At 59.5% G+C, this 50770-nt stretch carries 47 protein-coding genes, 1 tRNA gene and 1 pseudogene (1 of these 49 cut by a window edge); 38 read left to right on the top strand and 11 right to left on the bottom strand.

Going from position 1 to position 50770, the window contains the following annotated elements; genetic code table 11:
* Positions 1 to 80 precede the first annotated feature (80 nt).
* On the top strand, positions 81 to 5741 hold the full coding sequence (locus tag Q9R34_RS02150) for an autotransporter outer membrane beta-barrel domain-containing protein (protein WP_485892209.1): 5661 nt from the start codon (positions 81 to 83) through the stop codon (positions 5739 to 5741).
* Between the two features lie 253 nt (positions 5742 to 5994).
* Here the strand turns inward: Q9R34_RS02150 and ompC are convergent, their stop codons facing one another.
* Complete coding sequence (gene ompC / locus Q9R34_RS02145; RefSeq protein ID WP_434124100.1) at positions 5995 to 7107, bottom strand: porin OmpC; 1113 nt, start codon at positions 7105 to 7107, stop codon at positions 5995 to 5997.
* Positions 7108 to 7362: 255 nt separating this feature from the next.
* Here ompC and proB point away from each other — a divergent pair, with 255 nt between their 5' ends.
* From proB to Q9R34_RS02070, 15 genes are all read left to right on the top strand, one after another.
* Complete coding sequence (proB, locus tag Q9R34_RS02140; protein ID WP_434124099.1) at positions 7363 to 8466, top strand: glutamate 5-kinase; 1104 nt, start codon at positions 7363 to 7365, stop codon at positions 8464 to 8466.
* 11 nt (positions 8467 to 8477) lie between these two features.
* Entirely contained in the window at positions 8478 to 9731 is a 1254-nt protein-coding gene (gene proA / locus Q9R34_RS02135) for a glutamate-5-semialdehyde dehydrogenase (protein ID WP_485892207.1), read from the top strand.
* 361 nt (positions 9732 to 10092) lie between these two features.
* Entirely contained in the window at positions 10093 to 10824 is a 732-nt protein-coding gene (locus Q9R34_RS02130) for a S24 family peptidase (protein WP_434124097.1), read from the top strand.
* A gap of 423 nt (positions 10825 to 11247) precedes the next feature.
* On the top strand, positions 11248 to 11526 hold the full coding sequence (locus Q9R34_RS02125; protein ID WP_485892206.1) for a transcriptional antitermination N peptide: 279 nt from the start codon (positions 11248 to 11250) through the stop codon (positions 11524 to 11526).
* 201 nt (positions 11527 to 11727) lie between these two features.
* Positions 11728 to 12195 carry a lysozyme family protein gene (locus Q9R34_RS02120; protein WP_434124095.1) on the top strand — a complete coding sequence of 156 codons (468 nt, stop codon included), beginning with the start codon at positions 11728 to 11730 and terminating at the stop codon, positions 12193 to 12195.
* Positions 12192 to 12539 (top strand): DUF7940 domain-containing protein, encoded by a 348-nt coding sequence (locus Q9R34_RS02115; RefSeq protein ID WP_434124094.1) that lies wholly within the window; start codon positions 12192 to 12194, stop codon positions 12537 to 12539. Before Q9R34_RS02120 ends, Q9R34_RS02115 begins: the two co-directional genes overlap by 4 nt.
* Positions 12536 to 12829: a hypothetical protein gene (locus Q9R34_RS02110; protein ID WP_434124093.1), complete on the top strand. Its 294-nt coding sequence runs from the start codon at positions 12536 to 12538 to the stop codon at positions 12827 to 12829. Before Q9R34_RS02115 ends, Q9R34_RS02110 begins: the two co-directional genes overlap by 4 nt.
* Before the next feature lie 28 nt (positions 12830 to 12857).
* Positions 12858 to 12983 carry a hypothetical protein gene (locus Q9R34_RS02105; protein ID WP_275043380.1) on the top strand — a complete coding sequence of 42 codons (126 nt, stop codon included), beginning with the start codon at positions 12858 to 12860 and terminating at the stop codon, positions 12981 to 12983.
* A 43-nt stretch (positions 12984 to 13026) separates the two neighbouring features.
* On the top strand, positions 13027 to 14775 hold the full coding sequence (locus tag Q9R34_RS02100; protein ID WP_485892204.1) for an amylovoran biosynthesis protein AmsF: 1749 nt from the start codon (positions 13027 to 13029) through the stop codon (positions 14773 to 14775).
* 191 nt (positions 14776 to 14966) lie between these two features.
* Positions 14967 to 15042 (top strand) — tRNA-Thr (locus Q9R34_RS02095).
* Between the two features lie 348 nt (positions 15043 to 15390).
* Entirely contained in the window at positions 15391 to 16398 is a 1008-nt protein-coding gene (locus tag Q9R34_RS02090; protein WP_485892203.1) for an alpha/beta hydrolase, read from the top strand.
* Between the two features lie 130 nt (positions 16399 to 16528).
* Complete coding sequence (locus tag Q9R34_RS02085; RefSeq protein WP_434124089.1) at positions 16529 to 16918, top strand: acyl-CoA thioesterase; 390 nt, start codon at positions 16529 to 16531, stop codon at positions 16916 to 16918.
* A 712-nt stretch (positions 16919 to 17630) separates the two neighbouring features.
* Entirely contained in the window at positions 17631 to 18635 is a 1005-nt protein-coding gene (locus Q9R34_RS02080) for a glycosyltransferase family 2 protein (protein ID WP_485892202.1), read from the top strand.
* 2 nt (positions 18636 to 18637) lie between these two features.
* Positions 18638 to 19927 (top strand): oligosaccharide flippase family protein, encoded by a 1290-nt coding sequence (locus Q9R34_RS02075; RefSeq protein WP_485892201.1) that lies wholly within the window; start codon positions 18638 to 18640, stop codon positions 19925 to 19927.
* Between the two features lie 16 nt (positions 19928 to 19943).
* Positions 19944 to 20939, top strand: a complete 996-nt coding sequence (locus Q9R34_RS02070) for a glycosyltransferase family 2 protein (protein ID WP_485892200.1) — start codon at positions 19944 to 19946, stop codon at positions 20937 to 20939.
* 107 nt (positions 20940 to 21046) lie between these two features.
* Here the strand turns inward: Q9R34_RS02070 and Q9R34_RS02065 are convergent, their stop codons facing one another.
* Positions 21047 to 22612, bottom strand: a complete 1566-nt coding sequence (locus tag Q9R34_RS02065; protein ID WP_485892199.1) for a methyl-accepting chemotaxis protein — start codon at positions 22610 to 22612, stop codon at positions 21047 to 21049.
* Between the two features lie 380 nt (positions 22613 to 22992).
* A complete protein-coding gene (locus Q9R34_RS02060) occupies positions 22993 to 23955 on the bottom strand; it encodes a chemotaxis protein (RefSeq protein WP_434124084.1) in 963 nt (320 codons plus the stop codon).
* 177 nt (positions 23956 to 24132) lie between these two features.
* Here Q9R34_RS02060 and Q9R34_RS02055 point away from each other — a divergent pair, with 177 nt between their 5' ends.
* Complete coding sequence (locus Q9R34_RS02055; protein WP_434124082.1) at positions 24133 to 24525, top strand: YgiW/YdeI family stress tolerance OB fold protein; 393 nt, start codon at positions 24133 to 24135, stop codon at positions 24523 to 24525.
* Between the two features lie 73 nt (positions 24526 to 24598).
* Here Q9R34_RS02055 and dbpA read toward each other — a convergent pair whose 3' ends face one another.
* Positions 24599 to 25981 carry an ATP-dependent RNA helicase DbpA gene (gene dbpA / locus Q9R34_RS02050; protein WP_434124081.1) on the bottom strand — a complete coding sequence of 461 codons (1383 nt, stop codon included), beginning with the start codon at positions 25979 to 25981 and terminating at the stop codon, positions 24599 to 24601.
* Between the two features lie 407 nt (positions 25982 to 26388).
* Here dbpA and Q9R34_RS02045 point away from each other — a divergent pair, with 407 nt between their 5' ends.
* From Q9R34_RS02045 to Q9R34_RS02025, 5 genes and pseudogenes are all read left to right on the top strand, one after another.
* Positions 26389 to 26601 carry a hypothetical protein gene (locus Q9R34_RS02045; RefSeq protein ID WP_434124080.1) on the top strand — a complete coding sequence of 71 codons (213 nt, stop codon included), beginning with the start codon at positions 26389 to 26391 and terminating at the stop codon, positions 26599 to 26601.
* Positions 26602 to 26841: 240 nt separating this feature from the next.
* Positions 26842 to 27631 (top strand): annotated as a pseudogene (gene lldR / locus Q9R34_RS02040) (transcriptional regulator LldR).
* Complete coding sequence (gene lldD / locus Q9R34_RS02035; protein WP_434124079.1) at positions 27628 to 28815, top strand: FMN-dependent L-lactate dehydrogenase LldD; 1188 nt, start codon at positions 27628 to 27630, stop codon at positions 28813 to 28815. Before lldR ends, lldD begins: the two are co-directional and overlap by 4 nt.
* Before the next feature lie 44 nt (positions 28816 to 28859).
* Complete coding sequence (locus Q9R34_RS02030) at positions 28860 to 29288, top strand: OsmC family protein (RefSeq protein WP_033752779.1); 429 nt, start codon at positions 28860 to 28862, stop codon at positions 29286 to 29288.
* Between the two features lie 33 nt (positions 29289 to 29321).
* On the top strand, positions 29322 to 29621 hold the full coding sequence (locus Q9R34_RS02025; RefSeq protein WP_485892197.1) for a hypothetical protein: 300 nt from the start codon (positions 29322 to 29324) through the stop codon (positions 29619 to 29621).
* 6 nt (positions 29622 to 29627) lie between these two features.
* Here Q9R34_RS02025 and Q9R34_RS02020 read toward each other — a convergent pair whose 3' ends face one another.
* From Q9R34_RS02020 to Q9R34_RS02010, 3 genes are all read right to left on the bottom strand, one after another.
* Positions 29628 to 29867: a hypothetical protein gene (locus Q9R34_RS02020; protein ID WP_033752778.1), complete on the bottom strand. Its 240-nt coding sequence runs from the start codon at positions 29865 to 29867 to the stop codon at positions 29628 to 29630.
* A gap of 108 nt (positions 29868 to 29975) precedes the next feature.
* Positions 29976 to 30146: a hypothetical protein gene (locus Q9R34_RS02015; protein ID WP_094078501.1), complete on the bottom strand. Its 171-nt coding sequence runs from the start codon at positions 30144 to 30146 to the stop codon at positions 29976 to 29978.
* Between the two features lie 118 nt (positions 30147 to 30264).
* Positions 30265 to 30912, bottom strand: a complete 648-nt coding sequence (locus tag Q9R34_RS02010) for a CPBP family intramembrane glutamic endopeptidase (protein ID WP_485892195.1) — start codon at positions 30910 to 30912, stop codon at positions 30265 to 30267.
* A 217-nt stretch (positions 30913 to 31129) separates the two neighbouring features.
* Here Q9R34_RS02010 and Q9R34_RS02005 point away from each other — a divergent pair, with 217 nt between their 5' ends.
* Together Q9R34_RS02005 and Q9R34_RS02000 are read left to right on the top strand one after the other, a co-directional pair.
* Positions 31130 to 33724, top strand: a complete 2595-nt coding sequence (locus Q9R34_RS02005) for a bifunctional diguanylate cyclase/phosphodiesterase (protein WP_485892194.1) — start codon at positions 31130 to 31132, stop codon at positions 33722 to 33724.
* Positions 33725 to 33993: 269 nt separating this feature from the next.
* The gene (locus Q9R34_RS02000; RefSeq protein ID WP_485892193.1) at positions 33994 to 34284 is read left to right on the top strand and encodes an I78 family peptidase inhibitor; all 291 of its coding nucleotides are present in this window, start codon (positions 33994 to 33996) and stop codon (positions 34282 to 34284) included.
* Positions 34285 to 34426: 142 nt separating this feature from the next.
* Here Q9R34_RS02000 and Q9R34_RS01995 read toward each other — a convergent pair whose 3' ends face one another.
* The gene (locus Q9R34_RS01995; RefSeq protein WP_033752774.1) at positions 34427 to 34675 is read right to left on the bottom strand and encodes a biofilm development regulator YmgB/AriR family protein; all 249 of its coding nucleotides are present in this window, start codon (positions 34673 to 34675) and stop codon (positions 34427 to 34429) included.
* Between the two features lie 405 nt (positions 34676 to 35080).
* Between Q9R34_RS01995 and Q9R34_RS01990 the strand changes: the two genes are divergently transcribed.
* Positions 35081 to 36352 carry a multidrug efflux MFS transporter gene (locus tag Q9R34_RS01990; RefSeq protein ID WP_485892192.1) on the top strand — a complete coding sequence of 424 codons (1272 nt, stop codon included), beginning with the start codon at positions 35081 to 35083 and terminating at the stop codon, positions 36350 to 36352.
* On the opposite strand, the gene Q9R34_RS01985 is transcribed toward Q9R34_RS01990, so the two are convergent.
* Entirely contained in the window at positions 36237 to 39362 is a 3126-nt protein-coding gene (locus Q9R34_RS01985; protein WP_485892191.1) for a beta-galactosidase, read from the bottom strand. The genes Q9R34_RS01990 and Q9R34_RS01985 overlap by 116 nt on opposite strands.
* Positions 39363 to 39624: 262 nt before the next feature.
* On the opposite strand from Q9R34_RS01985, the gene Q9R34_RS01980 reads away from it, so the two are divergent.
* The 5 genes from Q9R34_RS01980 to Q9R34_RS01960 all read left to right on the top strand — a co-directional run bounded on the left by Q9R34_RS01980 (position 39625) and on the right by Q9R34_RS01960 (position 43451).
* A complete protein-coding gene (locus Q9R34_RS01980; protein WP_485892190.1) occupies positions 39625 to 39771 on the top strand; it encodes a hypothetical protein in 147 nt (48 codons plus the stop codon).
* A gap of 208 nt (positions 39772 to 39979) precedes the next feature.
* Entirely contained in the window at positions 39980 to 40234 is a 255-nt protein-coding gene (gene iraP, locus Q9R34_RS01975; RefSeq protein WP_434124069.1) for an anti-adapter protein IraP, read from the top strand.
* A gap of 108 nt (positions 40235 to 40342) precedes the next feature.
* On the top strand, positions 40343 to 40651 hold the full coding sequence (locus tag Q9R34_RS01970; RefSeq protein ID WP_485892187.1) for a PsiF family protein: 309 nt from the start codon (positions 40343 to 40345) through the stop codon (positions 40649 to 40651).
* Positions 40652 to 40841: 190 nt separating this feature from the next.
* Positions 40842 to 41753 (top strand): lipid A hydroxylase LpxO, encoded by a 912-nt coding sequence (gene lpxO / locus Q9R34_RS01965; RefSeq protein WP_485892186.1) that lies wholly within the window; start codon positions 40842 to 40844, stop codon positions 41751 to 41753.
* Positions 41754 to 41924: 171 nt separating this feature from the next.
* Complete coding sequence (locus tag Q9R34_RS01960; RefSeq protein WP_485892217.1) at positions 41925 to 43451, top strand: FAD-dependent oxidoreductase; 1527 nt, start codon at positions 41925 to 41927, stop codon at positions 43449 to 43451.
* Between the two features lie 35 nt (positions 43452 to 43486).
* Here Q9R34_RS01960 and proC read toward each other — a convergent pair whose 3' ends face one another.
* Positions 43487 to 44299 carry a pyrroline-5-carboxylate reductase gene (proC, locus tag Q9R34_RS01955; RefSeq protein WP_485892185.1) on the bottom strand — a complete coding sequence of 271 codons (813 nt, stop codon included), beginning with the start codon at positions 44297 to 44299 and terminating at the stop codon, positions 43487 to 43489.
* A gap of 87 nt (positions 44300 to 44386) precedes the next feature.
* Here proC and Q9R34_RS01950 point away from each other — a divergent pair, with 87 nt between their 5' ends.
* The 3 genes from Q9R34_RS01950 to Q9R34_RS01940 are packed head-to-tail and all read left to right on the top strand — an operon-like array spanning position 44387 to position 45808.
* Positions 44387 to 44896 (top strand): hypothetical protein, encoded by a 510-nt coding sequence (locus Q9R34_RS01950; RefSeq protein WP_434124065.1) that lies wholly within the window; start codon positions 44387 to 44389, stop codon positions 44894 to 44896.
* A gap of 9 nt (positions 44897 to 44905) precedes the next feature.
* Positions 44906 to 45349 carry a DUF421 domain-containing protein gene (locus tag Q9R34_RS01945; RefSeq protein ID WP_434124064.1) on the top strand — a complete coding sequence of 148 codons (444 nt, stop codon included), beginning with the start codon at positions 44906 to 44908 and terminating at the stop codon, positions 45347 to 45349.
* A gap of 9 nt (positions 45350 to 45358) precedes the next feature.
* On the top strand, positions 45359 to 45808 hold the full coding sequence (locus Q9R34_RS01940) for a YaiI/YqxD family protein (protein ID WP_033752765.1): 450 nt from the start codon (positions 45359 to 45361) through the stop codon (positions 45806 to 45808).
* Positions 45809 to 45810: 2 nt separating this feature from the next.
* Here Q9R34_RS01940 and Q9R34_RS01935 read toward each other — a convergent pair whose 3' ends face one another.
* Positions 45811 to 46512: a DUF2076 domain-containing protein gene (locus Q9R34_RS01935; RefSeq protein WP_485892183.1), complete on the bottom strand. Its 702-nt coding sequence runs from the start codon at positions 46510 to 46512 to the stop codon at positions 45811 to 45813.
* A 280-nt stretch (positions 46513 to 46792) separates the two neighbouring features.
* Between Q9R34_RS01935 and aroL the strand changes: the two genes are divergently transcribed.
* From aroL to Q9R34_RS01910, 5 genes are all read left to right on the top strand, one after another.
* Positions 46793 to 47317 carry a shikimate kinase AroL gene (gene aroL / locus Q9R34_RS01930; RefSeq protein ID WP_485892181.1) on the top strand — a complete coding sequence of 175 codons (525 nt, stop codon included), beginning with the start codon at positions 46793 to 46795 and terminating at the stop codon, positions 47315 to 47317.
* A gap of 123 nt (positions 47318 to 47440) precedes the next feature.
* On the top strand, positions 47441 to 47632 hold the full coding sequence (locus tag Q9R34_RS01925; protein WP_434124059.1) for a YaiA family protein: 192 nt from the start codon (positions 47441 to 47443) through the stop codon (positions 47630 to 47632).
* Positions 47633 to 47901: 269 nt separating this feature from the next.
* Entirely contained in the window at positions 47902 to 48663 is a 762-nt protein-coding gene (locus Q9R34_RS01920; RefSeq protein WP_434124058.1) for an IclR family transcriptional regulator, read from the top strand.
* A 167-nt stretch (positions 48664 to 48830) separates the two neighbouring features.
* Complete coding sequence (locus tag Q9R34_RS01915; protein ID WP_485892180.1) at positions 48831 to 50387, top strand: OPT/YSL family transporter; 1557 nt, start codon at positions 48831 to 48833, stop codon at positions 50385 to 50387.
* A gap of 12 nt (positions 50388 to 50399) precedes the next feature.
* On the top strand, positions 50400 to 50770 hold the 5' end (the start) of the coding sequence (locus Q9R34_RS01910; protein WP_485892178.1) for a DUF1177 domain-containing protein. Its footprint extends 559 nt past the window's final position; 371 of the gene's 930 nt are visible here — the first part of the coding sequence; it begins with the start codon at positions 50400 to 50402; its stop codon lies beyond the right edge, outside the window.

Genomic DNA, 50770 nt, shown 5'->3' with positions numbered 1-50770 from the left:
CAAGCGGCAGAATTATTTCCGATGACAATGTCATCGGCGCGGATCGCCTGACGTTCGGCGCACAGGATTATTTAATTAGCGTGCCCGACGTTAACGGCAGCGGTAATAATCAGCTGCCGGTGTTTAATTCGGCGAATATCAGCGCGCTCGCCTCGGTGACGCCCGCCAGCGAACTGCCCAACTACTACAACGTCAACGGAGAGCAATATATTGATGCCCGTGTGGCGCAGGTAAGCAACGGCACCATTAACGTGAATATCGGCGTCGACGGCGCGGCGACCACCGCCGCCACCAACGGCTGGAGCATGGCGGCGAAGCAGAGCCAGCTGTTTACCGCCAGCGGCAGCGGGGTGATGAACTGGCAGTCGGCCAACCGCATCGCCTTTACCGGCTCCTATACCGAATACACCTATAACCTGGCCTGGTGGGTGGATAACGTCGCCCAGTACAGCGGCCCCTTCAGCGTGACCACGCTGGACGGCAACAGCCGGGAATTTAACGTCGCCAGCCTCGACGATCTGCGCCAGTACAACGACTGGCTGATTGCGCAGCTGCAGAGCGGCAACCTCAGCGCAGGCAGCTACAACGGCGAATTCAATAAGGCGCTGTCGCTCTACAGTGCGCCCATCGCCTATGTGATTGACGCCGATGAGTATTACGACGAGGTGACGCTGCCGGTGGGCGAACGAACGGTGCTGAGCGCCGACGGCCCAGGTGCCAGCGTTTCGGTGCAGAAGGGGGCCACGCTGGAGGTGGTCGACTCCGACGGCGGCGCGGTGCGCGCCACCAACGGGGCGAAGGCCACCATCGACGGCAAGCTGGCCGCCAGCGGATCGGCGGCCCATGAAAACACGGCGCTGCGGCTGGATGGCGCCAGCGGCGTCAATAACGGCGTCATCAACGGCGGCTTTTTCAATAACGCCGACGGCAGCGGCGTGGATGCGGCGACGCTCGGCTACAGCGGCACTGCGGTGCTGGCGACCGGCGGCAGCCGTTTCGTCAACAACGGCGTGCTGAATGACGCCACTACGCAGCCGGGCAGCGCGCTGCGGCTCAGCGACGCCCAGGGGATCAACAACGGCGTAATTAACCTCGGCGTAGCGGAGTCGAGCGGCAGCCACAGCAGCGCGGGCGTTTTGCTCGACACCAGCGGCGCCAGCTTTATTAACACCGCAGGCGGGGTAATCTACGTCGGCCGCGCGCCGCAGAACGCGAAAAGCGACGTCGTGGAGGATGTGGCGATTAACCAGAGCGGCGGCGTGAGCGCCATTGCGCAGCAGTTTAACTCTACCGCGATCAATGACGGGCGCATCGTGCTCGGCAGCAGGGTGCAGAACGCTGCCGCCATGCGCGTTGAGAACGGGCCGGAAGCGATCGCGCTTAACAACGGCACCCTCGATCTTAACGGTCGCGCGCAGTTTCGCCCGGCGGAAAGCGTCGGCCTGCTGGCGATCGATTCCGGCAGCGGCGGGCTGGTGGGCAACAACGGCACCATCAACCTTAACGGCGACGGCGGCACCGGCATCAAGGTCATCGCCCGTGACGGCCAGCGCGCCAGCGCCTTCTCCAGTGGGGCGATTAACGTGCCCGGCCGCGCCGATACGCTGAACGGCAGCTTCAACACCGCGGTGTGGGTTAACGGGCAGGGCAGCGGCAAGGCGTCCGCCACCCTGAGTGGCCCGATCGCCCTGCAGGGCAACGGCGCGGTCGGCATTCGCGCCGAGGGCAACGCCACGGTCGATCTCACCGCCGACGCGGTGCCGCAGCTCGGCGGCAGCGGAGAGTATCAGATGGGCTTCCTCGCCATCGGACCGAACGCCAGGATCAACCTGCCGCAGGCGGGCAACTACGCCACCGGCCCTGACGACTGGTACGCCACCATTTTCCGCTATCAGGATGGCGCGGACTTCGACGGTGCGGGCCTGACCCTCGCGCCGGGCGCGGCGTTCTCCACCGGCATCGAAGCGGTGGGCGAGGGCTCGGTGGTCAACACCCACGGCGCGATCTTCAACATCGGCAACACCTCCACCGGCCTGCGCATCGAGGGCGGCGCGCAGGGCACCATCGATGCGGCGACGCAGCTGAACCTCAACGTCGGCGGCGCGACGGCGGCGGTGGTGGATGGTAACTACTACAACCTGACGCGCTACATCACCAACAGCTTTGACCAGCCTTTCGCCTCGACGCTGGTCAACCATGCGAATATCAACGGTCAGGGCAACCAGCAGATCGGTTTGATCGCCCAGTATCGCGGCGCGCTGATCAATACCGGCGATATCAACTTGCGCGGCGAACAGAGCTACGGCATCCAGGCGCTCGTCAGCGGCCAGGCGGTCAACAGCGGAACTATCAGCGTCAGCGACGGCGCGATTGCGCTCTATGCGGCGAGCTATCCATTTGACTCCCCTGGCGGAGGCAGCGTGATCACCAGCAGCGGCGCGTTGAACGTGACGGCGGGCAGCGCGGACGGCTTTTTGCCCACCACCGGCCTGTATGCGATGGGCGGCGCAGCGCGCATCGAGCAGAATGGCGTTATCAACCTCTATGGCGGCAACACGCTGGCGGGCGAGGCGCTTTATGGCGGCGCGCTGGTGCTCGGTCAGCAGAGCAAGGTGGTGTTTCACGATCCCAACCAGACCGCTTATCGGGTGGTGGAGGGAGGCGGCACCATCTATGCGTACGGCAGCAATCAGGATGTCTCTACCGACGGCTCGACGCTCTACCAGCTGGGCGACGGCGCAATCCTCTCGCTGCAGCGGTTAGGGGAGATCACCCTGAGCGGTGCCAACACCACTGGGGTGAAAATGTCCGGCAGCGCCACGCTCTATGACAATGAAACCTACTTCGTTAACGGCAAGGGCGCGGTGGCGCTGCGCGCTTCCAGCGGCGCCTACGGCGATCTGGGCGACGTGTGGCTGAACGGCGACGATACCATCGGCGCAATCAGCGAAAACGGCGACGGCGCGGTATTTAGCAACCGCAACATCATCGGCAGCGGTAAAAACGTCACCGCGCTGCAGGCGTCCGGCGGCGCGACGGTGATGAACAACGGCACCATTATCCTTGACGGCGAGAACAGCACCGGCGCGCGGCTGCTGGACGGTGGCCGCCTGATCAACAACCTCTGGATCCACGTAGCGTCTGGCATTGGGATTGACGCCAGAGAAGGGGCAAGCCTTTATCAGCCCTACAACGGCACGGTGCAGGTAGATGGAGGCATTGCTGGCGCGCGCGTGGGAGAAAACGCCATCCTCAACATTGAGGGCGACCAGCTGTTCCGCAGCGGTATCTGGGTCAAAGGTGGGGCGGACGCGGTATTGCTGGATCGCGGCGCGGCGGGGCTGCAGGCGAGTGAAATTATCCTCAGCGCCGAGGGCGGCGGCAGCGCCATCAACAACCGCGCCGAAACCGCGAATATTGCGCTAAATAACGCCTACCTTATTCCTACTAACGGCGCGGGCATCCGCTCCGCCACGTCGTTCGACTACGGCGGCAAGGCGACGATTGACGTGCAGGGCAGCGGCGTCGGCTACCTGTTCCAGAACGAAGATGGCTCCGCCACCGCGAACGACCTGGTGGTGCCGCCAGGCTACGCGATTATCGTCAACGGCAGCGGTGACGGCATCCGCGCCAACACCACCGGCCGCGTCTTCTCCAACGGCTTTATCGCTATCGCCAATGAGAATGGCGGCTCGGCGATTGTCACCCGCACCGCCAGCGAGGTGATTAACCGTGGCTCGATTATCTCCTACAGCCGCGTCGCGCCGGTAATCGACCTGCGCGGCGGCCAGACGCTGTTTATCAACCAGGGCGATATCAGCGCGGAATACCCGGAAACGCCGATCGTGGCGGGCGGCGCGACCAATGATCGGCTCGCCTTTATCGGCGGCAGCGTGGTTGGCGAGGTCGATACCGGCAACGGCAGCGATACGCTGGCCGTCACCGGCGGCACCCTCAACGGTAGCCTTACCATGGGCAGCGGCGAGAACAACCAGGCGCTGATCGAGAACGTCAGCCTGGCGAATACCCGCCATATCACCACCGCGGGCGGCGTCGGCAGCACGCTCAGCTTCCGCAACATCGACGCCAGCGGCGGCTCCTTCAGCGGCGACGACCTCAGCAAAGGGGTTAACCTCGGCGCAGGCTGGAGCACGCTCAACTTCACCAAAACCCAGTGGACGCTGACCGATAACCTGAAGCTGGCGCACAGCACCATCAACATCGACCGCGACTCCACGCTGTTTGCCGGGAATAACGTCAACCCGCTGCTGGCGGGCGCCACCGACGACTCGCTGGTGGTGAACAACGCCGGTACGCTCGATCTGAGCAACGGCGGCGCGGCTAATAATTTGCTGACCATCGACGGCACGCTGGCGTCGCTCGGCGGCACGCTGCGGCTGGCGACGCGGCTGAGCGGCGCAGGCGGCCAGAGCGACGCGTTGCGGGTGAACGGCGACGTTACCGGCACCACGCTGATTGACGATCGTATTCTCGCCGGCAGCGCCGCGACGCAGAGCGACGCCAGCGGCGACGGCGCGATCGATCGCCGCGAAGGCGTCTCGCTGGCGCAGGTTTCCGGCAGCGCCAGCGCCGACAGCTTCGCGCTGCAGGGCGGCTATCTCGCCGCCGGGCCCTGGCAGTACGGGCTCTATGCGTTTGCGCCTGACGGCAGCGGCGCGGGCTGGGACTACCGGCTCGCTAACCGCTACGTGTGCGAGGACGGCACGCTGTGCCAGCCGCAGGCGGGAGGTGCTGCATCGCGCGCGGCGCGTCCGGCGCTGGCGCCGCAGGTGCCCTCCTATCTCTCTACGCCGGTCGGTCTCGCCTACTACACCCAGGCGATCACCGACGACCTGCATAAGCGCCTCGGCGAGCTGCGCGACGGCCAGCGCAGCGGCACGGGCGGCGAGCTGTTCCTGCGCTATCTCGGCTCGAACCTGACCTATCAGAGCAACCGCGACCTGAGCGACTACGGCTTTGACGCTGATATCGACTACAGCGCGGTGCAGCTCGGCGGCAACCTGCTGCAGCTGGACGGCGCGAGCGACAGCCTGCGCGGCGGCGTCGCCTATACGCGCGGCAATACGCGCATTCGCCCGCACGCGGCCGACGGCTACAGCGCTACCACCTTCGACAGCGACAGCGTCTCGTTCTACGGCACCTGGCAGCGCGACAGCGGCTTCTATCTGGACGGCTCGCTGAGCTGGAGCTGGCACCGCGGCGACACCGATATCGCGCGGCAAAAAGAGGTGGCGAAGCTGAAGGCTGACGGCTGGAGCGCCTCGCTGGAGTCGGGCTATCCGTTTGTTTTCGCCAACGGCCTGCGTCTTGAGCCGCAGGCGCAGCTGACCTGGATGCGTCTGAAGTTCGATGACGCCACCGATAAGGATGGCACCACCGTGAACTTCAACGACGACGACCAGACCATCGGCCGTCTCGGCGCGCGGCTGGATCGCACCTGGCAGGACGACGCGCAGCGTGACTATACCCCTTACCTGCGCGCCAGCTACTCCCACGGCTGGGGCGGCGGCTCGAAGGTCAACGTCGGCGCGGCGGGAAGCGACATTAGCCAGGATTTTGACAGCGGCAGGTTCGGGCAGATGTGGGACGTCGGCGTAGGCGGCACCACCCGCTTCCGCAACGACGTGTCGCTCTACGCCGAGGCGGACTACCGCAAGGAGATTGACGGCAACGGCGCGAAGGGGTGGCGCTATAACGCCGGGGTGCGCTGGACGTTTTGAGTGCGAATGGCAAACCGCACAGATGTTAAAGCGCGGGTGGGGCGGGACGAAGAGCAAAGCGTCCCGCGACAGGGATGTCGCGGGCCGAGCGCGCAGGGAAGCCTTGAGCGACTTTGCGATCGGGCCGTCCCACCCGCGCCGTGCCCGCAGAAGAAAAAGAAAGGGCCGCTGATGAGGCGGCCCTTGTTTTACAGACACATTGAGGGAGGAGCACTGATGCCGTCGCGCGTCGCGTCGCGGCGGCGTCAGATTTTTAGAACTGGTAGGTCACGCCCAGCGCAACCACGTCGTCGTTGTTCAGGCTCAGACGGTTGTCGTCGTCCAGCTGGTTGATTTTGTAATCCACGAACGCCGACATATTTTTGTTGAAGTAGTAGGTGGCGCCCACGTCGATATACTTCACCAGATCCGCGTCGCCGATACCGTTTTCGATATCTTTGCCTTTGGTCTGCACGTAGCCCAGTGACGGACGCAGGCCGAAATCAAACTGATACTGCGCCACCAGCTCGATGTTCTGCGCTTTATTCGCCGCGCCCGCTGCCGCCAGGCCCGTTGCGCGGTTGGTACCGCTAAACGGCGTCATGTTGCGCGTTTCGGTGTAGATCGCCGCCAGGTAGACGCTGTTGGCGTCATATTTCACGCCTGCGCCCCAGGAATCTGCCCGGTCGCCCTGACCGTAAACGCGCGCCTGCTGCTGGTTGGTGCGGTCGGAAGAGGTGATGGCTGACATCACGCTGATGCCGGTATCGCCGAGTGTGTAGCCCAGCGATGCGCCGTAGCCGTCGCCGTTCTGGCGGTTAATGTCGGTACGCGAGTTGGTGCCGTTGGCGTCGTTGCGGCCCTGGTACTGCAGCGCGAAGCGCAGGCCGTCAACCAGGCCGAAGAAGTTGTTGTTGCGATAGGTGGCTACGCCGGTGGCGCGCTGCGTCATATAGCTGTCAGCACGCGCGGTGCCGTCGCCGCCGAATTCCGGGAAGACGTCGGTCCAGGCTTCGACGTCATAGAGCACGCCGTAGTTGCGGCCGTAATCCACAGAGCCGTACTGACCAAACTTCAGGCCGGCAAAGCCCAGACGGGTTTTGTTGCCGTTGTTGGCATCGGAGCCTTCAGAGTTATTGACGTTATACTGATATTCCCACTGGCCGTAGCCGGTCATCAGGTCGTTGATCTGGGTCTGGCCTTTGAAGCCGATACGTACATAGGACTTATCCCCGTCCTGGCTGTCCGCGTCGCTCAGGTAGTGCATCGCTTTTACTTTGCCGTAGAAGTCCAGCTTATTGCCGTCTTTGTTATACACTTCCGCCGCGTGAGCAGCAGAGGTCAGCGCCAGAGCAGAGACGACGAGTGCCAGTGTACTTTTCTTCATTTGCTATCAATCCCGATGAGTAAAATGTGTTATGCCCCTGAAAAGGGCTGATAAAACAGGGGACGTTTTACCGTCTGGAGATGAACGTTTTATGACATTTTTTCTGACTTCTTGTGATATGCGAACTTTTGGTCTACCCGCTTGTCTCGGGTTTTTCGTGCTTTTCCCCGGCGGAGAGTTGGCTTCGCTTCCTACTCCTGATAAAAAGTTCCTTCGCAGAAATTTTTTTATTTTTTAACGTAAACGGCAGGAAATATGAGCGGCAGTCAGACCCTGGTGGTCAAATTGGGGACCAGCGTCCTTACCGGCGGTTCGCGCCGGTTGAATCGGGCGCATATGGTGGAGCTGGTTCGTCAGTGCGCGCAGCAGCACGCAGCCGGCCATCGCATTGTGATCGTCACCTCCGGCGCAATGGCCGCCGGGCGCGAACACCTGGGTTACCCGGAACTGCCCCCTACCATCGCCTCAAAGCAGCTGCTGGCTGCGGTGGGGCAGAGCCGTTTAATTCAGCTGTGGGAACAGCTGTTCTCTATCTACGGCATTCATATCGGCCAGATGCTGCTGACCCGCGCGGATATGGAGGATCGCGAGCGTTTCCTCAACGCCCGCGACACCCTGCGCGCGCTGCTGGATAACCATATCGTGCCGGTGATCAACGAAAACGACGCGGTGGCCACCGCAGAGATTAAAGTCGGCGATAACGATAACCTGTCGGCGCTGGCGGCAATGCTGGGCGGCGCTGACAAGCTGCTGCTGCTCACCGATCAGCAGGGGCTTTATACCGCCGATCCGCGCAGCAATCCGCAGGCGGAGCTGATTGCCGACGTGCATGAAATCGACGACGCGCTGCGCGCGCTGGCGGGCGACAGCGTCTCCGGCCTGGGCACTGGCGGCATGTCCACCAAGCTGCAGGCGGCAGACGTCGCCTGTCGCGCTGGCATCGACACCATTATTGCCGCGGGCAGCCGTCCCGGCGTGATCGCCGACGTGATCGCCGGCAAGCCGGTCGGCACGCGCTTTCACGCCATGCAGACGCCGCTGGAGAACCGCAAGCGCTGGATCTTCGGCGCGCCCCCGGCCGGTGAGATCACCGTGGACGACGGCGCGCTGGCGGCGATGCTGGAGCGCGGCAGCTCGCTGCTGCCGAAGGGCATCCGCGAGGTGCGCGGTAACTTTTCGCGCGGCGAGGTAATCCGCATTCGCAGCCTGCAAGGCCGTGATATTGCGCACGGCGTCTCGCGCTACAACAGCGATGCGCTGCGCATCATCGCTGGCCACCACAGCCAGCAGATCGGGGAGATCCTCGGCTACGAATATGGCCCGGTGGCCGTACATCGCGACGACATGATCGTCAGTTAAGGAGCGGTCAAATGCTTGAAGAAATGGGAAAAGCGGCGCGCGCCGCCGCATATAAGCTGGCCGATCTGTCGACCGCTGAGAAAAACCAGGTGCTGCTGGCGATCGCCGACCGTCTCGACGCGGAGCGCGAGGCGATTCTGGCGGCCAACGAGCAGGATCTCGCCGATGCGCGCGCCAGCGGCATGAGCGCCGCGCTGCTCGATCGCCTGATGCTCAACCCGCAGCGCCTGAGCGCTATCGCCGACGACGTGCGCAAGGTGTGCCAGCTCGCCGATCCGGTCGGCCAGCTGATCGACGGCGGCCAGCTCGACAGCGGGCTGCGTATCGAACGTCGCCGCGTGCCGCTCGGCGTGGTCGGGGTGATCTATGAAGCGCGCCCCAACGTCACGGTGGATGTCGCCAGCCTCTGCCTGAAAACCGGCAACGCGTCGATTCTGCGCGGCGGAAAAGAGACGTGGCGCACCAACGCCGCCACGGTGCGCGTGATCCAGAACGCGCTGCAGGCGTTCGGGCTGCCGGCGGCGGCGGTGCAGGCGATTGAAAACCCAGATCGCGAACTGGTGAATCAGCTGCTGAAGCTCGATCGCTACGTCGATATGCTGATCCCGCGCGGCGGCGCCGGCCTGCACAAGCTGTGCCGCGAAAACTCCACCATTCCGGTGATCACCGGCGGCATCGGCGTCTGCCATATCTATCTTGATGAGACCATGGAGGTCGCGCCCGCGCTGGAGGTGATCGTCAACGCGAAAAAACAGCGCCCCAGCGCCTGCAACTCGCTGGAAACCCTGCTGATCCACCGCGCCGCCGCCGATCGCTTCCTGCCCGCGTTTACCGCGCGTATGGCGCAGGAGGGGATCCCACTGCACGCCGACGAAAATCTGCTGGCGCGGCTGCAGGAGAGCCCCGCCAGCGTCACGCCGATTGAGCAGGGCGACTACGATGACGAGTGGCTATCGCTCGACCTTAACGTGAAGCTGGTGGATAACATGGACGCGGCTATCGACCATATCCGTATGCACGGCACCCAGCATTCCGACGCCATCCTGACGCGCAGCACGCAGAACGCCAGTCGCTTTGTGAAACAGGTCGACTCCTCGGCGGTGTACGTCAACGCCAGCACGCGTTTTACCGACGGCGGTCAGTTCGGTCTCGGCGCGGAGGTGGCGGTGAGCACGCAGAAGCTCCATGCGCGCGGCCCGATGGGGCTGGAGGCGCTGACGACCTACAAATGGGTCGCGTGGGGCGACGATACGCTGCGCCCCTGATTGCGAATTTATTTAACAAAAAGGGTGTCCAGAGCGGGCGCCCTTTTTTTTACCCCCTGTTTTTCGATCCAGTTAAATTTGGAGTTTTCAGGTGCGACTTTCAGCGCGTCTGAACGCTACTTTTTTTTCAACAAAGTGGCTGTCTGTTTTTTGCCCGTTTTTCTACGGAACATTCCTGAAAGCCGCGCCGCAACGGGGCAAGGCGCGATTGAGACTGGTTGCCCAGAGCGTCAGGAGGATAATGATAATTAGCGTTGCTTTACAAAAGCAATTGGGTAGCAAACGGACGGTAATATAAAATGAACTGGTAGCAATAATGAAAATAACATCCAGTATCTCCTCTATGGCAGATTATTAACTAATGGTTAAAAAAGAGAGTACGAGACAAGCTTTCACTGCCAGGCTGATTGCCGCATGCGAAAGTGCGGGAATTGTCGGACATGGACGAAATAAACAGGTTGCCAAAGCGTTACAGCAGCTGGGGTGCAAAATATCGACGCCGGGCGTGTGGAAGTGGTTCAACGCGCAGTCCGTGCCGGATGATAATAATTTGCTGGCGCTAAGCCGCCTGCTGGGCGTACGGGTTGAATGGCTGCAGTACGGGATGGAAAAGCCCGCCGAATCGCTGTCGCTCGACAGCCTGAAGGCGCAGCGCAACGTCTTTCGTATCGAAAGCCTTGATATTGGGCAGAAGTCAGCATCGGGGCTGCACGCGCGCGATGAGTTTGTTGAGACCATCCATGCCATTGAATATGGCATGGATGAGGCGCGCGTGCTGTTCAACGGCCGTCCAGCAGAGAACATTCGGTTGATAGCGATCAACAGTGACTCAATGGTAGAGACCTTCGCACCGCGCGATCAGCTGTTCGTGGACATCAGCGTGAAGTTTTTCGACGGGGATGGCATCTACATTTTCACCCTCGATAACCAGCTCTACCTCAAGCGTTTGCAGCTTCAGCATAAAAAAATTGCTGTTATTTCAGATAATAAGCGCTATGAAACCTGGTATCTTAATCGGGAGGACGTCGACAGTATGCAGGTCATGGCCAAGGTGATCCTGAGCCAGGCGCGGAACTATCAGCTGCTGGGTTAACCTTTGGTTAAAATCTGTGCGTCTGCAACCTGCTGAAAAAAATAATTCAGCAGAATTCAAAAATTTAACCAATGGTAAATAAAAAATTAACTGTTGGTGTTTGATAAAGCATAAGAACAGGTTAATAATTTGAGCGTGGACCAACGAAGCCCTTCTCTCACGGAGTGAGCCGCTCTTAAACAATCGAGGCGCTGCACAAGCGCGAATCAAACCATCCAAAGTCAGTGAACTTTGGGATGGGGTGGATGCGCACATGCAGCGTCGTCAGATGCCGCCTTTTTCTCCCAACTCGCGCTTAGCCTGGCTGTTATTACAGCCGGGGCATTGCGCTGTGAGCGGAAAACGCGGCATCCGGGACGGTTCGGCTTGCCGAAAACCCATGCCTGCCACCCCATCGCCAAAGACTCATTCACAGGAGGAGTTATGGCGATAATACACTATGGCAAAAGCGTCTTTGTAGGTAATGCCCGCACCCGCAGGCATCGGCGGCGCCAGCCGCTCAGTCGACTCAAGCTCAGCATCGATCAGGCGCTGGGTTGCGAACCCGAAAATCCCCCGTTACGTCACGCCGAGCGCATCGCACAGCGTCCTGTGACCTCGCGTGTTGAGCGGGCGATTGCCCCGACGCCCGTTAACCATTCTGAGACCGCCAGCTTCGATAACTGCTGTTTGCCGCATGTGCATCTCTATGCCGTGCGCTAAATCTGCTCTCTATCCGCCTGTACCGCTGTATCTCATCTTTTCTCCCGTTTTACCTGGACGGGAATTCTCCTCGTACTGTTTAGTCCTGCTGCTGCTTTCACCGGCAGTTTTGCTGGGGTTATTCCTGGCACTGATCAGTGCGATTTAACTGTTGTTGTCGCATGGAGAACATCTTTCCATGCCCGGAAATGAGGAATGGTCATGAGCCAGATTATTGAGATTCTCAATTTTGAAGAGGGTTACGTCGAAGCGCCTTACCTCGACACGCAGGGCTTCCCTACCGTGGCGGGGGGCATACGTATCGGCCCGAAAGGCGCGTCGCTCAATAACTATGTGTTTCGCGTGCCGCGCCAGGTCGGCGACGTCTGGAAGAAGTGCATTATCGAGGGCAAAGCCCAACAGATGCAGGGCGCGCCGCTGCTGAAGCAGGCGCTGGCGAAGTGCAACGACGCGCGCAGCGATGTGCTTTACAGCATGGCCTATCAGCTCGGCGTCGACGGACTCGCCCTGTTTAAAAACATGCTGACCGCCGTGGCGGCCGAGGATTACGACAGCGCGGCCAACGCCATGCTTAACAGCCTGTGGGCGCGCCAGACGCCGGGACGCGCCCGTCGTCATGCCGAAGTGATGCGCAGCGGCACCTACGACGTCTACAGGGGGCTGCTATGAGATGGCTCTTTTTTATCATCGCCGTGCTGATGGTGGTAATCGTGCTGCTGATTATGCAGCGCTTTACCACGCTGGAGTTCGTGACGCATGCGCGCCTGCTGTTTAAAACCTGGTCGGTCTGGCTGGCGTCGCTCGGGTCAATGCTCAGCGCCTGGGTGCAATCTTTCCCCGCCGCCTCGGTGGATGCCTGGAACACCCTGCCGGAAGACGTGAAAGCCATTCTGCCCCACAACTACCTCGGCCTGATCGGCGCCTTTATGGTGGCGATGGGCGTGATCGCGCAGTTTGTGCGGCAGAAAAATCTGGTGCAGCAGAAGCAGCAGCTGGAGGCGAAAAAATCATGAGTCTGTTTACCGCACTGCTTAGCGGCGGCTGGCACTGGCTCGCCGTCATCGGCGCGCTGATCGCCGCGCTGGGCGCCAGCTACTTCGGCGGCAAAAAGATCGGCAAGGTGCAGCAGCAGGCCGAAGCCGATACGAAGAGCGCGCAGAAAGAGGCGGCGCAAACTGCCGCCGTCGCGAAACAGCAACAACAGCATCGCGAGGAGGCGACCCGTGTTAGCACCGAGAACAGCAATCTTGATGACGCTGCTGCTCGCGACAAGCTGCAGCAGTCGAAATACAACAAGCCCTGAGCCCACGGCCATTACCGATTCGGCCTGCGTGCTTTTTTCCCCGATTTACACCCACGGCGACGATGCGCAGCGTATGGACGTTCGCACCGTTCGCGCCATCAATACCCACAACGACATGTGGGATCGGCTTTGCGGCCATCCGGCCAAACCCTAATTAACGACGTGCTTTAGTACCCAAAAATCCTGAGGAGGATACCATGATCGAAGTGAACTCATATGCTGAACTGCGTACCACCAAACCTGCAGCCTCAGGCCAGGTCGCCAGCCTGAACCGCTACTACGACAAGGATTCCACCTTCCGTGGCGGCGGCGATTTTGTCGGCTATCTCGGCACCACTACGCTGAAAGATGACGGCGGCACCATTGCGGTTGGCGACGGTTTCTACTGGAAGCGCACCATCAACGATCCCACCGAGCTGAACGTACTGCACTTCGGGGCGAAAGGGGACGGCTACGCCGACGATACCGAAGCCTTTATGCGCATGTACAACTGGACCAAGGCCTGGAACGCCAACTGCGTCGCGATACCGGTGCGTTTTCCCGGCGGGAAATTCCTGATCAAGCCGATCGATCTCAGCGCCGCAGAATCGACCTTCTTTGGTCTGCTCGGTGATGATACGCCGCTGGGCTCGCTGCCGCGCACCACCATCATCTCCGATAAAAGCAATACGCCGGTGTTTAAGGTAAAAGCGCGCCGCACGGTGATCACAGGGATGGCGTGGAACGGCCAGGCGAGCGCCGATACGGTGAAAAATACCGGCACCATCACCCCCGACCTGGTGAGCAACAATCAGCCGTTCTTCGAGAACACCTGTATCGAGGGTGAAACGGTGAATATTCACTGCTTCCGCGCGCAGAACACCGGCGGCACGGTGTTCAAGCTGCTGGATACGCTCGACAGTAAGTTCGACCAGATCTATACCCTCTACACCTATTCGCGCGTGTTTGATGTAGGCTGGTCAAACTCACCGCGCGGCGTCTGGGATCACTCAACGGCGATCGAGCTGAGCAACGCCAACTTCCAGACCGGCTATGGCGACGCCACGCTCTATATGCCGCGCGTCACCCAGGGGATTATGCGCAACGTCTGGATTGAACATACGCGCAACCCGGGCGATCTCTCCGACGGCGGCTGGACCATCGACACGCTGAACATTGAGGATTGCGGCAGCCCGTTCAATCTGAACAATGCGCGCGTGGTGATGCGTCAGATCGGCCTGCAGTCCGGGGCGAGGATCTCTCAGGACGCCGCCAGCGGCCGCTGGCTCTCTACCTTCGAGTATGGTTATCGCCGTGATGAAAACCACGGCACCTTTATGACCGGCTCGCTGCGGGTAGGGTACTTCAGCGGTTATAAGGTCACCAACAATACCGCTACCGATAACTGGTATCGCCTCGGTCAGTTCTTTTTCCCCAACGCTAACCAGCAGTGGGTTATCGAGATGATCGGCAAAGGCGACGCCACCTCGCCATCCACCACCGCCGCTTCGCCGGTGAACATGGTGGGCACCGGTAAAACCATCATTAACCTGCAGCGGCTGGAAACCGTCTGGGCCGACGCCCACCATATGGGGCAGCCGGCGGTGCTGGATATCCGCTACAACCGCGTCGGCACCACCTACGCGATGGTCTGGGTAAAGCTGGCGGCAAACAGTGGGGACACCATGTTCAACCTGAAATGTACCGGCCCGACGCGCTTCGATGCCGGTTCATGCTCGCTGTTCCAGTCTGATATGTCGATGGTAACGGATACCACCAAAATGGGGACGCTGAAGCCGGCAGCGCGCTTTGGCCTGCACAATGGAGTGGCGGGTATCGGCGCTAACGAGAAAGGCGTAGTCACGCTCGCGACGACCGCGGGTACGCCGACAAACAAAACCACGCCCTCGGGCTTTGTGCTGATCAATATCAATGGTACCGACCGCAAGGTTCCTTATTACGATTGATGAGAGGCACTTTTTGGCGAGGCTCCGGCCTCGCCTTTTTTTTTGTTTTTGGCCCGGTAAGCGCACAGGGAAAGGCGGCTGCCGTGCTCTTTTCGTTCTCAGATGACGAGAAAAGCAGCATCCGCGCGCGGCGGCTCTTGACGGAAGTGTCGCTTTTTTCTAACTTAATGCCCCGTAGTTCTCACCTCCATGCCGGTGTAGCTCAGTTGGTAGAGCAGCGCATTCGTAATGCGAAGGTCGCAGGTTCGACTCCTGTTTCCGGCACCAGTTGTTTCAAGACTGTCGCGCTAATCCCTCTCTTTTTCCATTTTGTGGAACAGATTTGGCACCGCAGCGGTTCCGTCAAATTTCCTCCAGACAACGCAAGTTCACCGGCTTGTTCTTATGGTTAGCTTAACTGTCATTCTCTTTGCAAACGCTTAACATTACGTGCCTGTGAAATGTGCTTAATATCAATTACATGGCATTGATCGGGCAAGGTGAGATGATTTTTTGTTTGCTATTAAGTAGCGCGCTATATATATTCCCCTCATCCCGAATGTGCCGCAGTGCAGTAAAGGCGATGCATTTAAGTAGTGTGCGATTTAATAGCGATTAAACACAAGGAGTCCTCCTATGACCATTAAGCAGACCGTTTTAGCGCTGGCGCTGGCCGCCGCGTCCGCCAATAGCTTCGCCGACGCGCCGCAGCCGGAGCGCCACGTACAGACTTTTTTAAACGCGCTGAACAGCAGCGGCGGCAAACCTATTGAGCAGCTCTCGCCGCAGGCGGCGCGCGAGGTGCTGATCGGCGCGCAAAAGGGGGCGACGCTGCCTGAGGCTGAGGTGACGGAAAAAACCATTGAGGTGAACGGCCAGCCTTTAAAACTGAATATCGTTAAGCCCAAAGGGGCGCAGGGCACGCTGCCGGTGTTTATGTTCTTTCACGGCGGCGGCTGGGTATTAGGGGATTTTCAGACCCATGAACGCCTGGTGCGCGACCTGGTGGTAGCGTCGGGCGCCGCCGCGGTCTTCGTGAACTACACGCCGTCGCCGGAAGCGCACTATCCCGTTGCCATCAACCAGGCCTACGCCGCGACCCGCTGGGTGGCGGAGCACGGCGCCGAGATTGGCGTAGACGGCAAGCGCCTGGCGCTGGCGGGCAACAGCGTCGGCGGCAACATGGTGGCGGCGGTGGCGCTGCAGGCGAAGCAGCAGCATACCCCGGCGATTCGCTATGAGGTCATGCTGTGGCCGGTGACCGACGCGCGCTTCGATACCGGCTCCTATCAGCAGTTCCAGAAGGGCTATTTCCTGACGCGCAATATGATGAAATGGTTCTGGGATAACTACACCACCAAAGCTGGCGACCGTAACAATATTTTGGCGTCGCCGCTGCGCGCAACCCGCGAACAGCTGCAGGGACTGCCGCCTACCTTAATTCAGACCGCCGAGCTGGATGTGCTGCGCGATGAAGGCGAGGCCTTTGGCCGCAAGCTGGACGCGGCGGGCGTTGACGTCACGGTCACGCGCTATAACGGTCTGATCCACGACTACGGCCTGCTGAACGGGCTGAGCGACGTGCCGGCGGTGCGTAGTGCGCTGCGCCAGGCGGCCGATGGGCTGAAAACGCACCTGAACTGATGCTGCGCCAGGCGAAACGCCTGGCTTTTTTCCCTTTGCCGCAGCACAAAAAAAGTATGGCATTCGCCTCCTGCCAGGTTAAATTTGCAAAATCATACGGTTAATCTACTCACTACGGCAGGATACGGAGATGTTTGCAAAGCACTATGAGGTTGATGAAAAGCATATCGATTTCCAGGGCATCGTCGATGGCCTCTACTATCCGTTCTATATGGAATGGGCGCGCCATGCCTATATGCGTGAAGCGCTGGGCATCGACATTGAAGAGGAGTTCAAACAGGGACGCCTGTATATGGTGCTGGAATATTCGCTGCGCTTCCGTAAAAGCCTGCAAAAGGGCGACCGCCTGGAGGTGACCTGCGCGCTGGAGAAAAATGACAAGCGCAACCGGGTCAACTTCGTGCAGCAGATCAAGGTCGACGGCGTTATTTATGCTGAGGCGACCTTTGTCTGCACCTGTCTCAGCAACGGCAGGCCCAGCATGCCCGATGCGGTGATAAATGCGCTGAATGCGCTTTAACCTGGTGTATGAAGGGCGTAAGCCAGCCCTTCATCGCTTTGCGCGACGGTCGTGCCTGGTTTTCCTCTGCCCTGACGCCTCGCTCAATTCTTAGTTCAATCAGCAAAATTTACGCGATCTGCGTCACGTTAACAGCCTTAATTTTTCCCCTCTTTTTTCCCCGTTTTTTCACATCAGCATTGTTTAACCTGGCGCTATGCGCTGAAGATATATTGTTATTACCCTTAAGAGAGCATAATTAACCGCTGATAAATAGCGACGCTTTCGAGAAATAAAAATTATTAAGCGCGGCTAACAGGCTTTGGCATCGCATTTTGCGATGCCATGAAAGCACTACGATTTTTATTTTTATCTACCAGGGTAATTCCTAATGGATAAGCTTTTCCTGACGTCATCGAAGCGCGATTTTTATTCGAGGTGTTCCCGCCTTTTAATGGTTCATGTACTGAAAGGCCGTCGATGTCACAGATAAGCGTAATGCCTGCTTATCCATTAATTCTGATGGATAAGCAGAGCGCCTGTGCGGAAATTCCGGTTTAGCGCTCATCCCATTGACGCAATAAAAGCACCACGTAATATCTCTTCATTCAATCCTGATTTTTTCTGTAGTCGCACAACACTTATCCGGGAAAAAAACAAAAACGCTGACGTGAGCCCGGCACTAAAATTTTATTGCAGTTATTGCCGCGCTTTTTAGCGCGGAGGTAAAAACATGTCCAGAGGATCTATGGTGACGCTCAGCAACCCGTTAATTAGCGTAATTGTGCCGGTCTATAATGCCGAAAATTCGATTATTCGCTGCGTTGAAAGCGTGCTGGCGCAGTCGGTGCCGCACCTTGAGCTCATTCTGGTGGACGACGGGTCAACCGACAGCTCGCCGCTAATGCTGGAGAGCTGGAGCGACCATCCTCAGGTGCGCGTGATCACCCAGCAGAACGCTGGCGTTTCGGCGGCGCGTAATGCCGGTATTGCCGCCTCGCGCGGCGCCTATTTGCGCTTCGTCGATGCAGATGACTTTCTGCCCGCCAATGCGCTAAGCCTCTGCCTGGCACTGATGAATGAGGAGGTCGGCCTGATTGTCGGCGAGTCGCAGCACTTTACGCCACAGGGCGAGCCGATTGCGCGCGCCTTTCCGCCTGAGGCGCAGCGCGTGCTCAGCGCCAGCGACGCGGTCAACGATCTGCTCTATTTCCATCCGCGCCACGGTATCTGCGACAAACTCTTCAATGGCGAGCTGATCCGCGCGCATCAGCTGCGCTTTAACGAACAGATCGCCAATTTTGAGGATCTGCTGTTTGTGATGCAGTATCTCAGCCTGCTCAGCACGCAGCAGGTCATCTGCATCAACAGCGTGATTTATCACTACGTGGAGTCAGAGAACTCGGCGACGCGCTCGTCGGTGCGCGAAAAGCATTTCTCCTTCGCCCGTTCATTTAGCGAGATGCAGCGGCTGCTGTCGCGCAGCAACGATAAGTTTTTCTATTTTCTGCTGCTAAAGGTCTCTTCTGCCTATTTATATAAGGCTATCGCCTCCGGCGAATTTAACGCCGCTTTTATCAACGACCATATTCGGCGCTATCGCAAGGCCTTTAAAGCCTATCTCTCTTCCGGCGTCATCGTTAACGGCTGGAGTCTCTACTTCACGCTCTTTTTTTGCTCGCCGCGCCTGGTTTCGCAACTGCGCAAGCTGGCACAAAGCGGGAGGCGCGAAGGATAACCATGAAAGATAAACTCAAAAACTCGATGTGGATGATCGCCGAAAAGATCATCGCGGTCTTCGGCCTGATTTTCGTCACCTCGTTTGTGGCGAAATATGTCGGCCCGACCACCTTCGGCATTATTTCCATTTCGCTGCTGGTGTTTCAGTTTTTGCAGACCGTGGCCTATATGGGCAGCGATGTTATCCTGCTGAAACGGCTGTCTCAGAATAAGGCCTCTGGCATCAGGCTGATGATCGCCGCCTCGGTGCTGATCGTCACGCTCTACCTGGCGCTGGCGTCGGTCGGGATGGCGATTATGCACGAAGAGATGAGCTCTCAGGCGCAGATCTTTATTATCGCCGCGGCCATCGCCTGCCTCTTTTCCGCCATCGACCTGGTGAACGTATTTAACGAGGCGATGCTGAATGCGAAGCTGAACGTTATCGCCAACGTTATCGGCTTAACCATCAGTTTGACGATACGCTTCGTCATCTCCAGCTGGGGGCTCGATCCCGCCTGGCTGGCGCTGCCGATCGTACTGGCGACCTTTATTCCCTTCGTGATTAAGCTGGCGCTGTTCCGCCGCTACGAAGGCGCGATGCGCATGCCCAAACGTAAACAGCTGAAAGCCTATTCGCGCTATATGCTGGCCTCAGGCGGCACGCTGATCTTCTCGGTGATCGCCGTGGCGCTCTATACGCGCCTTAACCAGTTCAGCGTCAGCTATTTTCTCGGCGTAAAAGAGGCGGGCGTCTTTTCCGTGGCCTTAACCCTCTCCGGCGCTTGGGTCTTTTTGCCCAATGCGCTGCTGGCCTCCTTCTATCCGGCCTTTTTCTCAGAGCGCGATCCGACACGCGCCATCATTAAAATCCAGCAGTTGCATCTGCTGGTGGTGGGCGTTTCGGCACTGGTCATTGCTGCCGTCGCGCTGCTGGCGCCGCCCTTTATTCACTACTTTTACGGCCCGGCCTATCAGGACGCGGTCGCGCCCACGGTCTGGCTCTGCCTGGGGGCAATGTTCGGCCTGCTGAGCAGCGTCATGGATCGCTTTATTATCAAATACAACGGCTACGCCTATCTGGTGAAAAAAACGTTTTTTGTACTGCTGATTTGCCTGGTTTCTTCCGTCGTGCTGGTACCGCTCTATGGGCTCACCGGCGCGGCCTTTAGCGTGATTTTGACCGAGCTGCTCTCTTTTACGCTGTTGAATTACTTTTTTGCCGCTCAACCGATGTTCACTATTCATCGCTCTTTTTTCAGTCCAAAAAAAATATGGTTTTTATTAAACGACGCCAAGACCCTCAGATAGTTAAGAGGAATGAAAAATGATTCCAGCACCAAAGTTCAGCATTATTATTCCCGCGTGGAATGCGCAAAAAACATTGAGAAGAACCTTGATCAGTGTGCTGCAGCAAACCTGCGATGATTATGAAGTGATCGTGGTTAATGACGGCAGCACCGACGGCACCGCCGCGCTGTTGGAGGAGTTTAGCTACCAGCCGACCATCCGCGTTATCAACCAGCCAAACGGCGGCGTCAGCGCGGCGCGCAATCGCGCGCTGAAGCAGGCGCAAGGGGATTTTATTATTTTCCTCGATGCTGATGACTGGGTGGAAGAGACGTTTCTCGCCAGCTTTCAGCAGTCGCTGGATAGCAGCCACGGCCGGCCGGTCGATCTTATCGTCGGCAACCTGGTGGATGACCGCATCGGCAGTATTCGCAAATATGGCTATTTTACGATGCAGGAGATGCCTTATCTGCTGGGCGAGCTGGAGATGAGCGACAATATCGGCTATCTGCACAACAAGTGCTACAGCCGACGGGTGATTGAGGTGAACAATCTCTATTTCCTTGAGGGGATCTCCATGAGCGAGGATCTGCTGTTCAACCTCAAATATTTCTACAACATCAGCAACTGTATGGTCATCGACAGCGCCGCCTATCACTATGAAAACGTGATGGATTCGCTGTCAAAAAAGCGCGTGCAGTACAATGAGCTTAAGGCGCGTAAGCAGTTTCTGACCGGGCTTTACGACACCATCATGAGTAAATATACGCATCGCGATCTCGACCACTTTCTCAAAGGGGTGTCGAAACGGGTGCTGGCGCTGGATATGCAGATTGTGACATCCATGTATTACGATTCCTTTACGCACAACGAAATCTCGCGCGAAATAAACGAGATCAAGCGCGGCAAATATTCGAAAGGAATTTTTATTCTGCTGAACCGCAATGAAAAGCTGAAGTATATCATTATGAATTTCAACAGCTTTGCGGCTTACTACTGCCTTTACGCCCTGTATAAGGCGCGTGCATTTTAATGGATGTATTTCATCCGCTACACATCACCAGGTTTGACGTTTCTGTGGTTTAGCCGCGTTAATCACATCGGACGACCTTTTCAGGTCGCCCGATGCTGAACGGCTGATTACGCCGGGCGCAGCGCGCCGGTTTTAAACACGCTCATCGCCTGCGCCATGCGCTCTGCCTGATCCTGCAGCGCCTGCGACGCGGCGGAGGCTTCCTGTACCAGCGCGGCGTTCTGCTGCGTTACCGCTTCCATCTGGGTAATCGCCATATTGATCTCGCTGATGCCGGTGCTCTGCTCGCTGCTGGCAATGGTGATTTCACTCATAATACCGGCCACGCTCTTCACGCTGTTGACCACCTCGCCGATGGTTGATCCGGCATGGGAAACCAGCTTGCTGCCTTCCTCTGCTTTGGCCACCGAATCTTCAATCAGCAGCTTGATCTCTTTTGCCGCTGACGCCGAGCGCTGCGCCAGATTGCGCACTTCGCTCGCCACCACGGCGAAGCCGCGTCCCTGTTCGCCCGCGCGCGCCGCTTCGACGGCGGCGTTAAGCGAAAGAATGTTGGTCTGGAAGGCGATAGAGTCGATGACGCTGATGATATCGACGATTTTTTTGGACGAGAGCGCAATCGCCTCCATCTTCTCAATCACCTGTTCCATCACCATGCCGCCTTCGCGCGCTACCGCTGAGGTGCTCGCCACCAGCTGATTGGCTTCGCGCGCGTTGTCGGCGTTGTGCTTCACGGTTGAGGTCATCTGCTCCATCGCCGAGGCGGTCTCCTCCAGCGAGCTGGCCTGCTGCTCGGTGCGGGTGGAGAGGTCCAGGTTACCGCTGGAGATCTGATTCGAGGCGACGGCGATGGTGTCGGAGCCGGTGCGCACTTCGGTCACAATGCTCAGCAGGTTGTCGTTCATCTGCTGCAGCGCGCGCATTAGCACGCCGGTTTCGTCGCGGCTGTGGATGGTGATTTTCGAGCCCAGATCGCCGGCGGCGACGCGTTCGGCGACGCCGACCGCTTCGGTCAACGGACGCACGATGGAGCGCGTCAGATAGACGCCCAGCAGGATAGAGGCGATAATCGCCAGCGCGGCGCACACCAGCGTAATCATAATTGCCGTGCTGGCGGCGCTGACAATGCTCTGGCCTTCGCCACGCAGCTGTGAATCCTGCGAGTTGGCGAATTTCTCCGCGCCCTCAAGGAAGGCATTCTGGCTTGGCGTCATGGTTTTCAGCGCGTAGACGCCGGCCCCTTCAAAATCGCCAGCTTTGACCAGCGCAATCAGCGCGTTTTTCGCCGTTTCAAACTGCTGGCCCGCCTCGATCAGCCCCTGTATTTTCTTTTTGCCGACGGCAGTGACCTGGATGGCGGCGATGCGGTTCATCGCGGTGTTGGTGCGCTGGGTCGCTTCATCCAGCTGGCCGTAACGCTTGATGTTCCGGTCAGGATGCGCAGTGTCGATCACCAGACCACGCAGGTATTTAATCTGATCGTTGACGCCGTCGCGCACGTCGAAGGCGAGGCGCACTTTGACATAGCGGTCATCGACGATAGCGGAAATGCCGCTGTTGATGCTCTGAATTTTGCTGACGGTCGTCACGCCGATGATCACCATCAGCGCCACCACAATGCCGAAGGCGACGCCGAGCCGGACGCCGACCTTCATATTTTTTAGACTCCACATCTCTGTTCTCCCGCGATTACATCAAATGTTGCTGCTGCAATAGTTAAGTTTTTTAACGCCTGTGCGTGACCAGCCCAGGCCGCCCAATAACGGTTAAAAATGAGAGCTGGCGCACAGGTTATCGGATGTTTCTGTTTTGACTTTAATTTTTTCCAGGCAATTTCTGCCTGCCTGAACGACGCAAGGGGGGAGCTGAACGGCAACCATAAGCTGCGAAGGCGGCACGCTACGATCAGATTAACCAGGCTAAGCAATTGAATAACGGCGGTTAGCGAGCAGATGAGCAGGGCGGCAAGAGGAGAAGGCAACCGCGGCAGAAGAGGCGATAAGCGGGCAGCAGAAAAGGAACACGCGACGTTGCGTCGCGTGTTGCGGGCGCATCAGGGGGCTTTTTCCAGCACGCTGTGGATCACGGAGGAGAGCTCGTTGATTTCGAATTTAGCGACGTAGCCGTCGGCGCCGACCTTGCGCACATGATCTTCGTTGGCGCTGCCGGAAAGCGAAGAGTGGATCACCACCGGAATACGCTTCAGGCTCTCTTCGCGCTTGATATTGCGCGTGAGGGTAAAACCGTCCATCTCCGGCATTTCGAGATCGGTCAGCACCAGCGCGATTTTGTCGTGGATCGACTCGCCCGCCGCCTGCGCAGCGTCGTTCATCTCTTTGATCTTCAGCCAGGCTTCAAGCCCGGTGTTGTGCATCAGCGCCGGGATGCCCATGCTCTTCAGGCCCTGCTCCAGCAGCTGACGCGCCACTTTAGAATCTTCCGCCACGATGGCGACCGCGCCGGGCTTGAGTTTAAAGCTGCGTACGGTCTCCGGGGCTGGCTCGACGCCGCGTACCGACGGGATAACGTCATAGAGGATCTGCTCGACGTCGAGCACCATGGCCAGGCTGTTGCTGCCTTTATCGTCGTCGAGACAGGCGATGCTGGTGATATTGCGGCCGCCAATCCCTTTCTCGGCGGTATGTACCTGGCTCCAGTCGAGACGCACGATGTTATCTACCGACTCCACGGCGAAGGCCTGGGTGTTACGTGCATACTCGGTAACCAGCAGCAGGTTCAGGCCAGTTTCCGGCGTGCAGCCCGCGACCGCTGGCAGATCGATTACCGGGATAAACTGGCCGCGAATGTTGGTCATGCCCAGCAGCGGCGAGCGCATGCCGGCCGCACGAGTGATCGGCTGCATCGGCACGATCTCCCGCAGCTTAAAGACGTTAATGCCGAACAGCTCCGACTTACCCTTGGCCTGATCGGTGCCCAGACGGAACAGCAGCAGTTCAAAGCGATTTGATAACGCCAGATTTGCTCTTTCATCTATCTCTTTTTGAAAATTATCCATCGTTGCTCTGCCTTGCTGCCGCCTGTGACGCAGCCTGAGTGAATGATAAAAGCTTTATCGGCACGACTGGCTAAAAAATGAGAGGCAGATGCGCAAATTTGATCGCGCGCGCAGTTAGCCATACTTGTGCCAGGCTTAGTGGGTAACAACGGAAAAATTTCACTAAAGGAGCGCACCATGAAAAAAGTCATGACGTTTACGCTGCTGGCCCTGTTGAGTCTGCCAGCGCTGGCTGAGAAGGGCGGTTTTGAAGCGGGCGCGACCCCGCCGCCGCAGAAAAAACAGGATGCAGGCTATAAAGGGTCAGAGGATACCGGCCAGACCCATATCAATCAGATCCGCGATTTTCGTCAGGACGGTTACGTTACGCTTGAAGGTTATATTCTGAAGAAGCTGCAGGGCGATAACTACCAGTTCCGCGACAGCACTGGCACTATCACCATTATTGCGCCGGAGAAAACCTTCGGCGGCAAAACCTATAAAGCGGACGAGCAGGTGCGCGTCAGCGGCCGCGTCCACGGCAAAGGCGAGAAAACGGTACTGCACGTCACGCAGATCGACGAGCCGTAAGCGTCAGAACGGCGTTTAAGGCATGATGGTCGGCGCGGGCGAGATCGCGGCCCGCGTCGTTTCAGCGTGGATCTTAATCCTGCAGCAGAATCGCCCGCACGCTCTTACCCTTCATTTTCCCCTGCTTCAGCCTGACCAGCGCCGCTTTGGCTTCGCTGGCTGCCACGGCCACATAAGCGTGAGTCGGGGTAATATCGATTTTGCCGATCTGATCGGCGCGGAAGCCCGCGTCGCCGGTCAGTGCGCCGAGAATATCGCCCGGACGGATCTTCGCTTTGCGGCCACCGTCGATGCAGAGCGTCATCATGGCGGCCGGCAGCGGCTGGCGCGCGCCTTTTTTCAGCGTGCTCGCCGCCAGCCAGCGTAGCGGCTGCTGCAGAAAATCTTCCAGCGCATGGGCGCGCGCCATTTCGTCCGCCGCGACAAAGCTCACCGCGCTGCCCTGTTCGCCAGCGCGCCCGGTGCGGCCGATGCGGTGCACATGCACCTCAGGATCCCACGCCAGCTGATAGTTCACCACCATCGCCAGCGCTTTAATATCCAGGCCGCGCGCCGCCACGTCGGTTGCTACCAGTACGCGTCCGCTGCCGTTGGCGAAGCGGATCAGCACGCGTTCGCGATCGCGCTGCTCCAGATCGCCATGCAGCGCCAGCGCGCTGATATTCTGCTGATTGAGCGCGGCGGCGATATCGTCGCACTCGCGTTTGGTGTTGCAGAACACCACGCACGAGGCTGGCTGACGCTGCGCCAGCAGCGCCTGCAGCAGCGGCAGCTTTTCGCTCTGGCTCGCTTCGATAAATTCCTGTTCAATGGCGGGCAGCTCGCTCACCTCTTCGGTGGCAACATGCAGCGCGTCGCGCTGAAAGCGCGCGCTGAGGGAGGCGATGCTCTCCGGCCAGGTCGCCGAGAAGAGCAGCGTCTGGCGGCTGGCGGGCGTAAGCGCAGCCACCGCCTCCATATCGTCGCGGAAGCCCATCTCCAGCATGCGATCCGCCTCGTCAAGGACCAGCGTATCGAGCTGGTCGAGCTTCAGCGTTTCGCGCTTCAGGTGATCGAGAATACGGCCTGGCGTACCGACCACGATGTGGGGCGCATGCGCCAGCGAGTCGCGCTGTGCGCTGATAGGCTGGCCGCCACACAGGGTGAGGATCTTAATATTGCGGGTAAAACGCGCCAGCTGACGCAGCACGTTGCTGACCTGATCCGCCAGCTCGCGCGTCGGGCAGAGCACCAGCGCCTGGGTAGCGTAGCGGCTGCTGTCGATATGCTGCAGCAGGCCAATGCCGAACGCCGCCGTTTTGCCGCTGCCGGTTTTAGCCTGCGCCCGCACGTCGCGTCGCGCCAGGATAGCGGGCAGCGTGGCGGCCTGAACAGGGGTCATCTCGGTGTAGCCCATGTCAGCCAGATTGGCGATCTGGCTGGCGGGAAGAGCGGTAAGGGTAGTAAATGCGGTCACGGGCGGCCTCGGCGGCAAAAGGTGGTCGAAAAATAGCGCGGCAAGTCTGGCAGAATGTGCGGCGCACGGCAACCGGCGAAAAGGATAACCTGCATAACTGCTTCGCTCCGCAGGCGTTTAGGAATAACCCGAAGATGGGTGAGAATGGATGTTATCTTCTAATGATTTTTGCCAGCGGCAGGCTATTTGTGCATATCGTGTGGCATTTCAAGGCCAGTAAAAACTTTATAACTGCTCGACCGAGCAAGTTAATTTCTTTTTGTATCAGACAATTCCCTTTTTTATACTCCAGCAAAAGAATTAATCATTAAATAAAGTCACCAATGCGGCCGATAAAATAATCACTGCAATTGCTTTATATTTAGCGCGCCATACTTTTATTACAACGACAGTTTGAGGGTTCTCCATTGAGTAATATTGCCCAGGGATCGCATGAAGAAGTGCTGAAAATTGTTGGCCGCGCAGTGCTTACGCTGCATGTCCACGGTGAAAGCTTATCTGCTGACAAGGTTGTCTCAATGATCGGCTGCTATGCCGAGAGCGCGGAGCAGCACCAGCAGCAGCTGTTTGCGCTGGCGGTGGAAATGATGACGGCCCAGAAATGGGCGAAGAGCGCCTGACGTCGTCGTCTCCGTTGAACCAAGCCTCCAGTCGGAGGCTTTTTTTATGCCTGTCGTTTGCTCAATTTACTTAATTGGTCCTACCAATCCCCGCCTGCTTTTTAGCATCAGTCACAGAAGCGGAAAAATCACGCCCTGAAGGTTGTCTGTGGTTAACAAAAGATTAACCATCTGAACTCTTATTGACGCGCTGCGTGCCTTTGGTCCGACCAAAAAGGCGCGCCGTTTTAGGATGACGCCATGAGGGAATCGACATCGACAGCCGCAGAGCATCTTGTGGTGCGGCTGCGGCGCTATATCGAACAGCAAAAGCTGGCGCCGGGTATGAGGCTGCCCGCTGAACGCCAGCTTGCCGCTGAGCTGGGCGTATCGCGATCGTCGCTGCGCGAAGCGCTACAGCAGCTGATTAGCAGCGGCCTGCTGATTAGCCGTCGCGGCGGCGGTACCTGGCTGCGTCAGCCGCTGGCGCCCTGGGCGGAAGAGCGTATCGTCGCGCCGGTGCGCGCGCTGCTGCAGGACGACCCCGACTATCGCTACGATATTCTTGAAGCGCGCCACGCCATCGAGGCGAGCACCGCCTGGTATGCCGCGCAGCGCGCCACCGACGCGGATAAGGAGCGGCTGCGGCTCGCTTTTGACGCCACGCTGAAGCTGAAAGAGAGCGACGATCCTGACCTCGCCGCGCAGGCCGACGTGCGCTTTCACCTCGCTATCGCTGAAGCGTCGCACAATGTGGTGCTGCTGCAGACCATGCGCGGCTTCTTTGCGCTGCTGCAATCCTCGGTGCTGCAAAGCCGCCAGCGCCTGTACAGCCAGCCGCCGATTTTCGCCCGCCTCACCGAACAGCATCAGCGCCTGCTCGACGCCATCCTCGCCGGCGAGGCCGAGGCGGCGCGCCGGGCGGCGATGGATCACCTCGGCTTCGTCCACGCCACCCTGAAAAGCCTGCATGAAGATGAAGCGCGCCAGGCGCGCAGCACGCGTCTGCCAGGCAACGACACTTTCTAACTGCAAGGAAACTGACCTGTGATTATCTCCGCCGCTTCCGATTATCGCGCCGCCGCGCAGCGCATTCTGCCGCCGTTTCTTTTCCACTACATCGACGGGGGCGCCTATAACGAGCGCACGCTGCAGCGTAACGTCGAGGATTTGGCCGACGTGGCGCTGCGCCAGCGCGTGCTGAAGAATATGTCCGATCTCAGTCTGGAAACTCGCCTCTTTAACGAAACCCTGGCGATGCCGGTGGCGCTGGCGCCGGTCGGGCTTTGCGGCATGTACGCGCGCCGCGGCGAGGTGCAGGCGGCGCGCGCCGCGGCGCTGAAAGGCATTCCTTTTACCCTGTCGACGGTCTCGGTCTGTCCGATCGAGGAGGTGGCGCCCGCCATCAACCGCCCGATGTGGTTCCAGCTCTACGTGCTGCGCGACCGCGGCTTTATGCGCAACGCGCTGGAGCGCGCCAAAGCCGCCGGCTGCTCGACGCTGGTGTTTACCGTGGATATGCCGACGCCCGGCGCGCGCTATCGCGATGCGCACTCCGGCATGAGCGGGCAGCACGCCGCGCTGCGCCGCTACTGGCAGGCGGCGACGCACCCGCAGTGGGCGTGGGACGTCGGCCTGCACGGCCGTCCGCACGATCTCGGCAATATTTCGACCTATCTCGGTAAGCCGACCGGGCTGGAGGATTATATCGGCTGGCTGGCCAATAACTTCGACCCCTCTATTTCCTGGCGCGATCTGGAGTGGATCCGCGAATTCTGGGACGGCCCGATGGTGATCAAAGGCATTCTCGATCCTGAAGACGCGCGCGATGCCGTACGGTTCGGCGCGGACGGCATCGTGGTGTCAAACCACGGCGGCCGCCAGCTGGACGGCGTGCTCTCTTCGGCGCGCGCGCTGCCTGCTATCGCCGACGCGGTGAAGGGCGATATCACTATTCTTGCCGACAGCGGCATCCGCAACGGGCTGGACGTGGTGCGCATGATCGCGCTCGGTGCCGACAGCGTGCTGCTGGGGCGCGCCTGGCTTTACGCGCTGGCGACGCACGGTCAGCGCGGCGTGGAAAACCTGCTTTCGCTGGTGGAGAAAGAGATGCGCGTGGCGATGACCCTGACCGGGGCGAAATCGATCGCCGGGATCACGCGCGACGCCCTGGTGGATGCCGGCGCGGCGCTCACTCACGCAGCCGTCGCGCCGCGTCCGCGTGCCGTTAGCTGAAGCTTGTCTATACTTACTCACTCTTCATCAACAGGAGGAATGACATGACTATTCACAAGAAAGGATCGGCGCACTGGGAAGGCGATATTAAAGGCAAAGGCACCATCAGCACCGAAAGCGGCGTGCTGAGCCAGACGCCTTACGGTTTCAACACCCGCTTCGAAGGGGAGAAGGGCACCAACCCGGAAGAGCTGATCGGCGCGGCGCACGCCGCCTGTTTCTCCATGGCGCTGTCGCTGATGCTGGGCAATGCTGGCCATAAGCCGCAGAGCATCGATACCACGGCTGACGTCTCGCTGGATAAAAAAGGCGAAGGCTTCGCCATCACTAAAGTGGCGCTGAACAGCACCATCAGCCTGCCGGGCATCGACAGCGCGGCGTTTGATGAAATTATCCAAAAGGCGAAAGCGGGCTGCCCGGTCTCGCAGGTGCTGAATGCTGAGATCACCCTCGATTATACCCTGAATAATTGATCCAGCAGGTCGCCCTCAATCGGCGACCGCGCTATGCTGACTGTCTCAGGTTCTGATGAACCGCAATGGATGCGCCCTGGGGCGCATCTTTTCTTTTTGCGGAAGGAGAAGAGGCGTGGCGAAATATCTGCCGGCAAAAAAACACTGGAAAATGGTGCTGGTGCTGCTTTCTATTTGCGGCGGGTTAATGCTGATCCGCTGGGCGGCGATGATATGGGCCTGAAGGCGTGGATCTGCCGTCACAGGCTGGGCATATTAGTGATGATAGTGCTGGCGCTGGAGCTGATTCACTTTCTGTTGACCTCATCCTGGCTGCCCTGGGTCTCCCGCTAAGCCGCGTCACACATATTCACGCTCTTCCTGCTCGCGCCGTTTAGCGCGCACGTCGCTGCGGGCGATGCGATACGCCTTGCCGGGATCGCCCGCGACGAACTCAAAGGTCGGCGAATAGTAAAACGGCAGCCAGCCGCCGAAGCCGCTTTCCCACTCCCAGCGCACCGGGCAGGGCCAGATAATGCCGTCATACAAAATGTAATAAACCCAGCGTCCAGTCGGACGACGGGGGCGTGGTGTTTTCATGGGGATCACAACGATAATAGGTTAAAACAGCTTATATTTTGAACGCTGTTGCCGCAGGCTGCAACGTTAAACCGCTTCTTTTTTCATCACGCCCTTCAGCGGCCTTAATTAACGATGCACTTCGCCGCACAGCAGGACCACGCCAGGACGCACTTTATGGATGCGATCCGCCATGGTTTCACAGGCCGCTTTGGTCGGGTAAATGCGCTCCGACACCGGCAGGGCATCGCAGGCATCATGGCCGCAGGCGCTCACTAACAACACAAATCCAATCAACATGGCTCGACTCCTTTACACGGTCTCGTTGGTACGGACTGTGATGCTTAGATTCCTTTTTTACGATCCAGTATAGACAAAGGTGACCGCGCGGCATTATCAGCCTGAGCGGTATGGCGTCTCAGGAGAAAAACCAGGCGGGCAGCAGGGCGATAAGGTTGTTGAAGGTATGCAGGAAGATCGGCAAGGCCAGGCTGTTACTGCGCAGGCGCGCATAGCAGAGCAGCAGGGAAAAGAGCGTCAGCGCCACCAGGGTCTCCCAGTGCACATACTGAGTATGCATCGCCGCAAACAGCAGCGACGTCAGTAGCATGCAGGCGAAGCGGCTGCGCGGCGCCCACAGCAGGAATCCCTGCAGCAGAAAGCCGCGAAACAGCACCTCCTCGAACACCGGCGCCAGCAGCACGGCGGTCAGCAGCAGGATCAGCATCGAATTGCGGCCCTGCTGCGCCTGCTCGACCAGCCAGCCTTCAGGCTGCAAAAACTGCGTCTGGGCCGCCATTAGCGCAAACAGCCCCAGGATAAACAGCAGCGTTTGACGGATGCGCAGCTCGCCCAGCGGCAGATCGCTGCGGCGCTGGCAATAAAAGCGGTAAAGCGGGTAGATCACGGCAAATTCAAACAGGCAGAGCACCGGCACCAGAAGACCGTCGTTACGCAGCACGCCGTAGTTGGGAAACAGCGTAATCAGCATCGTCACGAGGTAATAAACCACAAAGCTGCCGACGTAGAACAGCGTCAACGTCACTCTGTCGGGATTGGTGTTCATAGGCAACCCAGCCACTGGAGGAAAGCGCATAGTAGCAACGCGCCCGATCCCTGTCGAGGGAGGCGCGCGCACAAACTCACCGCAGTAAATTGCTGCCTCAGGCTAAAACCGCGACGCCGCACGCCGATAACCGATTAAACCTGTATGGGCCTGCGACGTCAGCCGTCGACGCGCTGTTGCCCGCGTCTCTTTTATCGCTTTGCTGTGAGCGCCCCTGATGACTTTTGACATACCGAAATCGCCGTCGCGCCGCTCTGTGTCGGCGGCAGAAGATCGCACGCTGCGCAGCACGCGCCGCAGCCTGCGCATCTTTTCGCGGCTGCTCTTCGGCGTGCTGCTGCTCGTCGTGCTGATGGTGCTCGTTATCGCCCAACGGCAGAACCGCGACGCGACGGATCACGATCGCCAGCGGCTGCGCCAGGCGTGGAACGCCAGGCAGGAGACGATGCTGACCGACGTGCGCGACTACGCTTTCTGGAGCGAAGCGTGGCGCAACCTGCATCTGACGCTAAATAAGCGCTGGGCATGGGATGAGGAGAATATCGGACCGGATCTCTACAACGAGTACCACTACGAAGGGGTATTCGTGGTGGATAATGCGGGCCGCACGCGCTATGCGGTGATTAACGGAAAACTCGCCGATCTGCCGCTGGAGGCCTGGCTCGGCGCACACAGCGCCTCGCTGCTGCGCGACGCGCGCGGGCTGCAGAACGCGGCGCTGGCGCGTAACGCCGTGGTTGAGCGACAGCCCGCCATTGTCGTGGCGGCACCCATCTCAAGGGGCAAAGCGGCGGATCTCTCTGAGCAGTCGGGCGCCCCCTCGGTGCTCGTCTTCGTCAATCTCTTTACGCCAGCTAAATTAGAGGCGCTGGGCAGAATGCTCGACATCCGGGCGCCGCGCGGGACAGCGGACAACGACGCGCCGCAGCGTCCGGGTATGGCGCTGGAGGCGATAGACGGCAGTACCGTGATGCTGCGCTGGCAGCCGAAAATGCCGGGCACGCGCCTGCTGATGCTGCTGCTGCCGATACTGGCGACGGTGGCGCTGCTCACCGGCTGGATTACGCGCCGCGTCAGTCGCTACGCGCTGCATCACGCCCTGCTATCCGATCGCCGTTTTGCCATGCTGGCCCTGAGTCAGCAGGAGCTGGCCAACAGCGAAGCGCGCTTCCGCGACCTGGCGGAAGCGGCTTCAGACTGGATTTGGGAAACCGACGAGCACGGACGGCTGATCTATCTCTCTTCCCGCTTCCATCGCCTGACAGGCCATCAGATTGCCGACTGGACGGGCGAGCATATCGATCGTCTGCTGACGCACTCCAGCCACTCGCTGGTGGCCTGGCTGATGCGTCAGGAGGAGAGCGGATCCTCAGCGCCGCTGCGCTGCCAGTTTATGACCGCGCAGGGCGAACGCCGTATCGGCCATCTGGTGGCGAAAACCATCTGGCACGAGGGGCGTTGCGTCGGCTTTCGCGGCACGGTGTCGGATATCACTCAGGGAATGGAGGCGGAGGCGCGCATTCAGTTTCTGTCACGCCACGACGCGCTGACCGGACTCGCTAACCGCCTTCAGCTACAGGAGTTTTTGACGCGCCATCTGGAGCCGCCGCAGCTGGCGTCGCCTTTAGCGATCGTTAGCCTCGATCTCGACCAGTTCAGGCCGCTGAACGATAACTGGGGGCACGCGGCGGGCGATCAGGTGCTGAATCAGATGGCGCAGCGGCTGCAGCGCGGCGTTGACGCGCACGAGCTGGCAGCGCGGCTGGGCAGCGATGAGTTCGTGCTGGTGCTGCAGGAGGGCGATGCCGAAGTGGTGGCGCACCGCTGCGCCCGGCTGCTGCAGGAGGTGCAGCAACCGATCTACACCGGGCAGCATGCACACTATCTTACCGCCAGCATCGGCATCGCCTGCGCGCCGCAGGATGCCAGCCACCCCGAGGCGCTGCTGCGCATGTCAGATATCGCCCTGAACGAAGCGCGCGCCGCGGGACGCAACCGCTGGGTCTGGTACGCCAATAATATGGCCAGCCAGCGCGAGCATAAGCGCGAGATGGCGAAACGCATCGAGCAGGCGTTGCTAAACGACGAGTTTTGCCTGCATTACCAGCCGCGCTATCAGCTGCAAAACGGCAGGCTGGCGGGAGCAGAGGCGCTGATTCGCTGGCAGCCAGCGGAGGGACCGCCGATTACGCCCGATCGCTTTATTCCGCTGGCGGAGGAGAACGGCCTGATCGTGGCCATCAGCGACTGGGTGCTGGCGCGCGCCTGCTGCGATGCCAGCAGCTGGGGGGCGGATCGCTATGTGTCGGTCAATATTTCGCCGGTAGAGTTTCGCACCAATGATTTGGTGCAGCGCGTCGCGCGGGCGCTGGCGAACAGCGGGCTCCCCGCCACACGGCTGGAGCTGGAGATCACGGAAAACGTGACGTTCGAGCATCCGCAGCAGGCGCTGGAAGTGATGCAGGGGCTGCGCGCGCTCGGCGTCAGGCTGACGGTAGACGACTTCGGCACCGGCTATGCGGCGCTGGGTTATCTGAAGACCTTTCCGTTTAACGGTCTGAAGATCGATCGCTCCTGGATGAAGGATTTTCCAGAGTCACAGCAGGCGGAGTCGGTAGTGGCGGGCATTATCGCGCTGGCGCACGCTTTCGCGCTGACGGTTACGGCGGAAGGGATAGAGACAGAAGCGCAGCTCGACCAGCTAAAACGGCTCTCCTGCGAAGAGGGGCAGGGCTACTTTTTAGGACGCCCCGTGCCGCTGGCGGCCTTTACTGCGCTTCTGGAAACCCCATCTCAGTCAATCAGGGCTTAACGCACTTTGACCGCCACGGCGGTCATCAGAATGGCAAAGCCCACGAAAATTGCCAGTTCCATACGATCCTCCTCAGAAAAGTCCTAATAATTTTAGTGCGCCAGCGTGAGGGTTTTGGTCAGTAAGTGCGATTTATCTGAAAAAAACGGTGCGTGACGGTGCAAACAGAGGGGGGGGACGGCACGCTTTTTTTAGCGCCTGAGGGTGAAGCCAGCGGCACGCCTTTGCTACTCTCTGAGACGCGTTCACCACGTTCATGAGGAGAAAACGTGAAATATTACGGAAAAGCGCTGCTGGCGCTGGGCATGTTCGCCTTAACCGCCTGTCAGTCAGCGAATAAGCCTGATAACACCGCAGCAGACGCAGCAAGCGACACCTGCGGCGCTTCGCAGTATCAGAGCTACGTCGGCAAGCCGATTAGCGCCGCCAGCAGCCTGCGTCTGGAGACGCCGATGCGCGCCATTCGCTGGAACAGCGCGGTCACGATGGACTTTAATCTGCACCGTCTTAACTTCCTGGCGGACAAAAACGACGTTATTAGTCAGGTCTACTGCGGCTAAAGCGTCATAAAAAAAGCGTCGCATTGTCATGTGCTGGTCATTAATGGAGTCGAGGATAGATCCCGGATAACAGAGATTTCCTCGTCACTCTCAATATGCAATGCTCGTCTTGTTTATTCCCGCTTCGGCGGGAATTTTTTTCTTATTCCGACGAACCGGTTTCCATTAATTGCGCCAGCAGTTGACGATAATTTTCCAGACGGCGCGCGTCGCCTTCCACCTCCAGCCGCTCAATAACCCGCGCGATCACCGCTTTATTGGTGGCGGGCTCGCCAGCTTCCATTAGCTCGCGCAGGATCACCGCCAGCAGATCGGACTCCTGCGGGGCGCTCCAGGCGGGGCTGTTGAAATAGTCCACAATCGCACGACTGGCACTGTTTTGAACTCTCATATTCACCTCCGCTAAGGCGACGGCGCGTCTGTCACGACCTGCGCAGCGCAGCGTGATAGTCAACGTGATAGGTAACTGTGGACCTCGCCGCGACGGGAAGTGGCGGAGGCGTTAGCGCAGCCGGAAAGCCGCACCTGCGCCAGAGAAACTGGCGTTTTTTTAAACATACAACCGACATCTTAACTTGTCAGTAACAGGCTGACATATTTTTTCATCTCTGCTGACATTCAGCCAGCGACGCCATCGACATTCACTGCAAAAAAGCACTAACAGCTTATATACGGCAGTGAAAAAGGCCTGACGCAGCAAAAAACGGTTTTTTTTCTTTTCGTGCCATCATTTGTTGCTCAGCGACAGAGCGCCGTTGATAGACTGTGATCTCCCTCTGTCAGCGCCCGTTTGCTCATGCCACGCACAATTGAATCCTGGAAAATTAATCTTATCTCGGTCTGGTTCGGCTGTTTTTTCACCGGCCTGGCCATCAGTCAGATCATTCCTTTTCTGCCGCTCTATATCGAACAGCTCGGCATCAAAGATGGCGATGCGCTTAGCCTCTGGTCAGGCCTTACCTTCAGCATTACCTTTGTGATCTCGGCCGCCGTCGCGCCGCTGTGGGGCAGTCTCGCCGACCGCAAAGGACGCAAGCTGATGCTGCTGCGCGCGGCGTTCGGCATGGGCGTGGTGATCCTGCTGCAGGCCTTCGTTACCCAGGCCTGGCAACTGCTGCTGCTGCGCGCGCTGATGGGGCTGACCTCGGGCTATATTCCCAACGCCATGGCGCTGGTGGCTGCGCAGGTGCCGCGCGACCGCAGCGGCTGGGCGCTGAGTTGCGTCTCGACCGGCCAGATCGGCGGGGTGATCCTGGGGCCCATGCTGGGCGGGCTGCTGGCGGACTGGGTCGGCCTGCGCATGGTCTTTATCGTTACCGCCGCGCTGCTGCTGGTGAGTTTCCTGGTGACGCTGTTTCTGATTAAAGAGACCGGCTATACGCCGGTGAGTAAAAAGGAGAAGCTGAGCGGGCGCGAGGTATTCGCTTCGCTCGACAATCCCAGGCTGATGCTCTGTATGTTTGTCACTACCATGGTGATCCAGATGTGCAACGGCTCGGTTAACCCGATTTTGACGCTGTTCGTGCGCGAGCTGGCGCCGACCGCCGAGAACATCGCCTTTCTCAGCGGGGTGATTGCCGCGCTGCCAGGCATCTCGGCGCTGATCGCCGCGCCGCGCCTGGGCAGGCTGGGCGACCGTATCGGCACCCAGCGGATTCTGCTGGCAACCATGGTGGTGTCGCTGCTGCTGCTGATCGCCATGTCTTTTGTCACCAGCGCCACCCAGCTCGGCGTGCTGCGCTTCCTGCTCGGCTTTGCCGACGGCGCGATGATGCCAGCGGTGCAAACGCTGCTGGTGCGCCACTCGCGCGACAACATTACCGGCCGTATCTTCGGCTACAACCAGTCCTTTATGTATCTCGGCAACGTCGCCGGTCCGCTGCTCGGCGCGGCGGTGTCGGCGCTGACCGGCTACCGCTGGGTCTTCTTCGCCACCGCGCTGGTGGTGCTGGTTAACGTGCTGCTGCTGAAGCGCTTTTATCGCCGTCCGCGTACGGTGCTGGAGTCGAAGGGGAAAAGCGCAGCGCATAGCGCCAGCGACGCTGCGTCAACAGAAACTCGGCGCTGACGCTCGGGCTCCAGGAGTCATCGCCGCCCACGCCCATATGCGCAGCGTCCAGATGCAGCCAGCATCCCGCCTCCGCGCGCAGCAGATGGCGGTGCGACGCCTCGCGCAGCTGCTCAAGGCTGTAGCGGCTCAGCGAGAAGCTGAAATCGCCGCTGACGCGCCAGCCTTCAGCTTCCAGCCAGCGCGTGCCGCCGCGCAGGCCGTTTTCACTCGGAAAGACGTAAGGGGTATGCAGCGCGTCGAGCGGCAGCTGCCAGCGCGAGAACTGCGCCGCCAGCTGGCGGTCCGGATAGTTTTCATGGGGGCCCAGCCCCAGCCAGCCAACCTGCTGCGGCGTGACGGCGAGCTGGCAGCGCAGGCCGATGCGTGCCGGTGCGGGCGCGTCGGCGGCCTGTTCCACCTCAGCCTCCAGATGCATGTCGCCCTGCGCGTCAAACCGGTAGCGTTTGTGGCTGAGAAAGGCGAGCCGACCCTGAGCGTACCAGCCGTGCAGTACGCTGATCTGCACCGCGTCCGACAGCGTCGAAGCCTCTGTCCGCTCCAGACGGCAGCTCATGGCGTCATAGCCGGCCGCTTTCCAGCGCTCCGACCAGGCGTTTGGATCGATGCGCTCCGCTTCGCTGGTGCCGATATCATTATCAAGCGGCGCGCGGATAAAGCAGTCCTGCAGCGGCGACAGCAGCCTTGCCTGTTCATCGACCAGCCACTGCGTCAGCTCGCCGCTGCTGCGGTTAAACTGCCAGCGCTGGTTGCGGTGCGTAACCACGATAGCCGTCTCCTCCATGCTGAGCGTCGGCGCGTCCCCCGAACCCGGCTGCGGCGGCAGCGCCAGCGCGGCAGGCAGCGGCCACTGATGCCAGGCGACGCGCCAGTCGGCGTCAGACCAGGCGGTGGCGGCGCGCTGGTGTACGGCGACGTTTAGCCAGCACACGCCGGTAAGCGCCGCTATCGGCGGAAGGCAGATGCGCTGCGTTCCCTGGGGCGCGATATCCAGCGCGGTTTCGCCCTGCGCCACCACCTCGCCCTGCTGCTCGACGCGCCATCGCAGCACCTCGTTATCGCTGCGGCGAAACAGGAAGTCGCTGCTGACGGTAAAGCTAAAGGGATCGTTGGCGTCCGGCGTGAAGTGAAAGAACTGCTGCGCGCGCTGCGCTTCAAACAGCGCCGGGTGCGGCGTGCGGTCGGCGAACACCAGGCCGTTCATGCAGAACTGGCGGTCGTTAGGCTTATCGCCGAAGTCGCCGCCGTACGCCTGCCAGGGCTGGCCGTTTTCATCGTAGCGCGTCAGGCTCTGGTCGACCCAGTCCCAGACGAAGCCGCCCTGCAGGCGCGGAAACTGACGAAACGCCTGCCAGTATTTTGCAAAGCCGCCGAGGCTGTTGCCCATGGCGTGCGCATACTCGCACAGGATCAGCGGCCGGTTTTCGCCCGGCAGGCCGATCCATTTTTTCAGCGACCATTTCGGCACGGCGGGGAAGGGCTGGTCTTCATCGACGCGCGCGTACATCGGGCAGAGAATATCGGTCGCCGCGCTGTTGGCGCCGCCGCCTTCATACTGCACGGGGCGCGTCGGATCGGCGCTTTTCACCCAGCGATAGAGCGCGTCGTGCGTGCTGCCGTGCCCCGATTCATTGCCCAACGACCAGATAATAATGCTGCAGTGGTTGCGGTCGCGCTGCACCATGCGCGTAACGCGTTCGCTAAAAGCGGCAAACCAGCGCGGGTCGTCCGCCAGGCGGCTCATCGGCTGCATGCCGTGGGTTTCGATATTGGCTTCGTCAACCACGTAGAGGCCGTAGCGGTCGCACAGCCGATACCAGAGCGGATGGTTGGGGTAGTGCGAACAGCGCACCGCGTTGAAGTTATGCTGCTTCATCAGTTCGATGTCGCGCCGCATTGTCTCTTCATCCACCACCTGGCCCCTCTCCGGGTGATGTTCGTGGCGGTTGACGCCGCGTATCAGCAGCGGCTGGCCGTTCAGGCAGAGCAGGCCGTTTTCGATGGCGACGCGGCGAAAGCCGACATCGTACGCCTCGACCTCGACTGTTTCACCCTGCGCGTCCAGCAGCGCCAGCGTGGCGCGATAAAGCGCTGGCGTTTCGGCGCTCCACAGCGCGGGCGCCTCAACGCGCAGGCGCAGCTCGGCGCGATCGCCATAGTGGCCGCGCTCGTCGATAATTGCGCTGCCCAGCGGCTGCTCAATGGCGCCCGTCTGTTTGCCTTCTCGCCACAGCGTCAGCCGCAAACGCAGCGCCGCGTCCTGCGCGGTGACGCGCACCCGCGCCACCAGATCCGCGCTGCGGTATTCCGGGCTCAGCAGCGTCTCCAGCTGGACATCCGCCAGGTGCGGCGTCGGCTTATGCAGCAGCGAGACGTCGCGGAAAATGCCACTCATGCGCCACATATCCTGGTCCTCCAGCCAGGTGCCGTCGCTCCAGCGCAGCACCATCACCGCCAGGCGATTCGCGCCGGGCAGCAGCGCTGCGCTCAGGTCGAATTCGGCGGGCAGACGGCTATCCTGGGAGTAACCGATAAACTGGCCGTTGCACCACAGGTAAAAGGCGGAGCTGACGCCGTCGAAGATTACGCGCGTCTGTCCAGTTTCAGGCCAGCTGTCATCAAGGGTGAATGTGAGCGAGTAGCATCCGGTGGGGTTCGCTTCCGGCACGCAGGGTGGCGTCGCCACAATGGGATACTGGACGTTGGTATAAATGGGCGCGTCATAGCCGTGCATCTGCCAGTTGGCGGGTACCGGCAGCGTGGCGGCGTTGGGCAGATCCTGCTGCAGCCAGCTTTCCGGCACCGCTTCAGGACGGTTAAAATAGCTGAAATTCCACGCGCCGTTCAGGCTGCGCAGTGCGGCAGAGGGCTGCTCGTCGCGCGCAGCCTCTTCGCTGCGCCAGCTGGCGAAGGGCGGATGAGCGTCAAGGCGATGCAGGCTGGTGACGACCGGATTCTCCCAGTCGCGGCGAGCAAGCAGTTGACGCAGCGAAATTGGTGGCGTTGACATAGCACTTTCCTCAAAATGTATTACGCTCACAATGCAGTGTTTCCGGCAGGCTGTAAAGAGCGTCGCGCTACCAAAAGAGGCAATTTTTAACGGGCTCGGGACCCTGCTCGGCCTGGATGCCGGTTTTGTGTCACATTCGTGCCAGTAAATTGTTAAGCCTGGTATGCAACAGTTAATACCGCCCTGAAGCAGAGAATTCTCGCTTGTCGCCCCGGTTTGCCGCTCATACACTCAGCCCGATTTCATCTACCCTGAGGTGGTTATGGTACGTATTGGTAAACTTGCCGCGATCGTGGCGCTGACGACCGCGCTGAGCGGCTGTATTTTCCCGCCTCCGGGCGGTGGCTGGGGAGGGCCTGGCGGCGGCGGCTGGGGCGGTCACGGTCGCGGCTTTACTGGCCCACGTTAATCCCGCGTAGCATTCGTTTTATTCCGGGCCGGAACGATTGACGTCTCGTTTAATTAACGTCAAAACGTTTCGCCCGCTTCCTGGAATATGTTTAAGCCCTGTTTTAATAAGAGCTGCTATAAAGTGCTGAGCAAAATCGGCCAAAAGCGCTGTTTTTTTATTTTGGCGAGTGTTAACGTCTGCTTTTATTTACCGACGGGAAAAGGGCATGAAGAACCTTATTGCTGAATTACTGGTAAAACTGGCGGCTAAAGAAGAAGAGTCTAAAGAACTGGTGGCCCAGGTTGAGGCGCTGGAAATTATCGTAACGGCGATACTGCGCAAGCTCGAGCCGGAACAACAACAGGCTATCGCAGCGAGTATCGACAACGCAATGCATAATGCCGACGCTGACGCCACTAATAATGATGCGCTTTTGCTCCGTAACTACCTGGATAAATTACTTAACCATCCGCGCGTGTGAGGGCTAATGGCGCAGCAGTGGGATCGGCGCTGCAAATTCGCGTAAATCTTCACCGCTCTGTTTCTCTCGTGCCAGAATTAACGGATCATTCATCAAGGGAGTCATACCATGAAATTGCATTTAGCGGCAGTCGTAATGGCAGGTTTGCTGGTGAACGGCGTCAGCGTGGCGCAGGCCGCCGAGAAAACGGCGCAGCAGCAAAAAATGACCCAGTGCAATCAGCACGCGAGCACGCAAAATTTGAAAGGCGACGCGCGTAAATCTTTTATGAGCGAGTGCCTGAAGAAAGAGAGCAAGCTGGCCGACATGACGCCGCAGCAGGTAAAAATGAAAAGCTGTAATACTGAAGCGGGCGCTAAAAAGCTCAGCGGCGACGCGCGTAAAACCTTTATGAGCACCTGCCTCAAAAAAAGCTAATCCTCGCTTAATACGGTCGTACGCGGCCGTATTCCCGCCTCTTTTAAACGCCATTTCACCGCCGTTTATCCTGTGGCATTTTAATCGCACGCGTTGATAAACCGACCGCTAAAAAAAACATTAAATACTTTACTCCTCTCAGCGCTGAGCGAAGCAGACGCGTTCTTACGGCAACATAAGGAACTGTTGTATGGTAGCAGTCATTATTATCGGTATATTTATTATTAGCGTTATTTACGCCCACTCCCGTGGGGTAGAAAAACAGAAATTGTCGCGTCAGCTTTTCGATCACTCCACCTTTATGGCGCCGATTAACATGTTTATGACGGGCTTTTCCACGCTGCCGCCTAAACAGCCCTATTTCCCGGCAGAGGATTTTCCTGAGCTGCGCCAGCTGACGGAAAACTGGCAGGTGATCCGGGAAGAGGCGCTGCGCCTGCAGGATCATATTAAGGCGGCGCAAAGCAACAACGACGCCGGCTTTAATACTTTTTTTAAGCGAGGCTGGAAGCGCTTCTACCTGAAGTGGTATAGCGACGCTCATCCTTCAGCGCGCGAGCTATGTCCAGTGACAACTGAGCTGGTAAGCCGTATACCTTCTGTCAAGGCGGCGATGTTTGCTGAATTGCCTGCCGGTAGCCATCTGGGAAAACATCGCGACCCCTATGCCGGATCGGTTCGTTATCACCTGGGTTTACAAACCCCTAACGACGATCGCTGCTTTATTGAGGTCGATCGTCAACGCCATAGCTGGCGCGACGGCGAGGCGGTTATTTTTGACGAAACCTATGTGCACTGGGCGCAAAATGAGAGCGAACAAACGCGAATTATCTTGTTTTGCGATATTGAGCGGCCAATGAAATGGCGCTGGGCGCAAAGGGTCAATCGCGGCGTTGGCCGCTGGCTTATGGCCGCCGCCGCTTCGCCAAATGATGCCAATGACCGTACCGGTTTTATCAATCGTATCTTTAAGTATGTTTATGCCATCCGCAATGCAGGTCAGCGGCTGAAGAAGCGTAACCGTACGCTTTACTACTGGGTGAAATACAGTCTGATCGCAGCGCTGTTTGCGCTGATTATTCTGCCGAGCCTGCCTTTCTGATATTTACACTTGCTAAAATTTTAAAAAGGGCGGATTAACAATATGTTAACCGCTTTTTTTATTTTTCAGACGCTGCCTTCCGCTTTCCTTTGCCACACTTACTTTTTGCAGGGGAATAGCGGCGCCCTCCCAGGGCGCATTGTTAAATAACGACAAAGAAGGAGCCGCATGATGAATTATCAGCCCGTCATCGCCTTAAACGATCTGCCCGACCGCCAGCCCACCAAAGCCAACGTCGCCGATACCGATATCCTGCTGGTGCGCGACGGAGAAAAGGTGCGCGCTTATCAGGCCACCTGTCCGCATGCGGGCGCGCCGCTGGAGCAGGGGGCCATCTGCGGCGATAAGCTGGTCTGTCCCTGGCATAAGGCGGTGTTCGCGCTGGAAGATGGTCATATGTGCGAACCGCTGGCGCTGGCCGATCTCAAACAGTTTCCGCTGCGCGTCGAGAACGGCATTGTGCAGGTCAACCCTAAAGCGATGTCATCTGCGACGCCCATCGGCAGCGGCGGCGACGCGCCGGTTTATGCGGTGCTCGGCGGCGGCGCGGCGGGCAGCGCCGCCATCTGGACGCTGCGCCGGGAGGGCTTTAAGGGGAAGGTGGTGCTGGTCGAGCGCGAGCCGGAAGCGCCCTATGACCGCACGGCGCTGACGAAATTTGTCCCCTCCGGCAAGATGGATATCAAGGATGTGCCGCGCATTCTGAAAGAGGACATTTTGCAGCACGTCGAGCGTCGCCAGGGCGAAGTAACGCGTCTTGACACGCGCGAGCAGCGTATCCACTTCGCCGACGGCGACGCGCTGTTTTACGACAAGTTGCTGATCGCCTCAGGCGGCGCGCCGCAGCGTCCCGATTTAGCGGGCAGCGAGCTGGCAGGGGTCCACCTGCTGCGTTCGCTGGCGCAGGCGGATGCGCTGCTAAAGGAGGTCGACCAGAGCCAGCAGCTGGTGATAGTTGGCAACAGCTTTATCGGCATGGAGATGGCGTCGGCGCTGCGCAATCGCGACGTCGAGGTTACGGTGGTGGCGCGGCATCCGCTGCCTTTTGCGCGCCAGTTCGGCGAGCAGATTGGCCGCTATTTCCGCGATCTGCACGGCAGCAACGGCGTACATTTTGTTGATGGGGATCCGGCAGAGCTGGAGGGCGCGCAGCACGTTACCGCGCTGCGCCTGGAGGATGGCCGCCGCATCAAGGCGGACGTGGTGCTGCTGGCAACCGGCATTCAGCCCGCCACCGGGTTTATTCACGATCTGCCGCTGCGCGAGGATGGCAGCCTGCTCGCCGACAGCCAGCTGCGGGTCACGCAAAACGTCTGGATAGCGGGAGATATCGCCAGCTATCTGACGCCGCAGGGGCCGCTGCGCGTCGAGCACTATCGCGTCGCCCATCAGCAGGGGCGTATCGCCGCCTTTAATATGCTGGACAAGCGCATGATGTATGACCGCGTGCCCTTTTTCTGGACCACGCACTTCGGCACGCGCTACGAGTATCTCGGTCATGCCGAAGAGTGGGACGAATATCGCCTGATCGGCTCGCTGGAGGAGAAAAAGTTTATCGCGCTTTACGGCCAGCAGGGCAAGCTGGCGGCGGCGTTCTCCTGCGGCATGTATACGCTTACGGCGGCGCTGGTGCTGGAGATGCAGCAGCCGATGACCATGGAGCAGGCGCTGGCAGCGGTGACGAGCCGTCAGGAATAGCGCAAGCGGACGGGGCGGGCGCGCCGCCCCATGCGTTACTTTTTGCTCAGCGCTTCAGACTTCGCCATGCACTGCTGCATCGCCTCCATCACGGCGGCGCGGAAGCCTTTCTCTTCCAGCACTTTCACCGCTTCGATGGTGGTGCCGCCGGGCGAGCAGACCATATCTTTCAGTTCGGCAGGATGTTTGCCGGTTTCCAGCACCATCTGCGCCGAGCCTTTTACCGCCTGAGCGGCGAACTGATAGGCCTGGGCGCGCGGCATGCCGCCCAGCACCGCCGCATCCGCCATCGCCTCGATAAACATAAAGACATAGGCGGGCGCAGAGCCGCTTACGCCGACCACCGAATGGATGAGATATTCGTTGACCACCGCGGCTTTGCCGAAGCTTTCGAATATCGTGACCACTTCGTCGATTTCCGGCTGCTCGACCAGCACGTTTGGCGTTATCGAGGTCATCCCTTCATTGACCAGCGCCGGCGTATTGGGCATGACGCGCACAATTTTGCGGTCGTGGCCGAGCACGGTGGCCAGCGAGTCGAGCGTGACGCCCGCGGCAATAGAGACGACCAGCGCCTCTTTTTTCAGCTGGCTGGCCAGATCTTTCAGCACTTTCAGGATGACGTTGGGTTTGACCGCGCCGAACAGAATATCAACCTCGCGCGCCAGCGCCTCAGCGCTCTCAGCAGCCTGAATGTTGTATTCGCGCGCCAGCGCCTCGTTGGTCTCCGCCTTGCGGTCAAATACCCAGATGTTCGAGGGCGCGACCTGGCCGCTTTTCACCAGTCCGCCAATAATGGCTTTGGCCATATTGCCGCCGCCGATAAACCCAATCTTCTTCTCCAGCATCGCCGTATCCTTAAGAAAGTTCGAAAATCTTAACGCGTTAGCTTACTTCAGCCAGGATTAATAACAAGTCAGCAAGGAGAACACTGCATGGGCGACAATGAAAATCAAAGCCGGCACTACCCGGTTAAAGAGAATATGCCGTGGCAACGTATCGAGTGGCGTATTCAGCACGCGGGTTTTGCGCTGCTGCTGCTGATTGTTGTCGCTGGCGCGGCAGGGCTGTTTTCCAAAGGCTGGCTGAGCAACCAGCGCGTCGTCAGCGCCGATAAACGGCTGAGCGTCGCTTACGAACGCTTTGGACGGCGGGAAAGCAACATGGATATGACGCTGCATCTGGGGCAGCTACGCGGCGGCGATTATCAGGTCAGGCTGCGCGGTCCGCAGCTCGACGATATCCAGCTGCAGACGCTTCAGCCGCAGCCGGACGACGCCTGGAGCACCGGCGATAGCCTGGTGCTCCGCTGGCATCGACGCGCCGATCAGCAGGAGGCCACTATCTGGATCGGCATCCAGGCGCAGGATTTCGGCCGTTATCACTTTACCGTCACGCTCGACGACGCCTCCAGCGTACGCTTTAGTCAGTTTATCTACCCCTAGGAGAGTCATATGGAAACGGTTTTGCGCGCAGCCAGCATGTATCTGCTGTTGATGGTGGTGTTTAAAATTGCTGGGCGGCGCACCCTGATGGAGATGACCTCTTTTGACCTGATTCTGCTGCTGATTATCAGCGAGGCGACCCAGCAGGCGCTGCTCGGCGATGACTTTTCCGTCACGGGCGCCGGGTTGACCATCGTCACGCTGATCGTGATAGATATTCTGTTCGGCATGATGAAAACACGCTTTCCGCGCATGGAGCGGCTGATTGACGGCTCCTCGCTGATTCTGGTGGAAGAGGGCAAACTGCTGCGCCAGCGGGCGAAACGCGCCGGGGTAGACGAAGAGGATATTCTGCAGAGCGCGCGCAGCTCGCAGGGGCTAGAGCGGCTGGACCAAATAAAGTTTGCCATTCTGGAGAAGACCGGCAAGATCTCCATCATTCCCAAAGAGTAAGGAAAAAGTATGGTTATCTGGGTTGATGCCGACGCCTGCCCCAACGTCATTAAAGAGGTGCTCTACCGTGCGGCGGATCGCACCAAAACGCAGGTGACCTTCGTCGCCAACCAGTCGCTGCGCGTGCCGCCGTCGCCCTGGCTGAAAACGCTGCGCGTGCCGGCCGGATTCGACGTCGCGGATAATGAGATTGTGAAGCGCGTAGAACCGGGGGATCTGGTCATCACCGCCGATATTCCGCTGGCGGCAGAGGTGCTGGAGAAAGGGGGCGCGGCGCTTAACCCGCGCGGCGAGCGCTATTCACCCGCCACTATTCGCGAAAAGCTGACCATGCGCGACTTTATGGACACGATGCGCGCCAGCGGCGTGCAAACGGGCGGCCCCGCGGCGATGAGTCCGCGCGACCGCCAGCAGTTCGCTAACGCGCTCGACAGCTGGCTGACGCAGCGCCAGCGCTGAAATCAGACGAAGCTGTCGTCGTCGTCGTTAAAGCCGTCGAAGCTGTCGTTGCCGAGATCGTTGAAGTCATTGTTGTCGGCGTAGTTATTATCCCAGCCGTTGTTCTGGTCGAGGAAACCGCTGCCACCGCTGTTGAAGGTGTCGAGATTGTCATCGACCTGCGGCAGCGGCGCGTCGGGTTCGTTGATGATGTTGACGATCTCTTCCGGCTGCGAGTGGTGGAACATGCTGGTCAGCATATCCGCCATCACTACGCCGCCCGCGACGCCTACCGCAGTTTGCAGCGCGCCGCCGAGAAAGCCGGTGCCGCGCGCCGGTGCCGCTGGCGCGTTATTATACTGCGGCTGCTGCGGTGCGTTGTTCCACGCCTGCTGCTGCTGCTGGGGCTGCTGCTGCGCAGGCGCCTGCTGGCGCGAGCCGCCGCCGAACAGGCTCGACAGAAAACCGCCGCTGCTCTGCTGTTGGGGCTGCTGCTGCTGCTGCGCCACGCGATTCTCCAGCTCGGTAATGCGATCGTTAAGTTTCTTCATCGCGGCTTCCTGGATCAGGATCGCCTGCGCCATATAGTAAGGCGCGCCGGGCTGCTGCTGCAGATGCTCTTTAATCAGCTGTTCCGCCGCCGCGTCACGCGGTCCGGTCTGGCTCTCGGCCTGTTTCAGACGGCTGAACAGACCCTCAATCAGTTGGTGTTCCTGGCTATACATAATGGCTCTCCTGTTGCGACTGAATAAGTATATGGGGGCGGAGCGCAGCAAAGTAAAATCCAGCAGGTAAGCAAATGTTGCCGCCGCTTGATCTGGCGCGATCTGCACGAATTGCGCATGGTTAACCCACTAATAATTAATGAAACAGGTGGGAAAATCGGAAAAGGATGCGCAATTCTTGCTTCGCGGGTGGAGGCGATAGCCGTTTCCAGTTATGATGCGTCGCATTAGCAAGCGATTTGCCGCGATATACGGCCTGTAACGGCGGAGGAACTGCCCGATGTCTCTACCTATTTATCTGATCGGCGCGCGCGGCTGCGGCAAAACTACCGTGGGCGAGGCGCTGTCGCGCGCGCTCGGCTACGCCTTTCGCGATACCGATCACCATCTGCAGCTCAGCACTCAGCGCAGCGTCGCGCAGATTGTGGCGGATGAGGGCTGGGAAGGCTTCCGCGCGCGGGAAACGGAGTCGCTGAAAGCGGTTACCGCGCCAGCCACGGTGATCGCTACCGGTGGCGGCATGGTGCTGGCGGAGCAGAATCGCCGCTTTATGCGCGAGCACGGGCGCGTAATCTGGCTCAGCGCGCCGTCGCATATTCTGGCGCAGCGGCTGGAGAGCCAGCCGGAAGCGGCGCAGCGTCCTACGCTGACCGGCCGTCCCATCGCCGAAGAGATGGGCGATATCCTGCGCGAGCGCGCGCATCTCTATCGTGACGCCGCCCACCATGAAGTCAACGCCATGCAGCCGCCAGAGCGCGTGATCGAAGAGATTCTCCAGTCGTTGTCGCTGGCGCGCGCCAGCTAGCTTCCCCACTTTTTCTTCAGATTCTTCCCGCTTTCCCGTCTGGGCTGCATAGCCTGGCTATACTGAGTATCAGACGGGAATTGTCTCGTCGTGTGGAATACGATTAGCCAGGAGGGATTGAATATGCCAACCAGACCGCCTTATCCACGTGAAGCTCGCGTTGTCGTCGTTGAGAAGGGACCGCAGGGCAGCACCGTCACGTCATGGGAGCTACGCGCCGATCATCCATCGCCCAATACCTTAATTAGCGAACATACGTCGGAAGAGGAAGCGCAGGACGCCAAAGTTCGCTATGAAGATGTGGAAAAAGAGTAGGGCAATCTCTCTGGCAGGGACGCCAGCCTGAATACATTTATTCGTTCATTTCTATTTGCTGTTATTTGCTGTCTGCGCGCAGCAAAGCTGTTATCCATTCTGCTATTTCTCGCAACGCCCTTATAAAATCATTTCTCTTTGCCGCCTGCCCGGTTATTTCACTGCGCACGTTCGCCCTTGACAAAAATTGACGCTTGACCCCTGTTCCTCTGCGTTTTAGTTTTAACCATCGATACAGGAACTCGGTTCCATATAGTGAAACTCACAATATGACCACACTCGAAAACGCCGCCGCGGTGCTTAAGCTGTTTCAGCAAAAAGGCGTGACGCAGGGAAACCCCGGGCTGACGTTTACCGATGTCGTCGAGGCGCTGCGCCTGCCGAAAAGCACCGTGTCGCGCCTGCTGGCCACCATGGAAAGCCAGGGCCTGCTGGAGCGCGATGCAGAGAGCCGCTGTTTTCATATTGGCCGCGTCCTGCTGTCGGTCGCCGGACACTATCTTTCCGCGCCGCTGGTAGACAGCGCCGCGCCAGCGATGGCGCGGCTGGCGGATAAAACCGGCAGCATCGGCTATATCTCGCGTCTCGACGGGCGCGATCTGGTGGTGATGCGGATGTTTCATGGACGCCACTTCACCCAGCTGGTGACGCCGCCGGGAAGCCGCATGATCGCCGCCGCCACCTCGACCGGCCGCGTGCTGCTGGCGCAGCTCAGCGAAGAAGAGGTGCGCGAGCGCTACCGCGACGCCTGGCAGCCGCTGCCGCCCAATTCGCCGCAAACGCTGGAGGCGCTCTGTACGCAGCTGGCGGCGATCCGCCGCCAGGGCTGGTCGCTGGCGCGCAACGAAACGCTGCCCGGCATCAGCTCGCTCTCCGTCGCGCTGCATAATAAATATCACGGCGATACGGTGGCGCTTTGCCTCTCTTTTTTGTCGCAGGCGAGTTCGCCCGGCTATCCACCTGCGCTGCTTGATGAATTACGCATAACGGCCAGCGACCTGGCTGAGAAATATGGCCCAACGGCACCCTGAATTTAATTTTATCGGCGCAATACTTTCGCCACACCGGGAAAACGTCAGGCCTTCGGGCCTGTTTATTCAACCTCACGGATGAAATAAAAAAACGGCGTAAGCGAGCCGGATAAAGGCTCGCGAAGCGTCATTATTTCCTTTTTACCGGCATTCCTGACGGGGACAATATGGAGAAGGTTAATCCAGTTAAACAGGCTGGCGTGGCGATAGTATTAATCGCCCTGTCGGTGGCGGGCGCCATTATCGGTGTGCAGCTTATTACCACTATCGGCGTGACGCCGAATACTTCTATTATCGGCGCGCTATTCGCGATGCTGCTGGCGCGCATTCCCTTACAGGCATTTCGCCGTTACCGGTCGATTGAAATCCAGAACCTCGCGCAAACCGCCATCTCCTCCGCCACCTTCGGCGCCGCCAACAGCTTGTTAATGCCGATCGCGGTGCCCTGGGCGCTGGGCGAGCCGCAGCTAGTGCTGCCGATGTTCTGCGGCGTCAGCGCGGCGATGCTGCTGGACGCTTATCTGCTCTACCGTCTGTTTGATACCCGCGTCTTTCCCGCCAGCAACGCCTGGCCGCCGGGCGTGGCCGCCGCAGAGGCGATCAAAGCGGGCGACAGGGGCGGACGACAGGCCTGGCTGCTGGCGGCAGGCATTGTCGGCGGCATCCTCGGCTCGATGCTGACGATCCCGATGTCCGCTTTCGGCACCGCCTTTATCGGCAATATCTGGGCGCTGGGCATGCTCGGGCTGGGCTTTCTAATGCGCGCCTATGCGCAACCGGTTGCCGGCATCGACATTAACGCGCTCTATCTGCCGCACGGCGTCATGGTCGGCGCGGGGCTGGTGGCGCTGATTCAGGTCGTGATGGTGATCCGCAGCCGCCGCCATGAGGAGCAAAAAGTGAGCCGCGGCGGCAATGAGGTCAGGCGCGCGCTCGGTCTTGGCGGCGTGGGCTATCTGATAATTTCAGCGCTGCTGGCGCTGGCGGGGGGCCTGTGGAGCGAAATGAGCCTGCCGATGCTGCTGCTGTTTGTGATTTACGCCGCGTTCGCCGCCTTCGTGCATGAGCTGATCGTCGGCATCGCCGCGATGCACTCCGGCTGGTTCCCGGCCTTTGCGGTAGCGCTGATTACCCTGATCGTCGGCATCCTGCTCGGCTTTCCGCCGCTGGCGCTCTGCCTGCTGTGCGGCTTTACCGCGGCGACCGGGCCCGCCTTCGCCGACATGGGCTACGATCTTAAAGCGGGCTTTATCCTGCGCAGCCACGGCGCGGATCTGCAGCAGGAGCTGTGGGGCCGCCGCATTCAGCTGATCGCGGCGATGATCGCGTTTCTGGTCTCTGTTCCCGTCGTCTGGTACGCGCATAACCTGTTCTTTGCGGAAAACCTGCTGCCGCCGGTGGCGCGCGTCTACGCCAAAACTATCCAGGCGGGTGCGGAGCCCGGCATCGCCGGTAGCCTGCTGATGTGGGCAATTCCCGGTGCCATTATTCAGCTGATCGGCGGGCCGAAACGCCAACTCGGCGTGCTGCTTGCCACCGGCCTGCTGATCAACAACGCGATGGCCGGCTGGGCGGTGGTGGTGGGCATTGCGCTGCGCATCGTTATTATTCGCGTATGGGGCGAACGCGGCCGCTCGCCGATGGAGGTGATGGCAGCGGGCTTTATCGCCGGCGACGCGCTCTATAGCTTCTTTCACTCGCTGTTTGCCAGCGGCAAAAAATAATTAAGGGATGTCATGAGTCTGCACCAGACGTTACAGGTATTTGAATTATTCGACAGCGCATTTATCGACGGTCAGCAGGTAGTCGATCTGTTTGCCGCTTTTCCCGGCGTCAACGCCAGCTTTAAACGCGTCAGCGGGCCGAAAGGGCGCACCGATTTTGTTCGCATCACTATTCCAGGCGCGCAGGGCAAAGCTGGCGGCGGCAGCGCGCCGACGCTCGGCATCATCGGCCGCCTGGGCGGCATCGGCGCGCGCCCGACGCGCATCGGCATGGTCTCCGACGCCGATGGCGCCGTCGCGGCGGTGAGCAGCGCGCTGAAGCTGGCCGTTATGCAGACCAAAGGCGACGTGCTGGCGGGCGACGTCATCGTCACCACCCATAT

This window comes from Enterobacter sp. BRE11 (genome assembly GCF_031844285.1).
Lineage (GTDB): Bacteria > Pseudomonadota > Gammaproteobacteria > Enterobacterales > Enterobacteriaceae > Pantoea.
This window is presented reverse-complemented; position numbering and strand designations above follow the sequence as displayed.

What these genes read in the sequence shown, in the direction of transcription:
- ompC (WP_434124100.1), bottom strand. Translation starts at nt 7,107, where the DNA reads ATGAAGAAAAGTACACTGGCACTCGTCGTCTCTGCTCTGGCGCTGACC.
- proB (WP_434124099.1), top strand. Translation starts at nt 7,363, where the DNA reads ATGAGCGGCAGTCAGACCCTGGTGGTCAAATTGGGGACCAGCGTCCTT.
- proA (WP_485892207.1), top strand. Translation starts at nt 8,478, where the DNA reads ATGCTTGAAGAAATGGGAAAAGCGGCGCGCGCCGCCGCATATAAGCTG.
- Q9R34_RS02130 (WP_434124097.1), top strand. Translation starts at nt 10,093, where the DNA reads ATGGTTAAAAAAGAGAGTACGAGACAAGCTTTCACTGCCAGGCTGATT.
- Q9R34_RS02125 (WP_485892206.1), top strand. Translation starts at nt 11,248, where the DNA reads ATGGCGATAATACACTATGGCAAAAGCGTCTTTGTAGGTAATGCCCGC.
- Q9R34_RS02120 (WP_434124095.1), top strand. Translation starts at nt 11,728, where the DNA reads ATGAGCCAGATTATTGAGATTCTCAATTTTGAAGAGGGTTACGTCGAA.
- Q9R34_RS02115 (WP_434124094.1), top strand. Translation starts at nt 12,192, where the DNA reads ATGAGATGGCTCTTTTTTATCATCGCCGTGCTGATGGTGGTAATCGTG.
- Q9R34_RS02110 (WP_434124093.1), top strand. Translation starts at nt 12,536, where the DNA reads ATGAGTCTGTTTACCGCACTGCTTAGCGGCGGCTGGCACTGGCTCGCC.
- Q9R34_RS02100 (WP_485892204.1), top strand. Translation starts at nt 13,027, where the DNA reads ATGATCGAAGTGAACTCATATGCTGAACTGCGTACCACCAAACCTGCA.
- Q9R34_RS02090 (WP_485892203.1), top strand. Translation starts at nt 15,391, where the DNA reads ATGACCATTAAGCAGACCGTTTTAGCGCTGGCGCTGGCCGCCGCGTCC.
- Q9R34_RS02085 (WP_434124089.1), top strand. Translation starts at nt 16,529, where the DNA reads ATGTTTGCAAAGCACTATGAGGTTGATGAAAAGCATATCGATTTCCAG.
- Q9R34_RS02080 (WP_485892202.1), top strand. Translation starts at nt 17,631, where the DNA reads ATGTCCAGAGGATCTATGGTGACGCTCAGCAACCCGTTAATTAGCGTA.
- Q9R34_RS02075 (WP_485892201.1), top strand. Translation starts at nt 18,638, where the DNA reads ATGAAAGATAAACTCAAAAACTCGATGTGGATGATCGCCGAAAAGATC.
- Q9R34_RS02070 (WP_485892200.1), top strand. Translation starts at nt 19,944, where the DNA reads ATGATTCCAGCACCAAAGTTCAGCATTATTATTCCCGCGTGGAATGCG.
- Q9R34_RS02065 (WP_485892199.1), bottom strand. Translation starts at nt 22,612, where the DNA reads ATGTGGAGTCTAAAAAATATGAAGGTCGGCGTCCGGCTCGGCGTCGCC.
- Q9R34_RS02060 (WP_434124084.1), bottom strand. Translation starts at nt 23,955, where the DNA reads ATGGATAATTTTCAAAAAGAGATAGATGAAAGAGCAAATCTGGCGTTA.
- Q9R34_RS02055 (WP_434124082.1), top strand. Translation starts at nt 24,133, where the DNA reads ATGAAAAAAGTCATGACGTTTACGCTGCTGGCCCTGTTGAGTCTGCCA.
- Q9R34_RS02030 (WP_033752779.1), top strand. Translation starts at nt 28,860, where the DNA reads ATGACTATTCACAAGAAAGGATCGGCGCACTGGGAAGGCGATATTAAA.
- Q9R34_RS02025 (WP_485892197.1), top strand. Translation starts at nt 29,322, where the DNA reads ATGCTGACTGTCTCAGGTTCTGATGAACCGCAATGGATGCGCCCTGGG.
- Q9R34_RS02020 (WP_033752778.1), bottom strand. Translation starts at nt 29,867, where the DNA reads ATGAAAACACCACGCCCCCGTCGTCCGACTGGACGCTGGGTTTATTAC.
- Q9R34_RS02015 (WP_094078501.1), bottom strand. Translation starts at nt 30,146, where the DNA reads ATGTTGATTGGATTTGTGTTGTTAGTGAGCGCCTGCGGCCATGATGCC.
- Q9R34_RS02010 (WP_485892195.1), bottom strand. Translation starts at nt 30,912, where the DNA reads ATGAACACCAATCCCGACAGAGTGACGTTGACGCTGTTCTACGTCGGC.
- Q9R34_RS02005 (WP_485892194.1), top strand. Translation starts at nt 31,130, where the DNA reads ATGACTTTTGACATACCGAAATCGCCGTCGCGCCGCTCTGTGTCGGCG.
- Q9R34_RS01995 (WP_033752774.1), bottom strand. Translation starts at nt 34,675, where the DNA reads ATGAGAGTTCAAAACAGTGCCAGTCGTGCGATTGTGGACTATTTCAAC.
- Q9R34_RS01990 (WP_485892192.1), top strand. Translation starts at nt 35,081, where the DNA reads ATGCCACGCACAATTGAATCCTGGAAAATTAATCTTATCTCGGTCTGG.
- Q9R34_RS01985 (WP_485892191.1), bottom strand. Translation starts at nt 39,362, where the DNA reads ATGTCAACGCCACCAATTTCGCTGCGTCAACTGCTTGCTCGCCGCGAC.
- Q9R34_RS01980 (WP_485892190.1), top strand. Translation starts at nt 39,625, where the DNA reads ATGGTACGTATTGGTAAACTTGCCGCGATCGTGGCGCTGACGACCGCG.
- iraP (WP_434124069.1), top strand. Translation starts at nt 39,980, where the DNA reads ATGAAGAACCTTATTGCTGAATTACTGGTAAAACTGGCGGCTAAAGAA.
- Q9R34_RS01970 (WP_485892187.1), top strand. Translation starts at nt 40,343, where the DNA reads ATGAAATTGCATTTAGCGGCAGTCGTAATGGCAGGTTTGCTGGTGAAC.
- lpxO (WP_485892186.1), top strand. Translation starts at nt 40,842, where the DNA reads ATGGTAGCAGTCATTATTATCGGTATATTTATTATTAGCGTTATTTAC.
- Q9R34_RS01960 (WP_485892217.1), top strand. Translation starts at nt 41,925, where the DNA reads ATGAATTATCAGCCCGTCATCGCCTTAAACGATCTGCCCGACCGCCAG.
- proC (WP_485892185.1), bottom strand. Translation starts at nt 44,299, where the DNA reads ATGCTGGAGAAGAAGATTGGGTTTATCGGCGGCGGCAATATGGCCAAA.
- Q9R34_RS01950 (WP_434124065.1), top strand. Translation starts at nt 44,387, where the DNA reads ATGGGCGACAATGAAAATCAAAGCCGGCACTACCCGGTTAAAGAGAAT.
- Q9R34_RS01945 (WP_434124064.1), top strand. Translation starts at nt 44,906, where the DNA reads ATGGAAACGGTTTTGCGCGCAGCCAGCATGTATCTGCTGTTGATGGTG.
- Q9R34_RS01940 (WP_033752765.1), top strand. Translation starts at nt 45,359, where the DNA reads ATGGTTATCTGGGTTGATGCCGACGCCTGCCCCAACGTCATTAAAGAG.
- Q9R34_RS01935 (WP_485892183.1), bottom strand. Translation starts at nt 46,512, where the DNA reads ATGTATAGCCAGGAACACCAACTGATTGAGGGTCTGTTCAGCCGTCTG.
- aroL (WP_485892181.1), top strand. Translation starts at nt 46,793, where the DNA reads ATGTCTCTACCTATTTATCTGATCGGCGCGCGCGGCTGCGGCAAAACT.
- Q9R34_RS01925 (WP_434124059.1), top strand. Translation starts at nt 47,441, where the DNA reads ATGCCAACCAGACCGCCTTATCCACGTGAAGCTCGCGTTGTCGTCGTT.
- Q9R34_RS01920 (WP_434124058.1), top strand. Translation starts at nt 47,902, where the DNA reads ATGACCACACTCGAAAACGCCGCCGCGGTGCTTAAGCTGTTTCAGCAA.
- Q9R34_RS01915 (WP_485892180.1), top strand. Translation starts at nt 48,831, where the DNA reads ATGGAGAAGGTTAATCCAGTTAAACAGGCTGGCGTGGCGATAGTATTA.